The sequence below is a fragment of the Antarcticimicrobium luteum genome, assembly GCF_004358185.1.
Lineage (GTDB): Bacteria > Pseudomonadota > Alphaproteobacteria > Rhodobacterales > Rhodobacteraceae > Antarcticimicrobium > Antarcticimicrobium luteum.
The window spans coordinates 112,197-166,765 of sequence record NZ_SMUV01000072.1 but is presented as its reverse complement, the minus strand read 5'-3'; the positions used below and the strand labels follow the sequence as shown (position 1 = coordinate 166,765).

At 67.6% G+C, this 54,569-nt stretch carries 55 protein-coding genes and 1 riboswitch (2 of these 56 cut by a window edge); of the genes, 30 read left to right on the top strand and 25 right to left on the bottom strand.

The annotated features are described in order from the left end of the window. The 3 genes from E1832_RS17910 to secG all read right to left on the bottom strand — a co-directional run. A protein-coding gene (locus E1832_RS17910) for a hypothetical protein (protein ID WP_133361138.1) crosses the window boundary here: on the bottom strand, positions 1–309 show its beginning. 387 nt of this gene lie to the left of the window's left edge; only the first 309 of its 696 coding nucleotides appear in the window; the start codon lies at positions 307–309; its stop codon lies off the left edge, out of view. A gap of 306 nt (positions 310–615) precedes the next feature. Further along, a complete protein-coding gene (locus tag E1832_RS17905; protein ID WP_133361137.1) occupies positions 616–2,259 on the bottom strand; it encodes a CTP synthase in 1,644 nt (547 codons plus the stop codon). A 158-nt stretch (positions 2,260–2,417) separates the two neighbouring features. Continuing rightward, positions 2,418–2,786 carry a preprotein translocase subunit SecG gene (gene secG / locus E1832_RS17900; protein ID WP_133361136.1) on the bottom strand — a complete coding sequence of 123 codons (369 nt, stop codon included), beginning with the start codon at positions 2,784–2,786 and terminating at the stop codon, positions 2,418–2,420. 164 nt (positions 2,787–2,950) lie between these two features. Here secG and nthA point away from each other — a divergent pair, with 164 nt between their 5' ends. From nthA to E1832_RS17885, 3 genes are read left to right on the top strand one after another with little or no spacing between them, the layout of a single operon-like run. Next, positions 2,951–3,574, top strand: coding sequence for a nitrile hydratase subunit alpha (gene nthA / locus E1832_RS17895; RefSeq protein WP_133361135.1), 624 nt, complete (start codon positions 2,951–2,953; stop codon positions 3,572–3,574). After that, positions 3,571–4,248: a nitrile hydratase subunit beta gene (nthB, locus tag E1832_RS17890; RefSeq protein WP_133361134.1), complete on the top strand. Its 678-nt coding sequence runs from the start codon at positions 3,571–3,573 to the stop codon at positions 4,246–4,248. The genes nthA and nthB overlap by 4 nt, the downstream gene beginning before the upstream one ends. After that, complete coding sequence (locus E1832_RS17885) at positions 4,245–4,586, top strand: nitrile hydratase accessory protein (protein WP_133361133.1); 342 nt, start codon at positions 4,245–4,247, stop codon at positions 4,584–4,586. Before nthB ends, E1832_RS17885 begins: the two co-directional genes overlap by 4 nt. A 96-nt stretch (positions 4,587–4,682) precedes the next feature. On the opposite strand, the gene E1832_RS17880 is transcribed toward E1832_RS17885, so the two are convergent. Then, positions 4,683–5,081 (bottom strand): DUF6524 family protein, encoded by a 399-nt coding sequence (locus tag E1832_RS17880; protein WP_133361132.1) that lies wholly within the window; start codon positions 5,079–5,081, stop codon positions 4,683–4,685. A 158-nt stretch (positions 5,082–5,239) separates the two neighbouring features. Here E1832_RS17880 and E1832_RS17875 point away from each other — a divergent pair, with 158 nt between their 5' ends. Together E1832_RS17875 and E1832_RS17870 are read left to right on the top strand one after the other, a co-directional pair. Beyond that, positions 5,240–6,532, top strand: coding sequence for an adenylosuccinate synthase (locus E1832_RS17875; RefSeq protein WP_133361131.1), 1,293 nt, complete (start codon positions 5,240–5,242; stop codon positions 6,530–6,532). Positions 6,533–6,542: 10 nt separating this feature from the next. Further along, a complete protein-coding gene (locus tag E1832_RS17870; protein ID WP_133361130.1) occupies positions 6,543–6,785 on the top strand; it encodes a DUF2842 domain-containing protein in 243 nt (80 codons plus the stop codon). A 275-nt stretch (positions 6,786–7,060) separates the two neighbouring features. Here E1832_RS17870 and E1832_RS17865 read toward each other — a convergent pair whose 3' ends face one another. Then, positions 7,061–9,226, bottom strand: a complete 2,166-nt coding sequence (locus tag E1832_RS17865; protein ID WP_133361129.1) for a chemotaxis protein CheA — start codon at positions 9,224–9,226, stop codon at positions 7,061–7,063. Between the two features lie 138 nt (positions 9,227–9,364). Here E1832_RS17865 and E1832_RS17860 point away from each other — a divergent pair, with 138 nt between their 5' ends. Further along, complete coding sequence (locus E1832_RS17860; protein ID WP_133361128.1) at positions 9,365–10,072, top strand: thiamine diphosphokinase; 708 nt, start codon at positions 9,365–9,367, stop codon at positions 10,070–10,072. Here the strand turns inward: E1832_RS17860 and E1832_RS17855 are convergent. The 3 genes from E1832_RS17855 to E1832_RS17845 are packed head-to-tail and all read right to left on the bottom strand — an operon-like array spanning position 10,002 to position 13,049. Next, entirely contained in the window at positions 10,002–10,934 is a 933-nt protein-coding gene (locus E1832_RS17855) for a DMT family transporter (RefSeq protein ID WP_133361127.1), read from the bottom strand. The genes E1832_RS17860 and E1832_RS17855 overlap by 71 nt on opposite strands. A 54-nt stretch (positions 10,935–10,988) precedes the next feature. Then, positions 10,989–12,362, bottom strand: a complete 1,374-nt coding sequence (locus E1832_RS17850; RefSeq protein WP_133361126.1) for an L-serine ammonia-lyase — start codon at positions 12,360–12,362, stop codon at positions 10,989–10,991. After that, a complete protein-coding gene (locus E1832_RS17845) occupies positions 12,363–13,049 on the bottom strand; it encodes a glutathione S-transferase family protein (RefSeq protein ID WP_133361125.1) in 687 nt (228 codons plus the stop codon). A 296-nt stretch (positions 13,050–13,345) separates the two neighbouring features. On the opposite strand from E1832_RS17845, the gene E1832_RS17840 reads away from it, so the two are divergent. Further along, a complete protein-coding gene (locus E1832_RS17840; protein WP_133361124.1) occupies positions 13,346–14,491 on the top strand; it encodes an NADH:flavin oxidoreductase/NADH oxidase in 1,146 nt (381 codons plus the stop codon). Between the two features lie 4 nt (positions 14,492–14,495). Here E1832_RS17840 and E1832_RS17835 read toward each other — a convergent pair whose 3' ends face one another. Continuing rightward, a complete protein-coding gene (locus E1832_RS17835) occupies positions 14,496–14,942 on the bottom strand; it encodes a hypothetical protein (protein ID WP_133361123.1) in 447 nt (148 codons plus the stop codon). Between the two features lie 82 nt (positions 14,943–15,024). Between E1832_RS17835 and E1832_RS17830 the strand changes: the two genes are divergently transcribed. The 8 genes from E1832_RS17830 (at position 15,025) to E1832_RS17795 (ending at position 22,816) form a co-directional block, all read left to right on the top strand. Beyond that, positions 15,025–15,507 carry a MarR family winged helix-turn-helix transcriptional regulator gene (locus tag E1832_RS17830; protein WP_133361122.1) on the top strand — a complete coding sequence of 161 codons (483 nt, stop codon included), beginning with the start codon at positions 15,025–15,027 and terminating at the stop codon, positions 15,505–15,507. Positions 15,508–15,568: 61 nt separating this feature from the next. Further along, on the top strand, positions 15,569–16,357 hold the full coding sequence (gene rpiA / locus E1832_RS17825; RefSeq protein WP_133361121.1) for a ribose-5-phosphate isomerase RpiA: 789 nt from the start codon (positions 15,569–15,571) through the stop codon (positions 16,355–16,357). Positions 16,358–16,369: 12 nt separating this feature from the next. Further along, a complete protein-coding gene (gor, locus tag E1832_RS17820; RefSeq protein WP_133361120.1) occupies positions 16,370–17,731 on the top strand; it encodes a glutathione-disulfide reductase in 1,362 nt (453 codons plus the stop codon). A gap of 65 nt (positions 17,732–17,796) precedes the next feature. Further along, a complete protein-coding gene (hflK, locus tag E1832_RS17815) occupies positions 17,797–18,981 on the top strand; it encodes an FtsH protease activity modulator HflK (RefSeq protein WP_133361119.1) in 1,185 nt (394 codons plus the stop codon). Further along, positions 18,981–19,916 (top strand): protease modulator HflC, encoded by a 936-nt coding sequence (gene hflC / locus E1832_RS17810; RefSeq protein WP_133361118.1) that lies wholly within the window; start codon positions 18,981–18,983, stop codon positions 19,914–19,916. The genes hflK and hflC overlap by 1 nt, the downstream gene beginning before the upstream one ends. Next, positions 19,916–20,113, top strand: coding sequence for a DUF2065 domain-containing protein (locus E1832_RS17805; protein ID WP_133361249.1), 198 nt, complete (start codon positions 19,916–19,918; stop codon positions 20,111–20,113). The genes hflC and E1832_RS17805 overlap by 1 nt, the downstream gene beginning before the upstream one ends. Before the next feature lie 308 nt (positions 20,114–20,421). Then, positions 20,422–21,840, top strand: coding sequence for a DegQ family serine endoprotease (locus tag E1832_RS17800; RefSeq protein ID WP_133361248.1), 1,419 nt, complete (start codon positions 20,422–20,424; stop codon positions 21,838–21,840). After that, positions 21,797–22,816: a hypothetical protein gene (locus E1832_RS17795; RefSeq protein ID WP_133361117.1), complete on the top strand. Its 1,020-nt coding sequence runs from the start codon at positions 21,797–21,799 to the stop codon at positions 22,814–22,816. Before E1832_RS17800 ends, E1832_RS17795 begins: the two co-directional genes overlap by 44 nt. Positions 22,817–23,088: 272 nt before the next feature. Here the strand turns inward: E1832_RS17795 and E1832_RS17790 are convergent, their stop codons facing one another. The 5 genes from E1832_RS17790 to E1832_RS17770 all read right to left on the bottom strand — a co-directional run bounded on the left by E1832_RS17790 (position 23,089) and on the right by E1832_RS17770 (position 27,582). Beyond that, complete coding sequence (locus tag E1832_RS17790; RefSeq protein ID WP_133361116.1) at positions 23,089–23,763, bottom strand: Crp/Fnr family transcriptional regulator; 675 nt, start codon at positions 23,761–23,763, stop codon at positions 23,089–23,091. Positions 23,764–23,831: 68 nt separating this feature from the next. Further along, positions 23,832–24,443 (bottom strand): inner membrane-spanning protein YciB, encoded by a 612-nt coding sequence (locus E1832_RS17785; RefSeq protein WP_133361115.1) that lies wholly within the window; start codon positions 24,441–24,443, stop codon positions 23,832–23,834. A gap of 34 nt (positions 24,444–24,477) precedes the next feature. After that, positions 24,478–25,380 (bottom strand): EamA family transporter, encoded by a 903-nt coding sequence (locus tag E1832_RS17780; protein WP_133361114.1) that lies wholly within the window; start codon positions 25,378–25,380, stop codon positions 24,478–24,480. A 118-nt stretch (positions 25,381–25,498) separates the two neighbouring features. Further along, positions 25,499–26,812: a signal recognition particle-docking protein FtsY gene (gene ftsY / locus E1832_RS17775; protein WP_133361113.1), complete on the bottom strand. Its 1,314-nt coding sequence runs from the start codon at positions 26,810–26,812 to the stop codon at positions 25,499–25,501. 104 nt (positions 26,813–26,916) lie between these two features. Continuing rightward, positions 26,917–27,582 (bottom strand): lysoplasmalogenase, encoded by a 666-nt coding sequence (locus tag E1832_RS17770; RefSeq protein ID WP_133361112.1) that lies wholly within the window; start codon positions 27,580–27,582, stop codon positions 26,917–26,919. A 110-nt stretch (positions 27,583–27,692) separates the two neighbouring features. Between E1832_RS17770 and E1832_RS17765 the strand changes: the two genes are divergently transcribed. The 3 genes from E1832_RS17765 to E1832_RS17760 are packed head-to-tail and all read left to right on the top strand — an operon-like array spanning position 27,693 to position 28,964. Then, complete coding sequence (locus E1832_RS17765) at positions 27,693–28,301, top strand: fatty acid desaturase (protein ID WP_342635570.1); 609 nt, start codon at positions 27,693–27,695, stop codon at positions 28,299–28,301. After that, positions 28,301–28,513 carry a hypothetical protein gene (locus tag E1832_RS23210; RefSeq protein WP_342635569.1) on the top strand — a complete coding sequence of 71 codons (213 nt, stop codon included), beginning with the start codon at positions 28,301–28,303 and terminating at the stop codon, positions 28,511–28,513. The genes E1832_RS17765 and E1832_RS23210 overlap by 1 nt, the downstream gene beginning before the upstream one ends. 43 nt (positions 28,514–28,556) lie before the next feature. Beyond that, positions 28,557–28,964, top strand: coding sequence for a hypothetical protein (locus E1832_RS17760; RefSeq protein ID WP_245514035.1), 408 nt, complete (start codon positions 28,557–28,559; stop codon positions 28,962–28,964). Positions 28,965–29,044: 80 nt separating this feature from the next. Here the strand turns inward: E1832_RS17760 and xseA are convergent, their stop codons facing one another. Then, the gene (gene xseA / locus E1832_RS17755) at positions 29,045–30,562 is read right to left on the bottom strand and encodes an exodeoxyribonuclease VII large subunit (protein ID WP_133361111.1); all 1,518 of its coding nucleotides are present in this window, start codon (positions 30,560–30,562) and stop codon (positions 29,045–29,047) included. 106 nt (positions 30,563–30,668) lie between these two features. On the opposite strand from xseA, the gene purD reads away from it, so the two are divergent. Then, on the top strand, positions 30,669–31,940 hold the full coding sequence (gene purD / locus E1832_RS17750) for a phosphoribosylamine--glycine ligase (RefSeq protein ID WP_133361110.1): 1,272 nt from the start codon (positions 30,669–30,671) through the stop codon (positions 31,938–31,940). A 66-nt stretch (positions 31,941–32,006) separates the two neighbouring features. Beyond that, on the top strand, positions 32,007–32,612 hold the full coding sequence (locus E1832_RS17745) for a LuxR family transcriptional regulator (RefSeq protein WP_133361109.1): 606 nt from the start codon (positions 32,007–32,009) through the stop codon (positions 32,610–32,612). On the opposite strand, the gene E1832_RS17740 is transcribed toward E1832_RS17745, so the two are convergent. Further along, positions 32,609–33,397, bottom strand: a complete 789-nt coding sequence (locus tag E1832_RS17740) for an FG-GAP repeat domain-containing protein (RefSeq protein WP_245514034.1) — start codon at positions 33,395–33,397, stop codon at positions 32,609–32,611. The two genes, E1832_RS17745 and E1832_RS17740, sit on opposite strands and share 4 nt — an antisense overlap. Further along, entirely contained in the window at positions 33,397–33,720 is a 324-nt protein-coding gene (locus E1832_RS17735; RefSeq protein WP_133361108.1) for a 2Fe-2S iron-sulfur cluster-binding protein, read from the bottom strand. The genes E1832_RS17740 and E1832_RS17735 overlap by 1 nt, the downstream gene beginning before the upstream one ends. Before the next feature lie 128 nt (positions 33,721–33,848). On the opposite strand from E1832_RS17735, the gene E1832_RS17730 reads away from it, so the two are divergent. Beyond that, entirely contained in the window at positions 33,849–34,229 is a 381-nt protein-coding gene (locus tag E1832_RS17730) for an OB-fold nucleic acid binding domain-containing protein (protein WP_206021077.1), read from the top strand. A gap of 72 nt (positions 34,230–34,301) precedes the next feature. Continuing rightward, positions 34,302–34,835, top strand: coding sequence for a peptidoglycan-binding domain-containing protein (locus E1832_RS17725; RefSeq protein WP_133361106.1), 534 nt, complete (start codon positions 34,302–34,304; stop codon positions 34,833–34,835). Between the two features lie 70 nt (positions 34,836–34,905). Here the strand turns inward: E1832_RS17725 and E1832_RS17720 are convergent, their stop codons facing one another. Beyond that, positions 34,906–35,607 (bottom strand): glutathione S-transferase N-terminal domain-containing protein, encoded by a 702-nt coding sequence (locus tag E1832_RS17720; RefSeq protein ID WP_133361105.1) that lies wholly within the window; start codon positions 35,605–35,607, stop codon positions 34,906–34,908. A 26-nt stretch (positions 35,608–35,633) separates the two neighbouring features. Continuing rightward, entirely contained in the window at positions 35,634–36,569 is a 936-nt protein-coding gene (locus tag E1832_RS17715) for an alpha/beta hydrolase (protein WP_133361104.1), read from the bottom strand. 138 nt (positions 36,570–36,707) lie between these two features. After that, a riboswitch (SAM riboswitch) is annotated at positions 36,708–36,784 on the top strand. A 62-nt stretch (positions 36,785–36,846) separates the two neighbouring features. On the opposite strand from E1832_RS17715, the gene metZ reads away from it, so the two are divergent. The 4 genes from metZ (at position 36,847) to E1832_RS17695 (ending at position 41,375) form a co-directional block, all read left to right on the top strand. Beyond that, positions 36,847–38,031: an O-succinylhomoserine sulfhydrylase gene (gene metZ, locus E1832_RS17710; RefSeq protein WP_133361103.1), complete on the top strand. Its 1,185-nt coding sequence runs from the start codon at positions 36,847–36,849 to the stop codon at positions 38,029–38,031. Between the two features lie 130 nt (positions 38,032–38,161). Further along, positions 38,162–39,265 (top strand): GTP cyclohydrolase FolE2, encoded by a 1,104-nt coding sequence (gene folE2, locus E1832_RS17705; RefSeq protein ID WP_133361102.1) that lies wholly within the window; start codon positions 38,162–38,164, stop codon positions 39,263–39,265. 152 nt (positions 39,266–39,417) lie between these two features. After that, complete coding sequence (locus E1832_RS17700) at positions 39,418–39,855, top strand: hypothetical protein (RefSeq protein ID WP_133361101.1); 438 nt, start codon at positions 39,418–39,420, stop codon at positions 39,853–39,855. Between the two features lie 71 nt (positions 39,856–39,926). After that, positions 39,927–41,375 carry a TrkH family potassium uptake protein gene (locus E1832_RS17695; protein WP_133361100.1) on the top strand — a complete coding sequence of 483 codons (1,449 nt, stop codon included), beginning with the start codon at positions 39,927–39,929 and terminating at the stop codon, positions 41,373–41,375. A gap of 189 nt (positions 41,376–41,564) precedes the next feature. On the opposite strand, the gene gatB is transcribed toward E1832_RS17695, so the two are convergent. From gatB to pepN, 4 genes are all read right to left on the bottom strand, one after another. Next, on the bottom strand, positions 41,565–43,076 hold the full coding sequence (gene gatB / locus E1832_RS17690; RefSeq protein WP_133361099.1) for an Asp-tRNA(Asn)/Glu-tRNA(Gln) amidotransferase subunit GatB: 1,512 nt from the start codon (positions 43,074–43,076) through the stop codon (positions 41,565–41,567). A 67-nt stretch (positions 43,077–43,143) separates the two neighbouring features. Next, positions 43,144–44,445 (bottom strand): hypothetical protein, encoded by a 1,302-nt coding sequence (locus tag E1832_RS17685; protein WP_245514033.1) that lies wholly within the window; start codon positions 44,443–44,445, stop codon positions 43,144–43,146. A 196-nt stretch (positions 44,446–44,641) separates the two neighbouring features. Further along, on the bottom strand, positions 44,642–45,082 hold the full coding sequence (locus tag E1832_RS17680; RefSeq protein WP_133361098.1) for a hypothetical protein: 441 nt from the start codon (positions 45,080–45,082) through the stop codon (positions 44,642–44,644). Positions 45,083–45,121: 39 nt separating this feature from the next. Then, positions 45,122–47,674: an aminopeptidase N gene (pepN, locus tag E1832_RS17675; protein ID WP_133361097.1), complete on the bottom strand. Its 2,553-nt coding sequence runs from the start codon at positions 47,672–47,674 to the stop codon at positions 45,122–45,124. Positions 47,675–47,916: 242 nt separating this feature from the next. On the opposite strand from pepN, the gene E1832_RS17670 reads away from it, so the two are divergent. The 4 genes from E1832_RS17670 (at position 47,917) to E1832_RS17655 (ending at position 52,138) form a co-directional block, all read left to right on the top strand. Further along, a complete protein-coding gene (locus E1832_RS17670) occupies positions 47,917–50,067 on the top strand; it encodes a malate synthase G (RefSeq protein WP_133361096.1) in 2,151 nt (716 codons plus the stop codon). Positions 50,068–50,168: 101 nt separating this feature from the next. After that, positions 50,169–50,594 carry a GlcG/HbpS family heme-binding protein gene (locus E1832_RS17665; RefSeq protein WP_133361095.1) on the top strand — a complete coding sequence of 142 codons (426 nt, stop codon included), beginning with the start codon at positions 50,169–50,171 and terminating at the stop codon, positions 50,592–50,594. Positions 50,595–50,746: 152 nt separating this feature from the next. Beyond that, the gene (locus E1832_RS17660) at positions 50,747–51,523 is read left to right on the top strand and encodes a gamma-glutamyl-gamma-aminobutyrate hydrolase family protein (RefSeq protein ID WP_133361094.1); all 777 of its coding nucleotides are present in this window, start codon (positions 50,747–50,749) and stop codon (positions 51,521–51,523) included. 87 nt (positions 51,524–51,610) lie between these two features. Continuing rightward, positions 51,611–52,138 carry a flavodoxin domain-containing protein gene (locus E1832_RS17655; RefSeq protein WP_133361093.1) on the top strand — a complete coding sequence of 176 codons (528 nt, stop codon included), beginning with the start codon at positions 51,611–51,613 and terminating at the stop codon, positions 52,136–52,138. A gap of 78 nt (positions 52,139–52,216) precedes the next feature. On the opposite strand, the gene E1832_RS17650 is transcribed toward E1832_RS17655, so the two are convergent. Next, positions 52,217–54,457: a xanthine dehydrogenase family protein molybdopterin-binding subunit gene (locus tag E1832_RS17650; protein WP_133361092.1), complete on the bottom strand. Its 2,241-nt coding sequence runs from the start codon at positions 54,455–54,457 to the stop codon at positions 52,217–52,219. 4 nt (positions 54,458–54,461) lie between these two features. Continuing rightward, positions 54,462–54,569, bottom strand: partial view of a (2Fe-2S)-binding protein gene (locus E1832_RS17645; protein ID WP_133361091.1) — the final stretch only. Its footprint extends 357 nt past the window's final position; only the last 108 of its 465 coding nucleotides appear in the window; its start codon lies beyond the right edge, outside the window; it ends in the stop codon at positions 54,462–54,464.

Here is a 54,569-nt window from a genome sequence, read left to right as displayed (position 1 = left end):
CACCTGGCCGGGCGCGCCCGGGCGGATCGCCAGTGGCGCATCGGGTGGCCCGCGCAGCACGTCATGCGGGCCGCTGTCGTCGATCCGCTCGGCCTCGACGCTCTGGCCCCGGAACGCCTCGCCCAGATGCCCGCCGGGAAAGGCGATGCCATGGTCGAAATTGTACCCCGGATAGCGCTTCGCCGGCAGCCGGTCGAAGGTGATCAGGTTGGGGGCGAGGGTTTCCAGATCGCCGTAGCGTACCGCCACGACCTGCTGCGCCCCGGCAGGGGCGGCGAGAAGGGCGAGCAGGAGGGCGATCAGGCGCATGGGCGGGGCCGGGTGATTGCGGGTGGTGCTATGGTGCGATGTTCGGTGGCGTTGGCAAGAGGGATGGTATCCGTGTGACTTGCCGAAACGAGGGCATCGTTCATTCAATCGGACCCGTCCTGTTGCCATCGCGCGCCCCGCGAGAGCCGGCCGCGCAAGCGCCCTTCGGGCTTGGTCCGCGCAGGGGGGAAGGCACAAAGGCTCGCTTGGGGCAGTGTCTTAGATTTTCGGGGCAAGGGACCAAAAAACGAAAACGCCCCGGAGTGAAGCCGGGGCGTTTCGATCTTTCGGGTGCTGCGGGCAAGGTCACACCAGCCGTGATGTTTCCTTTGCCGCGCGCACGAAATCCTTGAACAGCGGGTGCGGGTCGAAGGGTTTCGACTTCAGCTCCGGGTGGAACTGCACGCCGATGAACCAGGGGTGGTCGGACCATTCGACGATCTCGGGCAGCCGTCCGTCGGGCGACATGCCCGAGAAGCACAGCCCGCAGTCCTCGAGCTTGTCGCGGTACTTGATATCCACCTCATAGCGGTGGCGGTGACGCTCCTCGATCCGGGTGGTGCCATAGACCTCGGCCACCCTGGAGCCCTCTTTCAGCACCGCGTCATAGGCGCCCAGCCGCATGGTGCCGCCCTTGTCGTCGCTGGCGCTGCGGGTGACCTTGTAGTTGCCCTGCACCCATTCCTTGAGGTGATAAACCACCGGCTCGAACCGTTTCTTGCCGGCCTCGTGGTCGAATTCCTCGGACCCGGCGGTCTTGAACCCGGCGACGTTGCGCGCCGCCTCGATCACCGCCATCTGCATGCCGAGGCAGATGCCCAGATAGGGCACCTTGTGTTCGCGGGCGAACTGGGCCGCCTTGATCTTGCCCTCGGTGCCGCGCTCGCCAAAGCCGCCGGGCACCAGGATGGCGTCGAAATCTTCCAGATAGGGGGCCGGATCCTCGGTGTCGAAGATCTCGGCATCGACCCATTCCACCGTGACCTTGACCCGGTTGGCCATGCCGCCGTGGGTCAGCGCCTCGGCGATCGACTTATAGGCATCCTCAAGCTGGGTGTACTTGCCGACGATGGCGACCTTGACGTCGCCCTCGGGGTTCTCGATGCGGTCGGCCACATCCTCCCACCGGGTCAGGTCGGGGCGCGGTGCCGGGCTGATCTGGAAGGCGTCCAGAACCGCCTGGTCGAGGCCCTCTCCGTGATAGGCCAGCGGCGCCTCGTAGATGGATTTCAGATCCAGCGCGGCGATCACAGCCTCCGGGCGCACGTTGCAGAACAGCGCCAGCTTCTCGCGCTCCTTCTGCGGGATCGGCCCCTCGGAGCGGCAGACCAGAATATCGGGGGCCAGGCCGATCGAGCGCAACTCCTTGACCGAGTGCTGGGTCGGCTTGGTCTTGAGCTCTCCGCTGGCCTTTATGAAGGGCAGCAGCGTCAGGTGCATGAGCGTGCACTGACCGCGCGGCTTTTCCTGGCTGAACTGGCGGATCGCCTCGAAGAAGGGCAGCCCCTCGATGTCGCCGACGGTGCCGCCGATCTCGCAGAGCATGAAATCGACCTCATCCTCGCCGATGCGGATGAAATCCTTGATCTCGTTGGTGACGTGCGGGATCACCTGGATGGTCTTGCCCAGGTAGTCGCCGCGGCGTTCCTTTTCCAGAACGTTGGAATAGATCCGCCCCGAACTCACCGAATCCGTCTTGCGGGCCGCCACCCCGGTAAAGCGTTCATAGTGGCCAAGGTCGAGATCGGTCTCGGCGCCGTCGTCGGTGACAAAGACCTCGCCATGCTCGAACGGCGACATGGTGCCCGGATCGACGTTCAGATAGGGATCCAGCTTGCGCAGCCGTACCGAGAAGCCGCGCGCCTGCAACAAGGCCCCCAGCGCCGCCGATGCCAGCCCCTTGCCAAGAGAGGATACAACCCCGCCGGTGATGAAGATGAAACGCGCCATGGTCGGCTGCTCCCGTGAATTGCCTGTATTTCCGATGCCCGAAGCGGTCGAAAAACCGCAGCATCACGGGACTTCATCATTACAGGATTCGCGCGACATGCGCAAGAGAACCGCAAGATGCTGTTGCGGCTCTCATCCCGATTTCAAGGTATTGTGGATCAGTCTGCGCGCGGCACCAACGGCGCGTTGTCCCCCTCCGCCGGGGGCAAAAGATCCTCGCCCGCCGGCAGCGCCGGGGCGCTGTCCTGCGGCTGTTCGGCAACGGGCGTCTTGCCCAGCCGGTCGATCACCGAGGTTCCGGCGGCCTTTTCCGCCGCGATGATGGTCAGCAGAATCGAGGTCACGATAAAGGCCGCGGCCAGGATCCAGGTCACCTTGCCCAGCGCAGTTGCCGCCGCGCGGCCCGACATTGCGCCGCCGCCACCGCCGCCCATGCCCAGCCCGCCGCCTTCGGAGCGCTGCAGCAGCACGACGGCGATCAGGCCGACGGCCAGGAAGAGGTGGATGATAAGGACGACGTTTTCCATGGATTCCTGCGGCGCTTGCTCGGTGTCGGGCGGTATGTAGGCAAGTTTGCCGGGCGGGGCAAGCAATCAGTTTGGCAGAGATTGAACGGGGACGGTGAGGCGGCGGGACAGGGCACGCGCCGAGGGGCTGGACAAACCGCCTGGCACCGGCACAATCTGGTGCCATGCCACATGATCATCACGACCACGACGACCCGCATGCCCTGCTGCCGCCCGATCCGGCGCTGCGGGTGCGCGCACTGGAAACCCTGCTGGCGCGCAAGGGGCTGATCGAGCCCGCCGCGCTGGACGAGATCATCGACACCTATCAGAACCGCATCGGCCCGCGGAACGGGGCGCAGGTGGTGGCCCGCGCCTGGTCCGATCCGGCGTTTCGCGCGGCTTTGCTGCAGGATGCCACGCCGGTGGTGGCCGATCTGGGCTTTTTCGGGCGTCAGGGCGAACATGTGGTCGCGGTGGAGAACACGCCCGAGGTGCATAACATGGTCGTCTGCACGCTGTGCAGCTGCTATCCGTGGCCGCTGCTGGGCATCCCGCCAGCCTGGTACAAATCCGATGCCTATCGGTCCCGCGCGGTGCGCGAGCCGCGCAAGGTGCTCGCCGATTTCGGCGTCTCCCTGCCGGAAGAGATTGCCGTGCGGGTCTGGGATTCGACGGCAGAGGTCCGCTATCTGGTGATTCCCCGCAGGCCGGAAGGCACCGAAGGGATGAGCGTAGAGGACCTGGCTGCGCTGGTGACCCGCGACAGCATGATCGGCACCGGGCTGGCACGGGCGCCGACGGCATGACCCGGGTGCACGACATGGGCGGCCGCTTTGGCGACGGGCCGGTCGATCCCGGTGCGCCGGACGAGCCGATCTTTGCCCAAGAGTGGCATGCAAGGGCGCTGGCGGTGACGCTGGCAGCCGGCGCGCTGGGGCAATGGAACCTCGACATGTCGCGCCACGCGCGCGAGCGGCTCGCGCCCCGCGACTACATGTCGTTTTCCTATTTCGAGAAATGGATCGCCGGGCTGGCCGATCTGCTGGTCGAGACCGGGGTTCTGACCGAGGCCGATCTGCGGGGGCAGGGGGACGACGCCGTGCATCCGCTGGCCGCGCGCGCGCTGAAGTCCGGGGATGTCGCCGCCGCCCTCGCCCGGGGCGGGCCGGCGGATCGCCCCTATGACGGCCACCCCGCCTTTGCGCCCGGACAGGCGGTGCGAACGCTGCGCCCGGCGGCGAACCGGCTGGTCGATGGCGGCCATACCCGGCTGCCCGCCTATGCCGCGGGCGCCACCGGCCGGGTGTTGCGCTGTCACGGGGCGCATGTGCTGCCCGATGCCCATGCGCACGGGCGGGGCGAGGCGCCCGAGCCGCTTTATTCCGTGGTGTTCCCGGCGGGCGCGCTCTGGGCCGCGCCCGAGAATCCGCGCGACGAGGTCACCCTGGATCTGTGGCAGAGCTATCTGGAGCCGGCATGAGCGATCAAACCCCAGGGGCCAAGGCCCCCGAACCCGTCTTTACCCTGCCCTGGCACGGGCAGGTCTTTGCGCTGACCGTTTCACTGAACGAGGCGGGGCATTTCGCCTGGTCGGAGTGGACCGCACGGTTCTCGCAGACGCTGGCCCGCCACGGGCTGGAAAAGGAACTGGACGGCGGCGACGATTACTTCAACGCCTGGCTGGAGACGCTGGAGGCATTGCTGGCCGACCTGGGCGAGGCCGCGCCCGCCGATGTGGAGCGGCTGCGCGACGCCTGGGAGGCGGCCTATCTTTCGACCCCGCACGGAGATCCGGTGCATCTGCCCGAGGGGGCATGACGCGGGCAGAGGATCGTCGCGCGGCCCTTGCGGCCTCCCCGGGGGGGCATGAAACCCTGGGTCGCCATCTGGCGGCGGCGTTTTGACACGGGGCTGCTACTCGTCGTCGATATCGTCGATATCCGCCTGTCCCGACAGCCGCCGGCGCACCTGGCTCCAGCCCAGCCCGATGCCCAGCACCGCGGACAGTGCCAGGATACCCAGCCAGACGTTCAGATCGTGGTTGCTCAGCGCCAGCAGTCCGAAATCGTGGAGCACCCAGAGCAGCGCCAGAACCACGGCCAGAACCAGAGCCATTCCGAATCCGCCGATCGAGCGCAGCGTGGCGCGCAGATAGACGATATAGCCGATCATCAGGATCAGCCCCATGAGCACCGTCACCGACAGATAGGCGCTGTAATGCCCAAGCGACCAGCGGACATAATTCCACGGGGTCGGGTTATAGGTCAGCGCCAACAGGGCAAAGGCAAACAACCAACGCAAAAACAGGCCCATCACAACGATCCATCGGTTCTGAAGTGGGCGCAAAATTGCCCAAACCGGGGGGGCCTGTCCAGCCCCGCGCCGATCTGCGTCGAAATACCGGTTTTCCTGACGCACTGGCATCGCTATACCGGCGCGGGTTTGAACACAAACGCAGCGAAGGACCGAAAATGGCCAATGTCGTCGTGGTCGGCGCCCAATGGGGCGACGAAGGAAAAGGCAAGATCGTGGACTGGCTCAGCGAGCGCGCCGATGTGATCGCGCGCTTTCAGGGCGGGCACAATGCCGGCCATACGCTGGTCATCGACGGCCAGGTCTACAAGCTGAACGCGCTGCCCTCGGGCGTGGTGCGCGGCGGCAAGCTCAGCGTGATCGGCAACGGCGTGGTGCTGGATCCATGGCACCTGGTGTCCGAGATCGAGAAGATCCGCGAACAGGGCGTCGAGATCACCCCCGAGACGCTGATGATCGCCGAGAACGCGCCGCTGATCCTGCCGTTCCACGGCGAGCTGGACCGCGCCCGCGAATCGCAGAACTCGGTCGCCAAGATCGGCACCACCGGGCGCGGCATCGGGCCATGCTATGAGGACAAGGTCGGCCGTCGCGCCATTCGTGTCGCCGATCTGGCCGACAAGGCCACGCTCGAGCTGCGGGTGGACCGCGCGCTGGTGCATCACAACGCGCTGCGCGCGGGGCTGGGGCTGGAGGCGATCGACCGCGACGCCCTGATCGCCCGGCTGAACGAAATCGCGCCGGAGATCCTGCAATATGCTGCCCCGGTCTGGAAGGTGATGACCGAAAAGCGCAAGGCCGGCAAACGGATCCTGTTCGAGGGCGCGCAGGGCGCCCTGCTGGACATCGATTTCGGCACCTATCCCTTTGTCACCTCGTCGAACGTGATCGCCGGGCAGGCCGCCACCGGAACCGGCATCGGTCCCGGCGCCATCGATTTCGTCCTCGGCATCGTCAAGGCCTATACCACCCGTGTCGGCGAGGGGCCGTTCCCGACCGAACTGGACGACGACGACGGTCAGCGGCTGGGCGAGCGGGGCCGGGAATTCGGCACCGTGACCGGGCGCAAGCGCCGCTGCGGCTGGTTCGACGCGGCGCTGGTGCGCCAGACCTGCGCCACCAGCGGCGTCAACGGCATCTCGCTGACCAAGCTCGATGTGCTGGACGGGTTCGAGACGCTGAAGATCTGCGTCGGCTATGACCTCGACGGCGAACGGCTGGACTATCTGCCCACCGCCAGCGACCAGCAGGCCCGCTGCAAACCGATCTATGAGGAAATGCCCGGCTGGTCGGAATCGACCGAAGGGGCGCGGTCGTGGAACGATCTGCCGGCGAACGCGATCAAGTATGTCCGCCATATCGAAGAGCTGATCGACTGCCCCGTCGCCCTGTTGTCCACCTCGCCCGAACGCGACGACACCATCCTCGTCACCGATCCCTTTGCCGACTGAGGTCGCCGCCATGTCCGACCGACCCGCCCTGAGCTACAAGGCCCGCCGCCGCTGGTCCCTGATCATCCTGCTGGTGGGGATGCCGGTCTATGTGGTGGCGGCGGTCACGCTGGTGAACTGGATCGACCGGCCCTCGATGCTGGTCGAGCTGATCGTCTACGTGGCGCTGGGCATCCTCTGGGTGATCCCGTTCAAGTTCATCTTTCGCGGTGTCGGCCAGGCCGACCCGGACGCGGAGGAAGAGCGGGACTGACGCCGCGGGGCGGCTGAAGCGGCGCCGGACAACGGCCGGGCCGTGCCGGTTTGCCGCGCAACCGGCGGCGACAGAGCTACAAGGCGCAGCGCGCACCCCCTCATGGGACCCTTGTCGGGCTTTGAGACCACTGGCTTTGAGACCTCTGGGGGGGAAGGGCTCAAAGCAGACCTTTCAGTCTTGCGACCCTCTCCAAATGAAAAGGCAGGCCACCGGCCTGCCTTTCCCCCAGGTGCGCGTGGCCCGTTGCGGGGCCGCGCGGCGATGTGCCGGGCTCAGCCCGCCGCGCGCGAATCGGGCTGGAAGCCGATCTCGCCCGAGGCGACGAAGCGCCCGCTGTCCTTCTTGACGATCTTGCCCTCGCGCAGCAGCATCCCGAACGAACGCAGCCCGTCCTCACGGCTGAATTCGTCATCGGCGGCCTCGCGCGCCTTGTGGATAAGCTGCGGGCGGGTGAACTGGTCGCGGCCCTCGACGAACTGCATGTAGGCGGCTGCGGCCTCCAGCAGCTCGGGCAGCTCCAGCGCGCCCATCTCTTCGGCAAAGGCGGCAAAGCCGGTTCCGGTCTGCGCCTGCTCCGCGACCGGGGCGGCAACTCGGCGCGGGCGCACCGGGCCGGATTTGGAGGCCCTGGCGTCCAGATCGTCGACCCGCTGTTCGGCCACCAGTTTCAGCGGCGCCGGGCGTCGCACCTCGTCCGCGCCGGGGCGGGTGGTGCGGGCGCCGGCCGGACGCGGGCGGCGCGGCTGCACGACGCGGGCCAGATCGTCGCGATAGGCGGCAGCGTCGGGGTTGGTGTCGATCCCGCCGCCGGCCGAGCGTTCGGCCTGGGTGGCGGCGACGGCGGCGCGCAGATGCGAATAGGTCTCGCGCGTCGAGGCGGCCTCTGGCGCATCGAGCTTTTCGCTTGCGGCGGCCATCAGGCGGGACAGGTCCGAGCTGTCGTCGCTGGCGGCGTGACGGGCCGGGCGGGCGGCCGGGGCGGTTGCCGGCCGGATGTCCTCCGAGGTCTCTTTCGCGTCGGCGGCGCCGCCGCGCAACTCTGCCTCGACCTCGGCCAGTTCCCGCATCAGGTCGGCCTCATCCTCGGCGGGCAGGGTTCCCGGCGGCAATTCCGCGCTGGGCAGGACCGGCGCCTCGGCCTCGGGTTCCTGCGCGGCGGTATCCTCCTCGTCATGCTGAAGGATCATCACCCGCGGACGCCGGCGGGCGGCACCCCGGCCACTGGAGGCGGCCAGCATGTTGCGATGGCGATCCCCGAAGTCGTCGTTGTCCTGTGCGTCGTCATCGAGGTCGTCGAAAAGCGCGGTATCGGTATCATCCGCGTCCGGCGCAAACGCCTCTTCGCGATCCTGTGTGATCGCCTCCTGCCGGGCCGACTGGGACTGGAGCGCGGCTTCGGCATCTGCCGCGGTCTCGTCCTCTGCGGCCTGCCGGGCGCGGGCCATGCGGCGGCGAAGACGGGCGGCCCGGCGCGGATCGAGGCCGGAAAAGGCGTCTTCCGCCGTCGCGTCCATCTGTCCGGCGGCGTCGGCGCGCTCCGCGGTCGTTTCGCCGGTTGCGTCTTCGGCCCCTTGCCCGGTCACAGCCGTGGTCACACGCGCGGTTTCGGACAGCGACTCAGCGGCGGTTTGCGGTTCCGCCTCCTCATCGTCTGCCAGATCTTCGCCGACCGTTTCCTGGTACGACCGATCGTCCTCCATCGCGGTGGTCTCGGCACCGGTTTCTTCGGCGGTCTCTTCGGGCAGCGTGGCGGCAAAGCTGTCGTCGAAATGCTCGTCCTCGGAGTAATCGACTTCGGTCTTGGCGGTCTCGCTGCGCGACACCACGGCGCGGATGCGCTGCAGCTTGGCGGCAATGCTGTCGGGTTCAGGGGCGGTTGCCGTTGCGGCGGCGACCGGCTCGGCCTCGGGCAGATCAACCCGATCCTCTTCTTCCTCGGTCGCGGCGACGTCGCCGGCGTGGGCCTCGGCCTGGGCCATGAAGGCGGCGGTCTCTGCGGTCACGCCCGCGGCGGCGGCGGTTTCTGCGGTCTCCGGCGCCTGCACCATCGCCTCGGCGGTCGGCAGGGCATCGGCTCCGGTGGCCTCCTGATGGGGGGGCTGATCCGGCCGCACGTCCGGCGCCGGTGCGGCGGCCCGCGCCACGGGTTCGGCGGCCGCGGCCGGCGCGGCGGGTGCCCCGATCTGCGCCGCGCGCAGGACAAAGCCCGAGCCTTCGCGCCGGGCCTCGACATGGCGGGCGACCTCCCGCTCGGCGATACGGGCGAGCATCTCGGTGTCGGGCTGCGGCGGTTCGGCACCGAAATACCGGTCATCCGCGGCCAGATCGCGGAAATACTCCGCAATCGCCTTCATCGTGTCGAAGGAATCCTCGAATCCCTCCAGCGTGCAGGAAAACGTGCCGTAGGAAACGGTCAACACCTTGTTACTCTGTACCATAGGCTGCTCGTCCTTTTCAGATTTGTTGGGCTGACCCTGCACCCACCAGTGGACAAATTCGGCCCGAATCTGTGCCAATCACCGTATCATTTTGTGGCCAGATTGTGATCTGTTTCCAAAACCCCCATTAATGGCGCCATGAAAAAGCAAATTGTACAGTTCGCCACCCCGGTGACGCTGGTGGGCGGCGGCGCCCTCGGTGTCGACGATCTGGAAACGGCGCTGGCGCTGGCCCCCGACCTGATCGCGGCGGATGGCGGGGCCGGGCCGGCGCTGGCGGCCGGATACATGCCCGAAGCGGTGATCGGTGACTTCGATTCGCTCCGGCGGGCCGACCGCGACCGTATCCCCCCCGATCGGTTGTTTCCGATTAGGGAACAGGACAGCACCGATTTCGACAAGGCGATCCGCTCGATCTCGGCGCCACTGGTGCTGGCGGTGGGCTTTCTGGGCGCGCGGGTGGATCACCAGCTGGCCGCCTTCAACGTGCTGGTGCGCTATCCCGAGCGTCCCTGCGTCCTGCTGGGCGCGCGCGAGGTGGTGTTCCATGCCCCGCCCGCGCTGGCGCTGGATCTGACGCCGGGGGCGATTGTGTCGCTGTTCCCGATGCGCGCGGTCACCGGGCGGTCGCAGGGGCTGGAGTGGCCGATCGACGGGGTGGACCTGGCGCCGGACAGGCGCGTGGGCACCTCGAACCGGGCGCTGGGGGAGGTGCGGATCGAAACCGACGGGCCGGGCCTGCTGGTTATCGTGCCGCGCGACGCACTGGAGGGGGTCATGCGGGTGCTTGCGCCCGGCGCCTTTCCGCCTGCGCCAGCGTCCGGGCCTGCGCCCGCTCGCGCATGACGATGTAAAGCCCGGCGGCGACGGTGACGCAGATGCCTGCGGCGGCAAGCCCGTTTGGCAGATCGCGGAAGATCAGCCAGCCGAACCCGGTGGCAACGGGTATCTCGAGATACTGCATCGGTGCCAGCGTCGCCGCCGGCGCGTAACGCAGCGACCAGGTCATCAGAAGATGCGCGCCGGTGCCGATCGCTCCGATCGCGGCCAGCAGCAGCCACTCGGCGCCGCTGGGGGCGACCAGGGACAGCGGCGCGATCCCGGCGGAGGTGCCGATCAGTAGGACGGGCAACAGCACCACGGTCGCCATGACCCCGCTGACCGCCTGCAACCCGACCGGGTCGGTGTCCTTGGCCAGTTGCCGCGTGACCAGCATGAACAGCGCGAACAGAACCGCGACGCCCAGCGGAAACAGCGCCGGCCAGCCCACTTCGGCAAAGCTGGGCTGAATCACCATCAATGTGCCGACGAACCCCACCGCGCAGGCGGCGAGGCGGCGCGCGCCCACCTCTTCGCCCAGCACGTACTTACCCAGCAGCAGCATGATGAAGGGCATGACGAAGGCGATGGCGATGGCATCGGCCAGCCGCAGGTATTGCAGCGCGGTGAACATGAAGCCGATGCCGCCGATATGCAGCAGGGTGCGCAGCGCCGTCAGCCGCAGCACCCGGCCGCGCATCCGCCACAGCCGGCCGGCCGCGGCCACCAGCGGGATCAGCAACGCCGCCTGCAGGGCGAAGCGCACCAGCAGCAACTGGCCCAGCGGCAGGGTCTCGCCCAGCAGCTTGGCCACCGCGTCGCCCAGCGGCGCGAGCAGGCAGAAACCCAGCATCAGAAGGATGCCCAGAACAGGGCGGTCGGCGGTCATGCGGGCCACGCTAGGCGGCGCGCCGGGCAAGCGCAAGCGGCCCCCGCGCGCCCCTCAGCAATTGGGCACGTTCACCGCCAGCCCGCCGAGCGAGGTCTCCTTGTATTTCTCGCTCATGTCGGCACCGGTCTGGCGCATGGTCTCGATACAGGCGTCCAGCGGCACGAAGTGCTGGCCGTTGCCGCGCAGCGCCAGACTGGCGGCCGAGACCGCCTTGATCGCGCCCAGCCCGTTGCGCTCGATGCAGGGCACCTGCACCAGCCCCTTCACCGGGTCGCAGGTCATGCCCAGGTGATGTTCCAGCGCGATCTCGGCGGCGTTCTCGATCTGCCCGGGGCTGCCGCCCATCACCGCGCAAAGCCCGGCGGCGGCCATCGCGGCGGCGCTGCCCACCTCGGCCTGGCAGCCCGCCTCGGCGCCCGAGATCGAGGCGTTGTATTTCACCAGCCCGCCGATCGCGGCGGCGGTCAGCAGAAATTCGTCGATCCGGTCCGCGCCGGCGCCGGGCACATGGTCGAGCCAGTAGCGGATCACCGCCGGCACCACCCCCGCCGCGCCGTTGGTCGGCGCGGTCACCACCTGACCGCCGGCGGCGTTCTCCTCGTTCACGGCAATGGCATAGGTGGCGATCCAGTCGTTGATGGTATGCGGCGCGGTCAGGTTCATGCCGTATTCCGCCTGCAACGCCTGGTGGATGTCATGCGCGCGCCGCCGGATGTTCAGCCCGCCGGGCAGGGTGCCCTGCGCCGCCAGACCGCGCTCGATACAGGCGTTCATCACTTCCCAGATCCGCGCGGTGCCGCCGGCCAGATGCTCGGCGCCACCGCGGGAGATCTCGTTGGCGCGCTTCATGTCGGCGATGCTGCGGCCGCTGTCGCGCGCCATCTCCAGCATCTCGGCGGCGGATTTGAACGGGTAGGGGACGGGCGGGCCGTCATCGGTGTCCTTGCCCGCCGCCAGTTCCTCCTCGGTCAGAACGAAACCGCCGCCGATGGAATAATAGACCTGTCTCAGGATCACGTCGCCCTGGGCGTCGGTCGCCATCAGGATCATGCCGTTGGCATGGCCGGCAAGCGCGGTGTCATAGTCAAAGATCAGATCCCGCGCCGGATCGAACCGCAACGCCCCCAGATCGTCATGTGGGATCACCCTGTCGGTTTTTATCGCCGCGAGCGCCGCCTCGGCCCGTTCGGCGTCATAGGTCTCGGGGACAAAGCCCGCCAGCCCCAGGATGGTGGCCCTGTCGCTGGCATGACCGACGCCGGTAAAGGCCAGCGAGCCATGCAGCGAGGCGCGCAGCCCGGCAAAGTCGAAGGGCGAGGCGCGCATCAGGTCCAGGAACCGGGCGGCGGCCACCATCGGCCCCATGGTGTGCGAGGAGGAGGGGCCGATGCCCACCTTGAACATGTCGAAGACGGAAAGAAACATCTAGGTGGCCGATCCTTCGGGTGGGGTTGCAGGGTGGGGGGCGGTAAAGGGCGTGGCGCCCAGCCCCTCGGCACGGATCGCGGCGGCAGCGGCGCCGGTGGCCTCCGCGCGGGCGCAGAGCGCGGCCAGCGCCGGGTAGCCGGGCAGCGTGAACCAGCCCCGGTCGAAACCCTCGGGGTAAAGCGCCATCCAGCGCAGCAGGCAGGCCAGGTAGAACTCGCTCGCGCCGCCGGGCCAGTCAGGGGCTGCCACCGCGCGCTCGAGAAGCGCAAGGTGCCCGCGCAGCCGCGCGGTCAGCCGGTCGCGCAGCGCCGACGCGTGGTCCGGGCCGACATACTGGCCGGGATAGAACAGCATCCGCAGATCCGCGTGCAGCGTATTGGAGACAAAGAACAGCCATTTGAGAAAGGCGGCCCGCGCTGGCGCGTCCGGTGCCGGCGCCAGTCCGCCGTGCCGGTCGGCCAGCCACAGCAGGATCGCCGCGGTCTCGAAGATCGGCCCGTCGGGGGTTTCCAGCACCGGGATCAGCCCGCCGGGGTTGAGCGCGCGGTAGGCGGCGCCATCCTGCTGGCGCGCCGCGCGGTCCACCAGCGCGGTTTCATAGGGCAGGCCGCGCGCCTCCAGCGCCAGCCGGATCACCAGCGAGGCGTTGTCGGGGGCATAATGCAGGCGGTAGGGCGGTGTCATGGGCAGCTTCTATCCGGAGGCGTCGGGTCTCGGCTGCACCAAAGCGACATTTCCTCCCGGAAACAAGTCATCGGGGGAAGGCCCGCGCGATTGTCGGCCCAAACCCGCAAGGCAAAGCATCGACCGAAAGGTCGCTGGATCCGGCCCGGTTGCGAGCCCCCTGAGCGCCAAGGTCTGGCGGCTTGCTCGGTGGATCGGATGTGAGCGACAGGCGGGGCCCAACAGGCGGTTCCGATCTGCGGGACGATAGGCTAGCGTGCCCCCGATCCGACAACCCGCCAGCCCCCGGAGGCCCCATGACCGACACACCGCATCTGTTCCGCCCCATCACCCTGCGCGGAATCACCGCCCGAAACCGCGTGGTGATCTCGCCCATGTGCCAGTATTCGGCGCATGAGGGGCATCTGGAGGACTGGCATCTGGTCAACCTGGGCCGCTTCGCGATCGGCGGGGCGGGGATCGTTTTCACCGAGGCCACCGCTGTACAGAAATCGGGCCGTATCACCCATGGCTGTCCCGGACTCTGGACCGACAGCCAGATCGTCGGCCATGCCCGGGTGGCGCAGTTTGCGCTGACCCATGGGGCGATCCCGGCGATCCAGCTGGGTCATGCGGGGCGCAAATCGGGGATGCAGCGGCCCTGGTTCGGCAACGGCCCCCTGAACGAGGCCGATTTCGCCCGCGGCGACATGCCCTGGCCCCCGGTCGGCCCCTCCGAAATCCCGGTGGCCGAGGGCTGGCCGGTGCCCCATGCGTTGACCGGGGAGGACATCGCCGCGCTGGTTGCGGATTTCGTCGCCGCCACCCGCCGCGCCCAGGCCGCCGGCTACAAGATCGTCGAGATCCACGGCGCGCATGGCTATCTGATCCATTCCTTCCTGTCGCCGCTCTCCAACAAGCGGACGGACAGGTACGGCGGCGATCTGGAGGGGCGGATGCGGTTGGCGCTCGAGGTGGCGGCGGCGGTGCGCGCGGCCTGGCCCGAGGATCTGCCGGTGTTCTTCCGCACCTCCGCCGTCGATGGCGACCCGGAGGGCTGGACCCTGCCGGACACGGTGGAACTGGCCAAACGGCTGAAGGAGATCGGCGTCGATGTGATGGACTGCTCGTCCTCGGGCATCGCCGGCGCGGCGACCGCCAGCGGTGGCGGCAAACGCCAGCCCGGTTTCCAGGTGCCCTTTGCCGAAGAGGTGCGGCGCGAGGCGCGGATGCCCACCATGGCGGTGGGGCTGATCACCCATCCGCAACAGGCCGAGGACATTCTGGCGGCGGGCAGGGCCGATCTGATCGCCATCGGGCGCGAGGCGCTGGTCGATCCGATGTGGGCGCTGCACGCGGCAAAGGCGCTGGGCCATGACAGCGGCTATGGCACCTGGCCCGTGCAATCGGGCTGGTGGCTGGCGGTGCGCGACAAGACCTCGGACCTCTACCGGCCTGAGTAAGGGGTCATCGGCGCGCCGCCCTCATCCGGGCCCGGATTCGCAGCCCGTCGCGCAGGTTCAGCGACAGCAGGGTGATGTTGGCGGCGCCGGCCAGCAGCTCCAGCCCCTGCACCGCGTAAAAGGCGGTGTCGAACAGCGCCGCCTGCGCCCGCAGCGCGAGGAAGGCGGCGCTGGGCAGCAGCACCAGCAGCCCGTTGGCGGCGATGATCCTCGTCCGGGAGGTCTTGGCGGTGACCTGGGGCAGCTTCATCCCCCGGCCCAGCCGCGCGCCGATGATCCCCGCGGTGGCCAAAGCGGGGACTAACAGGACCATTCCGTACAGGATGGCGGTCTTGACCGTGGTGATCTGCGCCGGTGTGCCGATCAGCTCGGAGAGTGCGGTAGCGCTCCAGAACCCGGCGATGATCATCAGGCCCAGGATACCCGCGGCGGCGTGGAGTTTTGTCAGCATGGCGAGGCTCCCGGTGAAGAAAAGGATAGCGTGCTATTTATATGTTCATTGAATAGCATGCTATTCAATCTATTGTCATCGCATGAGTACGGAAATTTTCGACAAAGACGACTCGGCCGGGTTTCTCGCAAACCAGATGGCGCGGCTGTTCGCCGCCGGCCTTGCCCGCCGCATCCGCCCGCTGGACCTTGCTCCGGCGCAGTTCATGGTTCTGCTCGAGTTGTGGCGGCAGGACGCGCTGTCACAGGCGGAACTGGTGGCGCGGCTCGACGTGGAGCAGGCGACCATGGCCAACACGCTGGCGCGGATGGAGCGGGACGGGCTGATCCAACGCCTGCCCAGCAAGACCGACGGGCGCGTGCGCCTGGCCTGCCTGACCGACCGGGCCCGCGCCCTGCGCCGACCCGCGACCGCGGCGGCCCGGGCGCAGAACGCCGAGGCGCTGGCCGGGCTGACGCCGCAGGAGCGGGGCGCGTTTCTGCGGATGATGAAGGCGGTCGCCGACACGATGCGGACCGCGCGCGACGCCGGGCCCCCGGCGACGGGGGGCGCAAGGGACGAATAGCCCTCGCAGTGGGACGGGGTTTTGCCTATAACGCCCCTGATCCTTTCCGAACGAGGCCGCCATGACCGGAGAACTCTCGCCCATCGACAAGGCAAAATTTGTCGCCGCCCGCCGCGCCGCCGATTTCGTCGAAGACGGAATGCGCGTGGGGCTCGGAACCGGCTCGACCGCGGCCTGGCTGGTGCGTTGCCTGGGCGAGATGGTGCGCCAGGACGGGCTGAAATTCAAAGGCGTGCCGACCTCGACCCGGACCGCCGAACTGGCCCGCGACGTCGGCATCGAGGTGATCAGCCTGGACGAGGCGCGCTGGCTGGACCTGACCATCGACGGCGCCGACGAATTTGACGGCGATCTGAACCTGATCAAGGGGGGCGGCGGCGCGCTGCTGCAGGAAAAGATCGTCGCCACCGCCTCGGACCGGATGGTGGTGATCGCCGATATCGGCAAGCAGGTGGAGACGCTGGGCGCCTTCCCGCTGCCGGTCGAGGTGATCCCCTTCGGCTGGCAGACCACCCAGGCGCTGATCGAGGAAACGCTCATTTCGATGGATGTGCTTGGGCGCGACACCACGCTGCGGATGAACGGCGAGGCGCCCTTTGTCACCGACGAAGGCAACTACATTCTTGATCTGCACCTGCACCGCATCGGCAATGCGCGCCAGCTTGCGCTGGTGCTGAACCAGATGCCGGGCGTGGTTGAAAACGGCCTCTTCATTGATATCTGTGACACCGTCGTGCTGGGCTTTGGCGATGGCCGGGTCGAGTTGCGCGACATCAACGAGGGTACGATCGAGCATGACAGGCTGGACTTTGTCGAGAGTGAGAACCTGTTCACCGATCTTTCGGACTGAGGACCGCATTTCATGAGCTTTGACTACGACCTTTTCGTCATCGGCGGCGGGTCCGGCGGTGTTCGCGCCGCGCGCGTGGCCGCCGGCGAGACCGGCGCCAGGGTCGCGTTGGCCGAAGAGGACCGCTATGGCGGCACCTGCGTGATCCGTGGCTGCGTGCCGAAAAAACTGATGGTCTTCGCCAGCGAATATTCGGACATGGTCGAGGATGCGAAAAGCTATGGCTGGACCATCGCGCCGGGTCGGTTCGACTGGCCCGCGTTCCGCGCCAAGCTGGAGGCCGAACTGGACCGCCTCGAAGGCATCTATCGCAACCTGCTGAAGAACGCCGGGGTCGAAAGCTTCGATCAGCGCGCGCGCCTGGTCGATCCGCACACGGTGGAACTGGCGGACGGCACCCGCAAGAGCGCCAAACATATCCTGCTGGCCACCGGCGGCCGCCCGGTGAAGCCCGATATGCCGGGCGCGGAACTGGGCATCACCTCGAACGACATCTTCCACCTTGCCGAGCTGCCAAAATCGATCCTGATCGTCGGCGGCGGCTATATCGCCTGTGAATTCGCCGGCATTCTCAACGGGCTGGGCGTCAAGGTCACGCAATTCTATCGCGGTGCGCAGATCCTGCGCGGGTTCGACGACGAGGCGCGCGGGCTGGTCAGCGAAGAGATGTGCCAGCGCGGTATCGACCTGCATCTGGGCACCAACATCCTTGAGATGGCGGGCGCCGGCGCCGGCGGCATCCGCGTCAAGGCCACCAATGGGACCGAGCGGGTGTTCGATCAGGTGATGTTCGCCACCGGCCGCACCCCCAATGCCGACGATCTGGGGCTGGAGGCGCTGGGCGTCGAACGCGGCCGCAAGGGCGAGGTGGTGGTCGACGAGTACAGCCAGACCGGGGTGCCCTCGATCTATGCCATCGGCGACGTGACCGACCGGGTCAACCTGACCCCGGTGGCGATCCGCGAGGGCATGGCCTTTGTCGAGACGGTGTTCAGGGGCAACCCGACGCCGGTGGATCACGAGCTGATCCCGACCGCGATCTTCACCCAGCCCGAGATGGGCACCGTGGGGCTGAGCGAGGAAGAGGCGGCGGCGCAGGAACCGATCGAGGTCTATGCCACCAGCTTCAAGCCGATGCAGCAAAGCTTTGCCGGACGCTCCGACCGGGTGCTGATGAAGCTCGTGGTCAGCAAGGCCAGCCGCAAGGTGCTGGGCTGTCACATCGTGGCCCCCGGCGCCGGGGAAATGATCCAGCTGGCGGGAATCGCGGTCAAGATGGGCGCGACGAAAGAGGATTTCGACCGGACCGTGGCGGTGCATCCGACCATGTCCGAGGAAATCGTGACAATGAAGACGCCGGTGCGCAGCGCTTGATTTGAGCGGCGGCGAACACAGGTTAGGTACAAGGCCGCGCAAGCGGCATCAAAAGGGATAGATGTATGGCTGGCAATAGCGGTGGCCCCTGGGGCGGCGGCGGGTCGTCCGGGGGCGGAGGCAACCGGGGCGAAAATGGAAGCGGCGGAAACGGCGGCGGTAACGGCGGCGGAAACGGTGGCGGCGGTCGCCGTCCCGAAGACGGCGGTCCGCAGATCCCCGAGATCGACGAGTTGATGCGCAAGGGTCAGGAACAGCTGCGCGTCCTGATGGGCGGGCGCGGCGGCAAGGGCGGCGGCACAGGCCGCGGTTCGGGCGGCGGCGGCGGCCCGCTGTTCACCAAGGGCACCATCGGGCTGGGCGTTGTCGCCGCGGCCGTGCTCTGGGGGATGGCAAGCTTCTATACCGTCAAGCCCGAAGAGCAGTCGGTGGAACTGTTTCTGGGCAAATTCTCGGGCATCGGCCAGCCGGGCCTGAACTTTGCTCCCTGGCCGCTGGTTTCTGCCGAGGTGATCCCGGTCACCACCGAACAGCGCGAGGACATTGGCGTTGGCCGCGGTCAGGATGCCGGTCTGATGCTGACCGGCGACGAGAACGTGGTCGACATTGATTTCCAGGTGGTCTGGAACATCAGCGATCCGGCGAAATTCCTGTTCAACCTGCGCGATGCGCGCCCCACGATCCGGGCGGTTTCGGAATCGGCGATGCGCGAGATCATCGCGCAATCCGACCTGGCGCCGATCCTGAACCGGGACCGCGGTGTGATCGCCGACCGTCTGCTCGATCTGATCCAGTTCACGCTGGACAGCTATGACAGTGGCGTCAACATCGTGCGGGTCAACTTCGACAAGGCAGATCCGCCGCAGCAGGTGATCGACGCCTTCCGCGAGGTGCAGGCCGCCGAGCAGGAACGCGACCGGCTGCAGAACGTCGCCGACGCCTATGCCAACCGTGTACTGGCCGAGGCGCGCGGTGAAGCCGCCCAGGTCCTGGAAGAGGCCGAAGGCTATCGCGCCCGCGTCGTCAACGAGGCGGAAGGCGAGGCCAGCCGCTTCTCGGCGGTGCTGGAGGAATATTCCAAGGCCCCTGAGGTGACCCGCAAGCGGCTCTACCTCGAGACCATGGAAGAGGTGCTGGGCGGGATCGACAAGATCATCCTGGACGAAAGTGTCGGCGGGTCCGGTCAGGGCGTGGTGCCCTATCTGCCGCTGAATGAACTGCGCCGCTCCGGCGATGGGGAGAACAAGTGATGCGGAAATCGACCTTCATCCTGCCCGTCATCGTGGTTCTGGTGGCGGTGATCATGTCCTCGGTCTTTATCGTGGACGAACGTGAAAAGGCGCTGGTGCTGCAATTCGGCCGTGTCGTCGCGATCAAGGAGGATCCGGGGCTGGCGTTCAAGATCCCGCTGATCCAGCAGGTCGTGAAATACGACGACCGGATTCTCAGCCGCGACGTGCAGCCGCTGGAAGTGACGCCGCTGGACGATCGGCGCCTCGTCGTCGACGCCTTCGCGCGCTATCGTATTGTCGATGTGAACCGCTTCCGTCAGGCCGTTGGTGCCGGCGGCATCGCCGCAGCGGAAACCCGGCTCGATTCGATCCTGCGCTCGCAAACCCGCGAGGTGCTGGGCTCGGTCAGCTCGAACGACATCCTCAGCTCGGACCGGGCCGCGCTGATGCTGCGCATCCGTGACGGCGCCATCGGCGAGGCGCGGGGGCTCGGGGTCGACATCATCGACGTGCGGCTGAAGTCCACCGACCTGCCGTCGCAGAACCTTTCGGCGACCTTCGACCGGATGCGCGCCGAGCGCGAGCGCGAGGCCACCGACGAGCGGGCCCGCGGCAACGAGGCGGCGCAGCGCGTGCGTGCCCAGGCCGACCGGACCGTGGTCGAACTGGTCTCGGACGCCAAGCGCGAGGCCGAGATCACCCGCGGTGAGGCCGACGCCAAGCGGAACGCCATCTTTGCCCAGGCGTTCGGACGCGACCCGGAGTTCTTCGAGTTCTATCGCTCTCTCACCGCCTACAGCCGGGCGCTGAAAGGGACGAATTCGACAATGGTGATGTCGCCTGACTCGGAATTCTTCAACTATCTCAAGTCCGCAGAAGGCGCGGGCAAGAGTGCGCTCTCGTCGCAACCCGCGCAACGCACCCAGAGGGAGCAGCCGGGGACGTCGGAGTGATCGCAACCGTCGTTCTGGCCCTCGGGCTGGTATTGATCGTGGAGGGGCTGGCCTGGGTGCTGGCCCCTTCGCTTGTGGAGCAGCTGCTGGAGCGCCTGCGCGCGCTGCCGGTCCCGGCCCGTCGCCTGATCGGTGCGCTGGCACTGGTCGCCGGGCTGATCCTGTTGTGGACCGCGCAACAGCTTGGGGCGGGCTAGGGGGGGGGGCGCAGCGGGTAAGGATCCCGGGCACCCGGACGCGGTCCCGCCGCCCGTTATGCGCGGCCCGCCGCCGGTTTCGCGCCGGACGGAGGAAAAAACCGATCACGCGCCTTTCACAACAGTTTGATTGCATGCAACACTCGTTGCGGGTCCGGGATCAGCGCTTACATATCGCACCGGAACGCACGCCTCGAAAAACCGCATTGGGCGCGGGTTTCGAACTCAACCAGGCATCTGCAAGGAGGCAACCAGTGCAGCCAAAGGCAATCACACATCCGAACGGGCAGGCCGGCCCGGTCACCCGTATGCGGCTGATCGGACTGACCGTTTTGACAATGATCCTTGTGCTGGCGCAGGTCGCGCTCGCCCAGGCCAAGCCGGAAAGCCTCGCGCCTCTGGCGGAAAAGATCAGCCCGGCGGTGGTCAACATCACCACCACCACGCTCGTCGAGGGCCGCACCGGTCCGCAGGGCATCGTCCCCGAGGGCTCGCCCTTCGAGGATTTCTTCAAGGAGTTCCAGGACCGCAACAAGGATCAGGACCGGCCGCGGCGTTCGTCGGCGCTTGGATCCGGCTTTGTCATTTCCGAGGACGGCTATGTGGTCACCAACAACCACGTGATCGATGGCGCCGACCAGATCCAGATCGAGTTCTTCGACGGCGAGGAGATGGAAGCCGAGGTGGTCGGCACGGATCCCAACACCGATATCGCACTGCTCAAGGTCAAGGCGGACAAACCACTCGCCTTCGTGCCCTTCGGCGACAGCGACATCGCCCGCGTCGGCGACTGGGTGATGGCCATGGGCAACCCGCTGGGTCAGGGCTTCTCGGCCTCGGTCGGTATCGTCTCGGCCCGCAACCGGGCGCTCAGCGGCACCTATGACGATTACATCCAGACCGACGCGGCGATCAACCGGGGCAACTCGGGCGGGCCGCTCTTTAACATGGACGGCGAGGTGATCGGCGTGAACACCGCGATCCTGTCGCCCAACGGTGGCTCGATCGGCATCGGTTTCTCGATGGCCTCCAACGTGGTCAGCAAGGTGGTCGATCAGCTGCGCGAATATGGCGAGACCCGCCGCGGCTGGCTGGGCGTGCGCATCCAGGACGTGACCGACGACGTCGCCGAGGCGATCGGTCTGGCCAAGGCCGAGGGCGCGCTGATCACCGATGTGCCGGAGGGCCCCGCCAAGGAGGCCGGGCTGCTCTCGGGCGATGTGATCGTCAGCTTTGACGGCAAGGACGTGAAGGACACCCGGGCGCTGGTCAAGCAGGTCGGCAACACAACCGTCGGCAAGGCTGTGCGCGTGGTGGTGTTCCGCGAGGGCGCCACCAAGACGGTGCTGGTGACCCTGGGCCGCCGCGAAGAGGCCGAGCGCGCCGTACCCGCCGCGATGAATGGCGACGAGGCCCCGGCGCCGAGCAAGACCGAGGTGCTGGGCCTGACCCTGACGCCCCCCACCGCGGATATGCGCAAGGAGCTGAGCATTCCCGACAGCATGGACGGTCTTGTCGTGGTCGACGTGGACGAGACCAGCGAAGCCTTTGAGAAGGGGCTGCGCGCGGGCGATCTGATCACCGAGGCCGGCCAGCAGAAGGTTGCCTCGGTCGCCGATCTGGAGGGCCGCATTGCCGAGGCCAAGGACGCCGGGCGCAAGTCGCTGCTGCTGCTGATCCGCCGTGGTGGCGATCCGCGGTTCGTGGCCCTGGGGCTGGAGGGTTGAACCCACAGCGCTGACCGACATGGGGAAAGGCCGGGCCGCGCGCCCGGCCTTTTTCGTTGTGCCGGGGGCCGCGCGCCCGACCGGCTCCAGGACCGGTCCCAGGACCGGCGGCCGGCGCGGCTGTGTGCATGGGGCGGGGCCGGTTTTCAGCCGCGATCCCTTGGTCCCCTGCATGGGCGTATCCAGGCAGGGACCGACCCGGATGCGGGCCGTCTGGCGGCCCCCGGACCAGAGGAAGGGCGTCAAGCCGGTTGCCAAAACGCCGTTTAGGGGAAACACTGGGGTCAGGGTTCGCTCCCTGGGGATCTCCGCTTTGAAGCGTAACCCCTTGAAAGGTAATGAAATGGTCAATGATTATTTGAGAACCGAGCGTATTCCCAAGAGCTATGCGGCGACCGATGTGCTGAAAACCTTTGGCTGGCCGAAACCAAGCCATCAGAAAATCGTCCAGAAAAGTTATAACGCGAAATTTCGAAAAACCGCGCCCACGGCCGACACGGTTCTGACCGCGCCCGCGGATTTCAGCTTTCCGCGCATGAACCCCAAGCAGTTCGCCGACTTCAAGAAAAAGCTGGGCGAACTCAAAGGCGTATACGACGAATTGACCCGTTTTCGTGAAGGTTGCGAGGCTGAACTCAAACGTCACACGACCAGCATCAAAAAGGTCGAGGATGCCTACAAACGCTACAACAAGCACCTGGCGAACGCGAACAAGCTGGCAAAGCGCTGCGTTGACGATCTGAAGGCCTGCGGCATCCAGAGCCCGACGTTGCTGTTTTCCGAACGGCAGGCGGATTTCTGGCTCGATCAGGTCAAGATCCTTAAGAAAACCCAGAAGGACGATCTGATGACCGAAGGCGGGCGCGAAACCCTTCAGCATCAGATCAAGGATCTGAAAAAGGGCCAGGCAGAGGTGATGAAGGATATTCTGACCCAGATGGCCCGCATCGCGGGCGCCTCGGTGGTCATGCCCTGACGTCTGCAGGCGCGGGTCCGACGGGCGGATTTCGGTAATAAAAAACGAGCCATGTGTTGGGGGCACATGGCTCGTACTCGACCGGCCGATACAGCACCGAATGGGGAGCGGACCGCAGTTTGGCGGGCACCGAAAGGCTGAACTTTGGGGGGACAGAACCTCCCGGTCGGTATACCCCGCCACACAATAGGATCGCCCATCGCCGCCCCGGCGTCTGTAAGGTAGATCACAGATATGCCATTTAAAATCCGGCGATCTGTCCACCGTGGCGATCAGATCGCTTCGAGGTCCGCCAGCGCCTGCAATGCGATGCGATCGTGTATCTTCACCCCGCCGCGCCCGGTCTCGATCACACCGGCCTCGCGCCAGTTCGACAGGGTCTTTGACACTGCCTCGCGGGTGGCGCCGACGAATTCGGCCAGTTCCGCCTGCGAAAGTCCCACCGCCCCGCCTTCGGCGCCGCCGGTCACCTCGCCCAGGTGCAGCAGACGTCGTGCCAGCCGGGTGGAGAGCGGAAGGAACACCTGTTCGTTCAGCAGCCGGCCCATCCAGCGCATCCGCTGGCCCGCCAGCCGGATCAGGTCATCGGCCAGATCGGGAGAGTGGTGGATCTTGTTCAGAACATCCGCATGACGCACCCGCAGCAGCCGGGCGGGCGTCAGCGCTGTGACCGTCGCGGTATGCGGGCCGGGATCGAACAGGGTGATCTCGCCAAAGACCGCGCCCGGACCCATCAGGTCCAGCGACAGCTTGCGCCCGTTGGCGGCGATCACCGAGAATTCCAGTTGCCCCTCCAGAATGGCGAACAGGGAATCCCCCTGGGCCTCCTGCTCGAACAGCACCTGGCCTGCCGACAGTCTGACCGGCACCGCCTGCGCGGCCAGCATCCGTTTCAGGCTGTCGGATGCGGCGGAGAGAAAGCTGCTGTCAGGAAGGGGCAGGGCCATGTGCAAGCTCCCGTCGGAATCGAGGACTCAAGGTTATCAAACACCATATCTGGGTGCACATGGGCCGCCTAGAGATCGCTCTCGCCGGGGTCGATCATGTATTTCTGCAACCCCATCACCTGCCACCACAGGAACAGGAACAGCACGATCGGAAAGCCGAAGGTCTCGATCTTGACCCACAGATCGGTGGACAGGGTGCGCCAGACCAACTCGTTCGCGCCCGCCAGCACGGCAAACCCGAGGCAGAGCCGCCGGGTCAGGATCATCCAGCCCACCTCTTTCATCGGCAGCATGTCGGCCATCACGAAGGCCAGATAGGACCGTCCCTGCAAAAGGCCCAGACCGAGCAGGCCGGAGAACACGCCATAGACGATGGTGGTCTTCATCTTGAAGAACCGCTCGTCGTTGAACCAGGCGGTCAGCCCGCCGAAGAAGATCACCATGAAGGCGGTGAAGATCTGCAGCCGGCTGAGCTGCCCGGTCAGGCGCCACAGGATCGCCATAGCGCCCAGCATCAGCGGCACGAACAGAACCGTGGCGACGATGAAGCCGGAGTATTCGGTGCCGGCAAACTCGAACGTCTGCTCGCGCAGTTTCAGGTAGATCACGAAAAAGACCACTGGCGGGCCCAGTTCCAGCACCTGCCGCAGGATCGGGTTCACTTCTTTTTTCTGGGTCATGGTCCTCTGCCCGCTACCTTGCCTGGCCGCCGCCTCAGCCGCCCATCTCAACTATCACCGCGCCCAGCGCGATCAACCCCATAAGGGCGATCCGTCGCGGCCCCACGGTCTCTTTCAGCACCAGCCAGCCGATCAGCGCGGCGAACACGGTCGAGGTTTCGCGCAGCACGGCGGCCTCGCCCACCTTGTCCAGACGGGTCGCCAGCATGATCGAGCCAAAGCTCAGGAACGCCACCAGCCCGCCGGAAACCCCGCGTAGCATCAGCGGCCCGGCGGCAGGGCGGTGGGTCATGCTGCGCAGCCGCAGCCCCGCCAGCACCGGGAAGGCGATGCCGTCGATCATGAAGAACCAGGCGAGAAAGGTGAACGGGTCGGCGGCGGCGCGGATGCCGTAGGCGTCATAGGTGGTGTAGCAGGCAACCAGGAGCCCGGTCGCCACCGCCAGGCCCAGCGCCGTTACCAGCGTGTCGCGCGCGGCGGTGAGGTAGATCAGATTGTACAAGGCGAGGCCGAAAATCCCCGACAGCAGCACCCCGACGCCCAGCCACTGCACCGGCGTGAACACCTCGGAAAAGATCAGCCAGGCGCCGATCACCGCGAACAGCGGTCCGGTGCCGCGCACCACCGGATAGACCACGGTATAGGCTCCCTTGGTATAGGCCTGCGCCTGCAACAGTTTGTAGGCGGTATGAATCACCCAGGCCCCGGCAAAGATCGGCCACATCTGCGCGCCCGGCCAGGGCACCACAAACAGCGCGAAGGGCGCCGCCATCAGCCCATAGGCCCCGTCGATGGCGCCGCGGCTGAGCCAGGGGTCGTGCCGCCCCTTTTGCAGCGCGCCGAACACCGCGTGCAGGAAGGCCGCGAGAATGGCCAGCGCCAGGGCGAGCTGATGCCCGGCCTCGGTGCCCTCCAGAGAGATCAGCCAGGCGCTCAAGGCGTTCCGATCCGGCGGGCGCTCGGGAACGCCGTATTCTTGAAGAGAACAAGCAGGGGGGATGCGCCCGGATATTCGGCGCCGCGCCGGGGGGCGGCATGGGCGGCGGGCAAGGGGGTCAATCCTCCAGCCCGGTCAGGGCGGCGGCGAATTCTGCGGGGTCGAAGGGGGCCAGATCGTCGATCTGTTCGCCGACGCCGATGGCGTGGATCGGTAGCCCGAACTTATCGGCCAGCGCGACCAGAACGCCGCCCTTGGCGGTGCCGTCGAGCTTGGTCATCACCAGGCCGGTGACGTCGGAGATCTTCTTGAAGATATCCACCTGGCTCAGCGCGTTCTGGCCGGTGGTGGCGTCGAGCACCAGCAGCGTGTTGTGCGGCGCGGTCGGATCCTTCTTGCGGATGACGCGGACGATCTTGGCCAGTTCCTCCATCAGGTCGGCGCGGTTCTGCAGCCGGCCGGCGGTGTCGATCATCAGCAGGTCGGCGCCGTCCTCCTGTGCCTTGGTCATGGCGTCGAAGGCGAGGCTGGCGGGGTCCGAGCCCTCGGGCGCGGTCAGCACCGGCACACCGGCGCGGTCGCCCCAGACCTGAAGCTGTTCGACGGCCGCGGCGCGAAAGGTGTCGCCTGCGGCGATCACCACGGATTTTCCGGCCGCCTTGAACTGGCTGGCGAGCTTGCCGATGGTGGTGGTCTTGCCCGAGCCGTTGACGCCGACCACCAGCACCACCTGCGGCCGTTTGGGATAGAGCGGCATCGGCCGGGCGACGGGTTCCATGATGCGGGCGATCTCACCGGCGAGCAGGCGCTTGATCTCTTCGGTAGAGACCTTCTTGCCATAGCGCCCCTCGGCGAGGTTGGCGGTGACGCGAAGCGCCGTGTCCACCCCCATGTCGGAGGCGATGAGCAGCTCTTCGAGCTGCTCCAGCATGTCGTCGTCGAGCACCCGCCGGACGACGGTGCGCTGGGCCTTGCGGCCCAGCAGGCGGCCCAGAAGGCCGGGATTGTCGTCGGGGATCTCCATCGGCATGTCGATGCCGGGGATCTCGACCGGGGGCGCGCCTGGGCCGGGGTCTTGCGGCATCGGCTGGCCCGGATCCGGTGTGCCGGGCAGTTCCGGCGCCGGTTGCGGCGCGGGGCCCGGTTCGGGCTCCGGTCGCGGCTCGGGCGTGGCCGGCACCGGCTCCGGCTCGGGGGACGGTTCCGGCGCGGGCTCGGGCACCTGTTCCGGCTCCGGCGCGGGCGCCGGTTCGGGTTCAGGGGCGGGCTCGGCCGGGGCCGGTGGCACCTCTTGCGGCTGCGGTTTGGTTTCGGGCTGGTCCGCAGCCAGCTCTTCGACCTCGCCGCCCTTCTCGACGATGGCATCGAGCCCTTGTTCGAGCTTGGAGGACGACCGGAACAGCCGCTGTTTGAGTTTCGAGAATAACGCCATGGCAAACTCCGCGTGATACCCTTTCCACCTAATGCGGATCGCGGCCACTTGCAAAGGGCGCGCGGTCAGGTGCCCCGGTTCCAGTTGTGGGTCAGGCGATGGGTTCAGGGGGCGGGCAGGGCGAAGGCCGCCAGAAACCCCGCCTGCGCGCCCCAGTAGAGCGGCCAGACCGCATAGGGCGCGAGCCTGAGCAGCCTGTGGCCGGGGCGGGCCAGGAACACCTCCCATGCGAGGATCAGATCCGAGGCGATGAAGGCCATCGCGGCGGGTAGCGCCAGCGCCAGCGCCCCCGCGGGCGGCAGGGTCAGCGCGCAGGCCCCCATGCCGAGGATGATCGGGATATAGACCAGCACCGGCAGCCGCAGCGCGCCGGCGCGCGGGGCGATCCGCGCCGCCATCGCCGCGCCCAGCAGGCCGAATCCCGCCAGCGCGGCAAGCCGCCAGCCCGAGGTCAATTGCCCGGGATCGGCCCCCTCGCGCGTCAGGAAGAGGGCGATATAGGCCAGATGCCCCGCCGCGAAGGCGCCGACGCCGGCCATGAAGGCGCGCTCGCTTGGGCGCGACAGGAGCCAGTCGCCAAGCGCGCAGAGTGCCAGCGCCAGGATCAGCAGCGCCGGGGCCTGCGCCATCGCCGCCGCGGCGGCCAGCAGCAGTACGGCGGCGGTCTTGACCGCGCTGCGCAGCAGGCCCGGATTGCGCGCCACCAGCGGCAGATAGCCCAGGGCACAGACGAATGCGCAGGCAAGCGCGGCAAGCGTAAGGGCGGTCATGCGGATCCTCCGGTTGGCGGCCGGGTCAGCATTGCCGATTTGATAGCCGGGCGCCAGCGGCGGAAGTTGGCCCTGCCGCCCGCCCGGGCGGCGGTCCAGGAAAGGCCCCTATGCTCCGTTTCGTCATTGCCAGCCTGACGCCCGTGGCGCTGATCGCGGCGGCCTGCCTTGCGGGCGGCATCTGGCCGGCGCTGGCGCTGCTTTACATGACAGTCTTCGTGGCGCTGGCCGACCTGTTCGGACCGGAGGCGTTGCCGGAGATCGAGGCGAGGGAGGCTGCGGCCAACCGCCTCTCGGTCGCGCTGGGGATCGCGCATCTTGCGCTGTTGCCGCTGGGGGTCTGGGCGATTGCCGACGGTCCGGTTCTGAGCCCTGCCGGGCGCATCCTGACCGGGCTGGCGCTGGGGCTGTTCCTGGGGCAGGTGTCGCATCCCAACGCGCATGAGCTGATCCATCGCTCGGCCCGGGGGCTGCGGCGGCTCGGCGTGGCCGTCTATGTTACGCTGCTGTTCGGTCATCACGCTTCGGCCCATCCCAAGGAGCACCATGTGCATGTGGCGACCGACCGCGATCCCAATTCGGCGCGGCTGGGCGAGGGGGTCTATCGGTTTTTCCTGCGCGCCTGGATCGGCTCGTTCCGCGCCGGTCTGCGGGCCGGCGGGCTCGGCCCTGCCGTCCGCGTCGACGGCACGCGCCGCAGTGGTATTCCTCGTCGCTGATGCTGAACGCGCCGCGCCATTCGGACCACCATCAGAATCCGGCCCGCGCCTTACCCGCGCTGCGGCTGGACGGCCGGATGCCGGTGCTGCCGCGGTCGATGCCGGTGATGGCGGTGATCGCGCTGATCCCGCCGCTGTGGCGCCGGATCATGGACCGGCGCGCGCGGGGCTGGGCGGCGCGGTCTTCCGGCAAACCGCCGCCTGCGCCCTGATGCGCGATTGGCAAGCGGGCAGGCGATCTGCGACACTTGCCGAATGCGCCTGCACCATCTGATTCCCGCCCTGCTGCTGGCCGGGCTGCCCGCCTTGGCCCAGACCGCCGCCCCGCCACTGTCGGCCGAGGCCTTTGACGCCTATACCAGGGGCAAGACCCTGTTCTATGGCCGTGGCGGCGCCGCCTACGGCGTGGAGCGGTATCTCGACAATCGCCGGGTGATCTGGTCCTTTCTGGACGGCGACTGCAAGAAGGGCGTCTGGTACGAGGATGCGGGCCAGATCTGCTTTCTCTACGAGGACCGGCTCGATCCGCAGTGCTGGACCTTTAGCCAGGGGCCGAACGGGCTGGTGGCGCGATTCGAGGACGATCCGGACGCCACCGAGCTTTACGAGGCCGAGGACATCGGCGAAGAGATGCTCTGTTACGGACCCGACGTGGGGGTCTGACTAACGTGGTTGAGGGGGCGCTGCCCCCGTCGCCTGCGGCGCCTCCCCCGGGGATATTCGCGGCCGGCAATAGCCGCCGGTCAGAACAACGAGCCCTGATCCGGCGGGGAGGACGGTTTCGTCCGCTTGCGCGGCGCCGCGGGCGCGGGTGCGGGCGGAACGGGCGGGGTTATTGCGCCGGTCGGAGTGACCGCAAGGCGGCCATCGGCGAACTGGATTTCGAGATGCGGCTCGCGCCCTGCGGCGTCGCGGCGGGTGATCACGTGTTCGCCCGCGCGGACCACCGCATAGCCGCGCTCGAGGGTGGCCTCGTACCCCAGCGAAGACAGCAGCCGGTCGGTCGCGTCGAGTTGACGGCGCATGCGGTCGAGCCGTTGCCGATGGGCCGTCTCCAGCCGGCCCGAAAGCGTCGTGATCCGCTCTCGCCGCCGTGCGATCTCGCGGGAGATCGGGGCGAGGGTAAGCCGCGCGGCGTTCAGCCGGTCGCGCCGCCGGGCCAGCAGCCCGCGCAACGCCGAGGGGCGCAGGCCACCAGCCACCTCGGACAAGGTCATGCGCCGCCGCTGCACGCCGCCGGACAGGGCCCGTGGCAGTCTCTCGGCGATCCAGTCCAGCCGCTGCCGCGGCCCGTCGAGCAGCGCCTCGCCGCGCGGCAGGGCGCGGGAGAGATCGCCGATCCGCTGACGGCGTTGGGCGAGGCCGGTGGTGGCGGCCCGCGACAGCCGCGCGCCCATGCCGTCGGCCCAGGCCATCAGCTCCAGCCGCACCGGCACCGCGAGCTCTGCCGCCGCCGTGGGGGTCGGCGCCCGCCGGTCCGAGACGAAGTCGATCAGCGTGGTGTCGGTCTCATGCCCCACGGCCGAGATCAGCGGGATGTCGGAGGCGGCGGCGGCGCGGGCCACAATCTCTTCGTTAAAGCCCCACAGATCTTCGACCGAGCCGCCGCCGCGCGCCACGATGATCAGGTCGGGCCGGGGCAGCGCGCCGCCGGGCTGCAGCCGGTTGAAGCCTTCGATCGCGCGGGCCACCTCGGCGGCGCAGCTCTGACCCTGCACAGCGACCGGCCAGATCAGCACCTTGCGCGGAAACCGGTCGTGGAGGCGGTGCAGGATGTCGCGGATCACCGCGCCCGAGGGCGAGGTGACGACGCCGATGATCCGCGGCAGGTAGGGCAGCGGTTTCTTGCGCGCAGGATCGAACAGTCCTTCGGCGGCCAGCTGTTTCTTGCGCTTTTCCAGCAGCGCCATCAGCGCGCCCTGGCCGGCGACCGCCACCTCGTCGACGTTGAGATTGTATTTCGACTGACCGCCGAAGGCGGTCAGGCGGCCGGTGACGACAACCTCCAGCCCCTCTTCGGGCACCACGCTGAGGCTGGCGACCTGTCCCTTCCAGGTGGTGCAGGCCAGCACGCTGCGGTCGTCCTTGACGTCGAAATAGAGATGCCCCGAACGCGCGCGGAACACCCGGCCCACCTCGCCGCGGACGCGGACGCGGCCAAAACTGCCCTCCAGCGTGCGTTTGATCTCGCCCGAGATCTCCGAGACGGTGTATTCGGGCATGTTCTGCCCCGGGGTCGGATCGTCGATCAGGTCGGACATCTCGCGTGCCTTGCCTTTCCTTTGGACTCTGCCTGCTTGTTCTGCTGCGCCGCCCAGCTTAGAACGCCGCGCAGGCAAGGCCAAGCAGATCGGAGAATTGAGCCCCATGAACATCCTCATCCTCGGCGGCGGCGGGCGGGAACATGCGCTGGCATGGGCTGTGATGCAGAACCCCAAATGCGACAAGCTGATCGTGGCGCCGGGAAATGCCGGCATCGCCCAGATCGCCGATTGCGCCGCGCTGGAGATCGAGAACGGCGCGGCGGTGGTCGCCTTTGCCGAAGAGAACGCCATCGACTTTGTCATCGTCGGCCCCGAGGCGCCGCTGGCCGCCGGTGTCGCCGACCGCCTGCGCGAGGCCGGGCTGCTGGTCTTCGGGCCCAACCGCGCGGCGGCGCGGCTGGAGGCGTCGAAAAGCTTTACCAAGGAAATCTGCGATGCGGCCCATGCGCCCACCGCAGGCTATGGCCATTTCACCGATGCCGGGGCGGCCAAGGACTATGTCCGCGCTCAGGGCGCGCCCATCGTGGTCAAGGCCGACGGGCTGGCCGCCGGCAAGGGGGTGATCGTGGCGATGACCGAGGCGGAGGCGCTCGAAGCCATCGACGACATGTTCGGCGGCGAATTCGGCGAAGCCGGGGCCGAGGTGGTGGTCGAGGAGTTCATGGAGGGCGAAGAGGCCAGCTTCTTCGTCCTATGCGACGGCGAGACCGTGCTGCCGATCGGCACCGCGCAGGACCACAAGCGGGTGGGCGAGGGCGACACCGGCCCCAATACCGGCGGCATGGGCGCCTATTCGCCGGCACCGGTGATGACCGACGCGGTGACGCAAAAGGCGCTGGACGAGATCGTGAAACCCACCATGGCAGAGATGGCCCGGCGCGGTGCGCCCTATCAGGGTGTGCTCTACGTCGGGTTGATGATCAAGGACGGCCAGCCGCGGCTGGTGGAATACAACGTCCGCTTTGGCGATCCCGAATGCCAGGTGCTGATGATGCGGCTGGGGGCGCAGGCGATGGACCTGATGCACGCCGCCGCCGAGGGGCGTCTGGCCGGGACGCGGGTGAGCTGGGGCGACGATCACGCCATGACCGTGGTGCTGGCCGCCAGCGGCTATCCCGGCACCTATGAAAAGGGGACCGAGATCCGCGGCCTCGACAAGCTGCCCGAGACCAGTTTCGAGATGTGCTTTCACGCCGGCACGGTGGCCCGTGAGGGCAAGATCCTTGCCAATGGCGGCCGCGTTCTGAACGCCACCGCGCGCGGTGCGACCCTGGCCGAGGCGCGCGCGCGCGCCTATGCCATGGCCGAGGCGATCGACTGGCCCGAGGGGTTCTATCGCCGCGATATCGGCTGGCGCGCGCTGGGCGACGGCTGAGCCGCGGCGCGGGTCTTTGCAGGGGCGCGCGTGCCGGTGTAACCTGACGTCGATGGGGAGAGACGCATGACCGCTGTGACCGAGGAGGTGCTGGACCGCCTGTTCGCCAGCCGCGATCTGGCCGAACTGGCCTTTGTCCATGCGCCGGTGGGGCTGGTGGTGACCGAGAACCGGGTGATCCGCGACTGCAACGCCGCCTTTGCGGCGATGTTCGGCTATTCCGTCCATGCGCTGCGCGACAGCACCTTTGCCATCCTCTATCCCAGCCAGGAGGAATTCGTGAATATCCGCAACCGCGGTGTGCGCGACCTGCAGGAAAGCGGCCAGTACTGGGACGAGCGGGTGATGATGCGCAAGGGCGGCGCGCTGTTCTGGTGCAGGGTGCGCGGCCATACCTTTACCCCCGACGCGCCGCTGGCCCGCGCGGTGTGGAGTTTTGCCGATCTCTCCGACACCCGCCCCTATCAGCCGCTGACCCGGCGCGAGCGCGAGGTCTTCTCGCTGCTGGGCGAGGGCAAGACCAGCAAGGAGATCGCCCGCACGCTGGAGCTCAGCTATCGCACGGTCGAGGTGCACCGGGCGCGGCTGCTCAGGAAATTCGGGGTCTCCAACACCGCCGGACTGTTCCAGTCGCTCGGCGACATCGGCGGCGCCCACGTGGTCAACGGCTAGCGGCAGGCCAGCGCGTCGGTCAGGCTCTCGGGGCCGGTATAGGGGCCGATGTCGCGCCGGGCGATGGCGCCGCCCCGCAGGGTGCTGGCGATAATGCGGAACCAGTTGGCATCGGCGGTGATGATCTCGGGTTCGGCGCCGGCGCATGTGCGGATGCCGCCGGAGAGTCCGGGCTCGCCGAACCGGTGGTTGGTCAGGTTCGGGGCATCGGCCACAGGGGTCAGCGCGCCGTTCCGGTACCGCCAGATGCGCAGGGTCCGGGCCAGGTGCGGGCGGTCGATATAGGCGATCTCGATTGCCCCGTCGCCATCCAGATCGGCGGCGCCGAGCTGGGCCAGCCAGCGGTTGCGCTGGCCGATATGGGGGGTGGTCGCCACCCGCCGCAGTTTGCCCCCGCTGTATTTGTAGACGGCCAGCCGCGCGCCGCGGTCGCGCTGCGATTCAACGGTCAGGATCTCGGGGGTGCCGTCGCCGTCGAGATCGGCCAGTTTCGGCGCGACATCCTCGAACACCAGGTCCGCCGGCAGCGTCACCACCGCGCCGACCTCACCGGTCAGGCAGGGCGGCGTCAGGCGGAAGGTGACTGACAGCGCCGCCCATTCCCAGGGGTCGCCGAGCGCGCCGTGCGGATAGCGGTCGGTCGGGTCGATATAGCGCGCGTCGAGGATCGCGCCGACGCAGGCAGAGGCGGCAGGGGCCGCGCGGGCGATGGCCGGCAGCGCCAGGATCAGAGACAGGCACAGCATCAGGCACGGCGCCAGGATCAGCGCCGCGCCATGTCGCATCAGATCTGCTTTTCGGGCATCTGCACGACCAGCCCTTCCATATCCTCGGTCACCTTGATCTGGCAGGTCAGGCGCGAGCGGGCCGGATCGGGCTGATAGGCGAAATCAAGCATGTCCTCTTCCATGTCTTCCTTGGCCGGCAGCTTCTCGACCCAAGCGGGATCGATGTAGACATGGCAGGTCGAACAGGCGCAGGCACCGCCGCAATCGGCCTCGATGCCGGGGATGTTGTTGTCACGGGCACCTTCCATCACGGTCAGCCCGACGGGCACCTCGACGACATGTTCGGTTCCGTTATGCTCGATATAGGTGATCTTTGGCATCTGCGCTGGGTCCTCTTCGGTGGTCCAGAACTCCTTAGACAAGCCGTCGGTGCGATTCCAGCCCGATTTGGCCGCTGCCGGCCCGGCTCGACAATTCGCCCTTGGTGTTCTACTTCTGTTCCATGGCGATGCACAACCCTTCCTCCATTCCCGTCCCAACCGTCCCCCCCGGCCGGAGCTGGCCACGCCCGCCCGCCTGCCTGCCGGCGGCGCGGCTGGACGACCCGCCCGGGGGCGCGCGCGTGGCGGTGGCCGGGCTGGTGATCCTGCGCCAGCGGCCGGGCACCGCCAAGGGGGTGATCTTTCTCACGCTTGAGGACGAGACCGGCGTGGTTAACGTGATCGTCTGGCGCAAGATCTATGAAACCTTCCGCCGCGCGGTGATCGCCGGGCGGCTGCTGCGGGTCACCGGCCGGGTGCAGCGGGGGCACGGGGTGACCCATGTGATCGCCGAGCGGGTCGAGGACATCTCGCCGATGCTCGACCTTTTGCTGGGCGGGGCGGGCTGAAATCTTTGCGCGCGCGGCAATCTGGGCTAACATGCGCGCAAGAGCACAAGAACCGCCTGCCGAGGCCCGAGCATGATCCACCCCCGTATCGTCCTGAGCGCGCTGGCGCTGGCCGGGCTTGTCGCCTGCGGCGGGCCTGCGGCCGATCTGGCCGCGCTGGGCGAGCCGGAGGTCACCCGCCAGATACAGGAGGCGCCCCCCGGCGCCCCGCCCGGCACCTGCTGGGGCAAGCATGTCAGCCCGGCGGTGATCGAGACGGTGACCGAACAGATCCTGCTGCAACCGGCCGAAGTCCATGCCGACGGCACGGTGACGCGGCCCGCCGTCTACAAGACCGAAACCGTGCAGAAAATCGTCCGCGAACGGCGCGAGACCTGGTTCGAGACCCCCTGCGCGCAGGATCTCACGCCCGAATTCCTGGCCAGCCTGCAACGCGCGCTCGCCGTGCGCGGGCATTTCAAGGGGGCGGTCACCGGCCAGATGGATGCCCGCACCCGGGCCGCCGTGCGCCGTTATCAGAAACCGCAGGGGCTCGATTCGGGTATCCTGTCGCTGGCCGCCGCGCGCAAGTTGGGGCTGGTGGCGGTCGAGCGGAACGAGGGCTGACGCCCCGCGCTTCTGCGCTGCCCAGATCCGCCCGCCGGAGGCGCCCGCGGCCCCGGGCCGGGCGCGCCGCTCACCGCTTGAAGAGCAGCGCCTGGGCCTTTTTGTCCTCGGAGATATTGCCGCGTTTCTCGGCGGCCAGCGCCCGGCCCGCCTGCACCGCGGGGCGGCTGCCCACGGCCTCGAGCCAGCGGGCGAAATGCGGCTTGTCGTCGATCCGCTGCTCCTGCCGCTTCCACAGATGCGCCCACGGCCAGATCGCCATATCGGCGATGGAATAGAAATCGCCCGCGACGAACTCGTTTTCGGCCAGCTGCCGGTCGAGCACGCCGTAAAGCCGCCCGACCTCGGCGCGGTAGCGGTCCTTGGCATAGGGCAGGTCCTGCGGCGGCTCCATCGCCGGGGCGTATTGCAGGAAATGATGCGCCTGACCCGCCATCGGGCCGACGCCGCCCATCTGCCACATCAGCCACTGATCGACCGCGATCCGTTGCCGTTCGGTCGTGCCGCAGAATTGCCCGGTCTTGCGGGCGAGGTATTGCAGGATCGCGCCGGATTCAAAGATCGAGACCGGCGCGCCGTCCGGTCCCTCGGGATCGGTGATGGCGGGCATCCGGTTGTTGGGCGCGATCTTCAGGAACGCCGGGTCGAACTGGTCTCCGGCGGTGATGTCGACCAGATGCAGCGCATAGGGCAGGCCCATCTCCTCCAGCGCGATGGAGATCTTCCAGCCGTTCGGCGTGGGCCAATAGTAGAGATCGATCGGTGCGCTCATGTCTGCCTCCCCTGTTCGCGGCGCGATCATGAGGCTTTCTGCGCAAAGGGCAAGAGGCGCGGGCCAGGCGGCAGCGCAAGAAGCCGTGACCAGCGCGGTGCCTGGCGCGGCGGCACCGCATGGCGCAGCGCGCTGAGCGGCAGCCGGTCCGGGCGGCGCAGCAGATGTTTGTAGAATTGCAGCGCGCCGGGCCGCGTGAACCCCGACCAGTGGCAGACCCTCCGCTCCGGCGCGCCGATCGCCGCGCCCAGCCGGGACAGGTGATCCAGCGTACCGGCGCAATCGAGTTGCAGCGTCACCGCGTTGGGCGCCTGCAGCCCGTGGCCGATGGCGTGGTCGCTGGGGAAGGGCGGGGGGACCAGCCGCTCGAACAGGAAATCGAACGGGTCGTTCTCGCGGCTGGTGATGTTGAGGAACTCCGCCGCGCCGCCCGCCGGGGTGGCCAGCGCGGCCTGCGCGCGGCTGTGATAGCAGGCCCCGGCGAGCGATATGATCCGCCCGACCGACCCGGCGGGCAGGTGATGCAGCGCCTCAAGGGCCAATTCGGTGCCCAGCGAATGGGCGATCAGATGCACCGGGCGCCCGGGCGCCTGGTCGTGCAGCGCCGCGATCACCCCGGCCAGCGCGCGCCCGGCCAGCCCTGCCCGGCGCTGCGCCGCCCAGAGCGTGCCGCGCGCCGCCCAGCCAAAGGCGACCGCCAGCCCCTCGGCGGGCAGCCCGGTGCCGAACCCCAGCTGCCGCGGCCAGCTCGGCGCCGACCAGGGCAGCGCCTCGGGATGCAGCGCCAGGATATGGCGGTGTGGACAGTGCTGCCGGTGGCCCGGCTGGTACTTGAACCCGTGGATCATCACCACCGCCGGCCCGTCGGTCGGCCCGATCCGCGCCAGCGCGGCCCCGACCGGGGCGGGGCTGGTGTGCAGCCCTGCGGTTTCGCCGATTGCGTTGATCCGGATGACAGGCATGGCTCCAGCCCCATACACAAGATGTTGTGGCCGCTATGGCGCAGGCCTGTGACGCCGCCGTGACGGAACCGTTACATCCTGATGACGAAGGGGCGGCATCTTGACGACTGGCCGCGCGCGGCGTATGCCGGGTCCACTTCGAGAGATCGTGGCGATTTGTTACCGGATTGCGGGCCACGTTAAACACACCGCTAAAAGGTCAGGATGAAAGACCCCTTTCGCTTGGCCGCGATCGGGGTTTTTTTGTGCCCTTTGGACAGGGCCGGAGGATGGGAACATGAGCGACACCTGGAAACCACGCACCACCGCGGTCCACGCGGGCACCCGCCGCAGCCAGTATGGCGAGATGAGCGAGGCGATCTTTCTGACCCAGGGCTTTGTCTATGACAGCGCCGAGGCGGCCGAGGCGCGGTTCGTCTCGGCGGGCGAGGATGAATATATCTATGCCCGCTACGGCAACCCCACCGTGCGCATGTTCGAGGACCGTATCGCCGCCATCGAGGGGGCCGAGGACGGCTTTGCCACCGCCTCGGGCATGGCCGCCGTCTCCGGCGCGCTGAGCGCCATCCTCAGGGCCGGCGATCACGTGGTCGCCGCGCGGGCGCTGTTCGGCTCCTGCCTCTATATCCTCGAAGAGGTGCTGACGCGCTATGGCGTCGAGGTCACCTTCGTCGACGGCACCGACCTGGACCAGTGGCGCGACGCGATCCGCCCCGGCACCCGCGCGGTGTTCTTCGAGTCGGTCTCCAACCCCACGCTCGAGGTGATCGACATCGCCGCGGTGTCCGACCTGGCCCACGCGGCGGGCGCGCTGGTGGTCGTCGACAACGTCTTTGCCTCGCCGGTTTTTTCCGATGCGGCGGCGCAGGGGGCGGATCTGATCATTTATTCGGCGACCAAGCATATCGACGGGCAGGGGCGCACGCTGGGCGGCGTGATCCTTGGCACCAAGGAGCTGATCCGCAAGGTCGTGGAACCCTATATGAAGCATACCGGTGGCGCGATGAGCCCGTTCACCGCCTGGGTGATGCTCAAGGGGCTGGAAACGATGGATCTGCGGGTGCGCGCCCAGGCCGCCAACGCCCAACAGGTGGCCGAGGCGGTGCAGCATCACCCGGCGCTGTCCCTCGTGCGCTATCCCGGTCTGGCCGCGCATCCGCAATACGACCTCGCCCGTGCGCAGATGGGCTCCGGGGGCACCGTGCTGTCGCTGGATCTCAAGGGCGGGCAGCCGGCGGCGTTCCGGTTCCTCAACGCGCTGAAGATCGCGCAGATCTCGAACAACCTGGGCGATGCCAAGACCATCGTCACCCACCCGGCCACCACCACCCACCAGCGCCTGAGCGAAGAGCAGCGCGCGCGGCTGGGCATCACGCCGGGGCTGGTGCGGATTTCGATGGGGATCGAGAACGCCGAGGATCTGCTGGCCGACATCACCGGCGCGCTCGACGCCGCAGGCTGATCGCAAAAGGTCGCGCCCGGGTCCGATAAACATGTGATCCGGAGGTAACTTTTTTGCGTAATGGGGATTAGGAATGGAAATCATTGCCCCCCACGCCTAGGTTTGGCGGGCAGATCAAAGGGGACCGCCGATGAACATACAGCTTCCCTCGCTGGACCGCGCTCCGGACCAAAAGGCGGCTGCGGCCGCGCTCGATGTGCTGCGGTCCTGGGCCGTTTCGGCCAGCCCGGAGGAGATCGCGCAGCTTGATCCCGCGATCGCGCGGCTGCTTGGCGGGGGCGCGTCGAATTCCTATCCCGACCTGTCGCGCCATTATCCGCAGGGGTTCGTCGCCGACGAGGCCTATCGCGCCACGCTGCCCGATCTGCAGAACGGCCCGGCCAGCCTGATCCGCGGCGCCAAACAGCACATCCAGCATGTGGGGATCTCGAATTTCCGCCTGCCGCTGCGGTTTCACACCCGCGACAACGGCGATCTGACGCTGGAGACCAGCGTTACCGGCACCGTCAGCCTGGAGGCCGACAAGAAGGGCATCAACATGTCCCGCATCATGCGCTCGTTCTATGCCCATGCCGAGCGGACCTTCAGCTTCGAGGTGATCGAGGCGGCGCTGGACGATTACAAGAGCGATCTGGACAGTTTCGACGCCCGCATCCAGATGCGCTTTTCCTTTCCGATGAAGGTGGACAGCCTGCGCTCGGGGCTGGCCGGCTATCAGTATTACGATATCGCGCTGGAACTGGTGGAGACCGCTGGCACGCGCAAGAAGATCATGCATCTGGACTATGTCTATTCCTCGACCTGCCCTTGTTCGCTGGAGCTCAGCGAACACGCGCGGTCGCAACGTGGCCAGCTTGCCACGCCGCATTCGCAACGTTCGGTGGCCCGGATCTCGGTGGCGCTGGACCCCGATGCGCCCTGCCTGTGGTTCGAGGATCTGATAGATGCCTGCCGCCGCGCCGTGCCGACCGAGACACAGGTGATGGTCAAGCGCGAGGACGAACAGGCCTTTGCCGAGCTGAACGCCGCCAACCCGATCTTTGTCGAGGACGCGGTGCGTCTGTTCTGCGCCGAGTTGCAGGCCGATCAGCGGATCGGCGATTTCCGCGTCGTCGCCAGCCATCAGGAAAGCCTGCACAGCCACGATGCCGTCAGCCTGCTGGTGGAGGGTGAGACCTTTGCCGCCGAAAGCCTCGATCCGCGGCTGTTCGCCTCGCTGATCCACGCGGGCTGAGCTGGAGGCTCTGCCGAACGGGGGGCCGGCCGGCCCCCTTTTCCGCGTTGCGGCAAAAATTGCTGCAATTGCGAAAAGATCGCGCTATACTGCCTCTGTCCCGCGCGCCCCGCGGCGTGCGGCCCGACGGTCAAGAGCGGAGCGACAGCACGATGATCCCGACCTTCTCTCCTCTTCAGGCCCAGTTCGCCGCAATACGCATCGCCAGCTATGCCGTTGGCCAGCAGGTCTCGGCGATGCAGACACTGGCCCGGTTTGCCGCGCAGATCCCGGCGCATCAGTCGCGCCTGGCAACCGCGGCCTGGCGCAGGCCCGACGCGGCGGCGGCCCCGTCACCGGCCCCGAAGGCAAAACCGGCGGCTGCGGCAGAACCGGCTGCGGCCGCTGCGCAACCGGCAACTCCGACCCCGAAGTCCGCGGCACCACGACCGGCCGCGCGTCGCGCCCGCGCGGCGGCACCGGCGGCCGCGCAACCCAAAGAAAAACCGACAACAAAACCCACGGCAAAATCTGCCGGCCCCGATCCGGTGCCACGCAAACGCCCCCGCGCGCCGTCCAAACCGCCGCAGATGCCGGACAACGACGGGTGACCGAAGGGGCAGCGTCCGCGTCCGCGCGTCGCGCTTGACAGCCGGCGCGCGGCACGCCAACCCTGCCGCTCATGTTTGATCTGCGCCCTGTGGGATATGTGATCGGTCTGCTCGTCGCCATTCTGGGCGCGACCATGATCCTGCCGTTGATCGCCGACCTGATCGAGGGGCGCGGCGAATGGCCCGTGTTCCTGGAAAGCGGCCTGATCTCGGTCATGACCGGCGGTCTGATCGCGCTGAGCTGCGCCAATGGCGTGCGCGAGGGGCTGACCATCCAGCAGACCTTTTTGCTGACCACCGGCGTCTGGGTGGCGCTGCCGGTCTTCGGGGCGATTCCCTTCATGCTGGGCGCGACCGAGCTGCGCTTTGTCGATGCGTTCTTCGAGGCGATGTCGGGCATGACCACCACCGGCTCGACCGTGCTGACCGGGCTGGACGATCTGCCGCGCGGCATCCTGTTGTGGCGCGGTATCCTGCAATGGCTGGGCGGCATCGGCATCATCGTCGTGGCCATGGTGTTCCTGCCCGAACTGCGGGTCGGGGGGATGCAGATCTTCCGCTCGGAGGCGTTCGAGACCATGGGCAAGATCCTGCCCCGCGCCACCGCGATCGCCGGCCAGATCTCGACCATTTACATCGCGCTGACGGTGGCGTGCCTGTTCACCTATATGGCGCTGGGCATGTCGTTCTTCGATGCGCTGGTGCATGCCTTCACCACCTGTTCCACCGGCGGATTCTCGAACTACGACGCCTCCTTCGGCACCTTTTCGGGGCCGGCGGAATATGCCGCCTCGTTCTTCATGATCCTCGCCGCGCTGCCCTTCGTGCGCTATGTGCAGCTGATCAACGGTCAGGCCCGGCCGCTGCTGCGCGATAGCCAGGTGGGCGTGTTCCTGACGATCATCGCGGTGCTGGTGATCGTGACCACGCTGGTGCTGACCGCGATCTTTCCGCATCACTGGGAACAGGCGATGCGCGAGGCGCTTTTCAACATCACCTCGATCATCTCCGGCACCGGCTATGCCAGCGTCGATTACATGACCTGGGGCAGCTTTCTGATCATGCTGTTCTTTTTCATCGGGCTGATCGGCGGCTGCGCCGGCTCCACCGCCTGTTCGGTCAAGGTGTTCCGCTATCAGCTTCTGTTCTCGTCCATCGCGGTGCAGATCCGGCGCATCCGCAATCCGCACGGGGTCTTCAGCCCGCGGTTCCAGGGCCGCACCGTGGGCCCCGATGTGCTGAGCTCGGTGATCTCCTTCTTCATGTTCTTCGTGGTCTCGCTGGGCGTGCTGTCCTGGGGGCTGGCGCTGACCGGGCTGGACATGATCACCTCGATCTCGGGGGCGGCGACGGCGCTGGCCAATATCGGTCCCGGTCTGGGCGACCGGATCGGTCCGTCAGGGAATTTCGGCGGGCTGAACGATACCGCCAAGTGGATGCTGTCGGTGGGGATGCTGGTGGGGCGGCTGGAACTGATGGTGGTCTATGCCATCCTGACGGTGAAGTTCTGGCGGGCCTGACCCGCTGCCTGGCACCCAAGCAGGGGCGGGGCTGACGGAGGCTTAAGGTGAAGCGCCGCCTGTCAAGACAAGGGCGTATCGGTCCTCTGCCGACAGAGCCAGCCGCGCAGCGGGGCCTTGCCCGGAGGACGGTTTAACGAAAAAGCCCCGGCGCAAGGGCCGGGGCTTTCATGTCACTGTCCTGACTTGTCAGAGCCCCAGCTTGGCCTGGACGATATCGTTGACCGCCTTGGGGTTGGCCTTGCCGCCGGTGGCCTTCATCACCTGGCCGACGAACCAGCCGGCCAGTTTCGGGTTGGCCTTGGCCTTTTCCACCTGCGCCGGGTTGTCGGCGATCACCTGATCCACCGCGGCCTCGATGGCGCCGGTGTCGGTCACCTGCTTCATGCCGCGCGCCTCGACGATTTCGGCCGGATCGCCGCCCTCGGTATAGACGATCTCAAACAGATCCTTGGCGATCTTGCCCGAGATGTCGCCCCTGGAAATCAGATCGATGATTCCGCCCAGCTGCGCCGGGTCGACCGGGCTGGAGGTGATGTCGTGATCTTCCTTCTTCAGCCGGCCGAACAGCTCGTTGATGACCCAGTTGGCGGCCAGCTTGCCGTCGCGGCCCTGCGCCACAGCCTCGAAATAGGCCGCTGTCTCCACCTCGGCGGTCAGCACGCTGGCGTCATAGTCGGTCAGGCCGAAATCGGACATGTAGCGGGCCTTGCGCGCATCCGGCAGTTCGGGCAGCGCGGCGGCGATCTCATCCACCCAGGTCTGTTCGATTTCCAGCGGCAGCAGGTCGGGATCGGGGAAGTAGCGGTAATCATGCGCCTCTTCCTTGGACCGCATCGAGCGCGTCTCGCCCTTGTCGGGATCGTAGAGGCGGGTTTCCTGCACCACCTCGCCGCCGGCCTCCAGCAGGGCGATCTGACGCCGCGCCTCGACCTCGATCGCCTGCTGGATGAACCGCATGGAGTTCATGTTCTTGATCTCGCAGCGGGTGCCCAGATGGCTGAAATCCTGGGTTTCCCAGTATTTCTCATACTCCCCGGGCCGGCAGACGCTGACGTTGACGTCGGCGCGCAGGTTGCCGTTTTGCATGTTGCCGTCGCAGGTGCCCAGATAGCGCAGGATCTGGCGCAGCTTGGCGATATAGGCGGCCGCCTCCTCGGGGCCGCGGATGTCGGGGCGGCTGACGATCTCCATCAACGCAACGCCGGTGCGGTTGAGATCGACAAAGGACATGTTCGGATCCATGTCGTGGATCGACTTTCCGGCGTCCTGCTCCAGGTGGATGCGTTCGATCCGCACCATGCGCGCGATGCCCTCGCCCAGCTCGACCAGCACCTCGCCCTCGCCGACGATGGGGTGATAGAGCTGGCTGATCTGATAGCCCTGCGGCAGGTCGGGATAGAAATAGTTCTTGCGGTCAAAGGCGCTGACCAGGTTGATCGCGGCCTTCAGGCCCAGCCCGGTGCGCACCGCCTGCTCGACGCAGAATTCGTTGATCACCGGCAACATGCCCGGCATCGCCGCGTCGACGAAGGACACGTTGGAATTCGGCTCGGCCCCGAATGTCGTCGAGGCGCCCGAGAACAGCTTGGCGCGGGAGCTGACCTGCGCATGCACCTCCATGCCGATCACCAGTTCCCAGTCGTGCTTGGCCCCGGCGATCACCTTGGGCTTGGGGGGCTCGAATGTCAGGTCCAGCATGGGGTGCCTCGTCTCCGCGAATGTCCGGCCTGCGTTCTAGGCCAGAGCGCCGGTCACGGCAAGGGGATCAGACGCCGCCGGTCACGCCCCCGGTCACCGGCCCGTCGGGGGTGAAGGTGATGCGCAGCCCGCGGTCGAGATCGTCGCGGAACTGCTCGGCGATGGCGCGCAGCCCGTCGGCGCGGCCGCGGGCGGCGAATCCCTGGGTCGAGGTGACGCGGGCATTGTTGTCGAATCCCTGCGCCGCATGGGCCCAGATCAGCGGGTGCAACTCGGTCAGGTGGTCGCGGATCAGCCAGCCGGCGCAGGCGGTGATGCGCGCGCGCGGGCTGTCGGCGCCGGCGTCGGCGCCGTTACGGCGCAGGGTGATCGCGCAATAGGCGGCGAGCAGGTTGATCATCTCCTGATCGGGCCGGGCGGCGACGATGTCGCGCAGCCCGTCGATGAAGAAATCGACATCCACCCGGTCGCAGGCCGCCGGATCCTGGGCGATGGCATCGAACGAGACCCAGGCATAGGCGCCGGCGCCCCAGATCGCCTGGGTGCGGGCGGCGGTGCGCCGCGCCTCCAGTTCCAACGCCGCATGGCTGCCGCCGACGCGCGGCAGCAGATGCGCGCCGAGCGCGCGCATCGCGCGGAAATTCTTGGGGTCGAGGTCGATCAGATCACCATAGCGGTCGGCCAGATCGGGGGCGGCGCCGGGCTCGCGGGCCAGCAGCGCGCATTGCGCGGCGGCGATGGCCGGGCTGTCCAGCGCGGTGGCGTCGAACGGTGCCAGCAGGCGTGCGGCACGGTCGAAATGCGCCGCGCAGCGCTGGCGGTTCAGCGCCGGCAGGGTGGTGGCCGCGCCGGTGCCGCGCCAGGCCCATCCGATATCGGTATGGGCCTGGGCCACCACCAGATTGACATAAGGATCGTGGCGATGCTCCTGCCGCACCGCCTCCAGCGCCATGATGCCGGAGAGCAGCGCGGCATCGGTTCCGCCCGCCCCCTCGGCCAGCGCATGTTCGACCGCATGCACCACGTCGCAGCGGGCGCCATAGGCCAGCGCCTCGGCCAGTGGAACGCCGCCGGGCGAGGCGCTGCGCGCCGCATCGGCGGCGGCGATTTCCCGGGCCAGTTCGGTCCAGCGGTCCTGCCGCGCCAGGAACAATCCGCGGTCCTGCGCCGCGCGTCCGGTGTCATGCTCGGCCGTCAGATCGCGGATCGGAATGTCGAGGTAGGCCTCGATGTCGACCTCGGGGGCCGCTTGCGGCACCTTCGTCGGCTGCGGCGCAAATGGGCCGGGGCGCGCGGCCGCGATCCGGGCCAGGGCCTGGCCGAGCGGGGGCGTGAGGGCGCGCAGCGCGCGGCGGGTGGTTGTCAGCATGGGGTATCCCAGGGGGCGGTTGTGGCAAGATTGTCAGGAACTTTTGCCGCGCAATGGGGCGCAATCATGGCGCCTTGGCGGTGTTTGCCGCCACCGATTGGGGAATTTGCGTGGCATTGTTTACCGATTGGTGGTCATCGCCTGTTGCGCCGGGGACGGCGGCGGCGATTGTCCACGGTGCGGCAACCGGCGCCGGTCAAAGCTGGGTGAAGTGATGCCGCTCCACCCGCAGGCCGCGCGCCATGAGCGCGGCCTCCAGCGCCCGGTGCGGCGGCAGGGATTCGTCCGGCAGCCGGATCCTGCGGCCCGAGCGCAGCACCGCCGTGGCCCGTACCGACAAATCCCATCGGGTGTCCAGACGCATGTGGTCGATCTCGTCCAGCGCCAGTTCGCCGTGCCGCCGCCCGCTGTGCCAGCGGATCGCGGCGTCGTCCAGCCGCAGCCCGGCGGTGGGGTCGGCGTATAGATCGTAGAGCGCGGGCAGGGTGGGCAGCGCCAGAAGCGCCATCAGCCATCGGGCCGCGTTATAGAAAATGATCGCCGCCAGCAGCGCGCCATAGACGCAGATCAGAACGCCCAGCAGCCGCGGGGTTCGCCCGCGCCGGGAAAAGCTGTAGGCGGCGGCGCCCGGGCTCAAGGCCCGGTCCCGGGGGCTCCGGTTCCGCGCCGCGCCACCTCAGGCGCCCCTGATGCGGCTGATCATCTCGCCGGCGTCGCGCGACAGATCCGGGGTCGCGGCGATGCGGTCGAGCTGGGCCGCAATCATCTCCTGCCGCCCGGCGTCATAGCGTTTCCAGGTCTGAAAGGCGGTGCACATCCGCGCGGTGGTCTGCGGGTTCAGCGGATCGAGCCGGATCAGCCAGTCCGCCAGCAGGTCGTAGCCCGCGCCTGAAGAATCATGGAACCCCGCATGGTTGCCCGCTAGCGCCCCGAACACGGCGCGGAAGCGGTTGGGCGTCTTCCAGGTGAAATCGGGATGCTCGGTAAGGGCCTTGGCGACCGCAGCGGCCCGGTCCGGCTTGGCCTTCATGATCTGCAGCATGAACCACTTGTCGATCACCAGCCGGTCGTCCTTCCACTGATCGTAGAAGGCGGCGAGTTGCGCGTCGCCGGTCTCGGCGCCCAGCAGGCAGCCCAGCGCCGAGAGCTGAAGCGTCATGTTGTCGGCCGCCTCGTATTGCGCCGCCGCCTGCTTTCCCCCGTCCAGGCGCGAGATCAGGTCGAGCGCCGCGGCCCCCAGCGCGCGCTTGCCCGACTGTTCCGCATCCGGCGCATAGGGGGCATCGACCTGAGCCTCGGCGTAGATATCCGGCAGCATATCCTGCAGGTCGCGCGCCAGCGCCTGTTTCAGATCCTCGACCGCGATCCAGATCGCCGCCGGGTCCGGGGTGATGCCGGCCTCGTGCAAGTGGCCTGCCAGTTCCGATTGCCCCGGCAGGCCCAGCATCAGCGCGCGATAGGCCGGATCCAGGCTCTTGTCGCGCAGCAAGGTGCGGATACCATCGAGATAATCGGGCAGCGGCGTGGCGTCGCCCGTGGCCATTTCGACCAGCGTTTCGCGGGCCAGCGCGCGGCCAGCCTCCCAGCGGTGGAACGGGTCGGTGTCATGGGCCAGCAGGAAGGCGCGCTCGGCAGTGTCGGTTTCACGCTCCACGATCACCGGCGCCGAGAAATCACGCAGGATCGAGGGGACGGGTTTCGCCGCCAGCCCCTCGAAGGTGAAGGACTGCGTGCCCTCGGTCATTTCCAGCACCCGCGTCGGCACCACCTCGTCGCCATTGGGGCTCAGTAGCCCCACGGCGACCGGGATGACCTGCGGCTGCTTGTCTGGCTGGCCCGGGGTGGGATCGGTGTGCTGGGTGAGGGTCAGCGTATAGGTGCCTTCGGAAAACTCCTCTTCGACCTTCAGGCGCGGCGTGCCCGATTGCGAATACCAGCGCTTGAACTGGCTCAGGTCGCGCCCGGTCACGTCCTCGAAGACCTTGAGCCAGTCCTCGATGGTGCAGGCCTGCCCGTCATGGCGCGCGAAATAGAGGTCCAGCGCCTCGGCATAGGCCGCATCGCCCACCAGCCGTTTGAGCATGCCGATCACCTCGGCGCCCTTCTCGTACACCGTGGCGGTGTAGAAGTTGTTGATCTCCTGAAAACTCTCGGGCCGGACGGGATGCGACAGCGGCCCGTTGTCCTCGGGGAACTGGCGCGCGCGCAGGTCGATCACATCGGTGATCCGTTTTACCGGCGCGCTGCGCATGTCCGAGGTGAACTGGCTGTCGCGGAACACCGTCAGCCCCTCTTTCAGGCAGAGCTGGAACCAGTCGCGACATGTGATGCGGTTGCCGGTCCAGTTGTGGAAATACTCATGCGCGATGATCGCCTCGATGCGTTCGAAATTGGCGTCGGTCGAGGTGTCGGGCGAGGCCAGCACGCAGGAGGAGTTGAAGATGTTCAGCCCCTTGTTCTCCATCGCTCCCATGTTGAAATCATCGACGGCGACGATGTTGAAGACATCCAGGTCGTATTCCCGGCCATAGGTGTCCTCATCCCATTTCATCGACTTTTTCAGCGCCTCCATGCCAAAGGCGCATTTGTGCTCGTCGCCGGGCCGCACCCAGAGGTTCAGGTCGACGGATTTTCCGGAAATGGTGGTAAAGCTGTCGGAATGGGCCACCAGATCGCCCGCCACCAGCGCGAAGAGATAGGCGGGCTTGGGCCAGGGGTCGTGCCATTCGGCCCAGCCCTCGCCCCGCTGCACCGGATTGCCGTTGGACAGCAGCACCGGCAGATCGCCGTTGATGCGCACGGTAAAGGTGGACATCACGTCGGGGCGGTCGGGGTAATAGGTGATCTTGCGGAACCCCTCGGCCTCGCACTGGGTGCAATACATGCCGTTCGACATGTAGAGCCCTTCCAGCGCGGTGTTGTTCGCGGGGTCGATCTCGACCTCGGCCTCCCAGACAAAGGGCGCGTCGGGGGCGGCGACACGCAGCCCCTCGGCGGTGATCTCGGGCGAAACCGCCGTGCCGTCGATGGCCGCGCGGATCAGCCTGAGCTTTTCCCCATGCAGAAAGAAGCTGCGATCCTCGGTCTCCGGATTGGGGCTGAAGGCGATGCGGCTGGTCACGCGGGTGGCGTTGGGACTCAGATCAAAGGTCAGGTGCACCTGGTCGACCAGATAGCCGAAAGATTTGTAATCCTTGAGGTAAACGGTATTCGGGGCGGCATCGCGCATGGGGGCCTCGCTGGTTGGATTGGCGCCGACGTTAGGCAAAGAGCCTGCCCCCCGCAAGGTGGGCGCAAACCTCGCCCGGCAGTCTTTCAGGTGTCTTTCAGGGTGGGTTTGAAACAGCTATCGGCAAAATTGGTAAAAAGATTTGACCATGATGTTGCCGATAGGAAACTTTCGTTCTAGACGGTGACTGACACCCGAATTAGAGGGTGGGCTGTATCGGATTGCGCAGGAGGCGTTTGGCAATGACGGAGAGAGTGGATCGCAACGGGCTTCAGGTGGCTGCGGATCTCGCGGCGTTCATCGAGGACCGGGCTCTGCCCGGCACCGGCGTGGCGGCGGATACCTTCTGGGCCGGGCTGGCGCGCATGGTGGCCGAGCTGGGGCCGAAGAACCGCACCTTCCTGGCCACCCGCGAAGAGATGCAGGGCAAGATCGACGCCTGGCATCTGGCGCATCGCGGCCAGCCGCATGACGCCGCCGCCTATGAGGGATTCCTGCGCGAGATCGGCTATCTGCTGCCCGAGGGCGCGGATTTCTCAATCGACACCGCCGGGGTCGATCCGGAAATCGCGCAGGTGCCCGGCCCGCAGCTGGTGGTGCCGATCACCAACGCGCGCTTTGCGCTGAACGCGGCCAATGCGCGCTGGGGCTCGCTCTATGATGCGCTCTACGGCACCGACGCGCTGGGCGATCTGCCCGCAGGCGGCGGTTACGACTCTGCCCGCGGCGGTCGCGTCATCGCCTGGGCCAAGGCGCATCTGGACAAGGCGGTGCCGCTCACCGGCGCCTCCTGGGCCGATGTGACCGGCATCGACCAGGATGCTGGCGGGGTGATCATCGCCAGCCCGCAGGGTCCGGTGCGGCCGGCCGATCCGGCGCAATATGCCGGGCGCAACGGTGCCGGGTCGGAGTATCTCTTTACCTGCAACGGGCTGTATATCCGCGTCGTGCTGGGCCCCGACACGCCGGTCGGCCGTGACGATCCGGCGGGCATCAGCGACGTGATCCTGGAATCGGCCATGTCCACCATTATGGATTGCGAGGACAGCGTCGCGGCCGTGGATGCCGAGGACAAGGTGCTGGCCTATGCCAACTGGCTCGGCCTGATGAGGGGCGATCTGAAGGAGAGCGTGAGCAAGGGCGGAAAGACCTTTGACCGCGTGCTGGCGCCGGATCTGGAGTTCACGGCGCCGGACGGAAGCGCGATCGCCCTCAAGGGCCGGTCGCTGATGCTGATCCGCAACGTCGGCCACCTGATGACCAACCCGGCGATTCTGGACGGGCAGGGCGGCGAGATCCCCGAGGGGCTGCTCGACGCGCTCTGCACCACGATGATCGCCATGCACGACCTGAAATCGGCGGGCGGCAACTCGCTGCACGGCTCGGTCTATGTGGTGAAGCCCAAGATGCACGGCCCGGCCGAGGTCGGTTTCGCCGTCGAAATCTTCGACATGGTCGAGGATATTCTGGGTCTGCCGCGCAACACCGTCAAACTCGGCATCATGGACGAGGAGCGCCGCACCAGCGCCAACCTCAAGGAATGCATCCGGGCGGCGAAATCGCGGGTGGCCTTCATCAACACCGGTTTCCTCGACCGCACCGGCGACGAGATCCACACCAGCATGGAGGCGGGCCCCATGCTGCCCAAGGGCGAGATGAAATCGACCCCCTGGATCACCTCCTACGAGGATCGCAACGTCGACATCGGGCTGGCCTGCGGGTTGCAGGGCCGGGCGCAGATCGGCAAGGGCATGTGGGCCATGCCCGACCGTATGGCCGACATGCTGGAGGCCAAGATCGGCCATCCGCAGGCGGGGGCCAACTGTGCCTGGGTGCCCAGCCCGACGGCGGCCACGCTGCACGCAACGCACTATCACCAGATCGACGTTCTGGCCCGCCAGAACGAGATCAAGGCCGGCGGCGCGCGCGGCACGCTGGGCGATCTGCTGACCATCCCGGTGATGGTGGGACGCAACCTTTCGGACGAGGAGATCAGCCGAGAGATCGAGAACAACGCCCAGGGCATCCTCGGCTATGTGGTGCGCTGGATCGACCAGGGCGTCGGCTGCTCCAAGGTGCCGGACATTCACGATGTCGGCCTGATGGAAGACCGCGCCACCTGCCGGATTAGTTCTCAGGCGCTGGCCAACTGGCTGCACCACGGCGTGGTGAGCGAGGATCAGGTGATGGCGGCCCTGCGCAAGATGGCCGCGGTTGTGGACCGGCAGAATGCCGGCGACGCCGCCTATCGGCCGATGGCGCCGGGCTTTGACGGCATCGCCTTCCAGGCCGCTTGCGATCTGGTGTTCAAGGGCCGGGTGCAGCCCTCGGGCTATACTGAGCCGGTGCTGCACCGCCGCCGGCTGGAACTGAAGGCGCAGCAGGCGGGTTGAACGAATGCGGGAGGGGGCTGTCCGCCCCCTCCTGGCCTTGCGGCCGATTTCACCCCCGAGAATACTTCGGGCCGGAAATAGACGAAAACGGAGAAGATCAGATGGCGATTACGCTGGATCAGGCGCGGACGATCATCCGCGCGGCACGCGACAAGGGCCACGAGCTGGGGCTGAAGCCGCTTTCGGTGGCGGTTCTGGACGCGGGCGGCAATCTGCTGGCCTTCGAGCGCGAGGATGGCGCGGCGCCGGGCCGCTTTGCCATTGCCCACGGCAAGGCCTATGGCGCGGTGATGCTGGGCATGCCCGGCAGCGCCCAGATGGCGCGCGCCGAGGCGCAGCCCTATTTCATGGCCGCCGTCAACGGCGTCTATGGCGGCCAGGTGATCCCGGTGCCCGGCGGTGTGCTGGTGCGCGACGGCGCCGGCGCGGTGATCGGTGCGGTCGGAGTGACCGGCGATACCTCCGACAATGACGCGGCCGCCGCCTTGGCGGGGATCGCGGCCGCGGAACTTGCCGGCGAAGGCTGAGCGCGGCGGGCGAAACTGCCCACTCTTCGGGCAGAGGCGCGCCGCTGTGCGCTCCGGCACAGCCGGTTGCGCCGTGATGCAGGGGCGGGGTGTTGCAGCGCCCCGCCCCGCGCTATATCAAGGTCGGGAACACACGCAGAAGTGAGCGCTTTATGGCCCGCCCCGTCGTCGGCATCATCAGCAATTCCTTCCTGATCAACGACAGCTATCCGGCCCATGCGGGCGGAACCATGAATTCCGAGGCGGTCGCCTGCGTGGCGGGGTGCCTGCCGCTGCTGATCCCGGCCGATCCGCGGGTCTGCCCGGTCGAGGAACTGCTGGAGACCTGCGACGGCTTTCTGCTGACCGGCGGGCGGCCCAATGTCCATCCCGAGGAGTATGGCGAAGAAGAGACCGCGGCCCACGGCGCCTTTGACCGCGCCCGCGATGCCGTCGCCCTGCCGCTGGTGCGGGCCTGCGTCGAGCGCGGCCAGCCCTTTCTCGGCATCTGTCGCGGCTTTCAGGAGGTGAACGTGGCGATGGGCGGCTCGCTCTACCCCGAGATCCGCGATCTGCCGGGGCGGATGAACCACCGGATGCCGCCCGAGGGCACGCTGGAAGAGAAATTCGCCTTGCGTCACCGGGTTCGGCTGGCCGAGGGCGGTTTGTTCCACAAGGTCTTTGGCGCCCCCGAGGTGATGACCAACACGCTGCACGGCCAGGGGATCAAGCGCCCGGGCGCGCGGATCGAGATCGACGGCTGGGCGCCGGACGGCACGCCGGAGGCGATCTATGTCAGGGATGCGCCGGGCTTTACCCTGGCGGTGCAATGGCACCCGGAATACGACGCCGCCAACGATCCTGTCTCGCGGCCGCTGTTCACCGCCTTTGGCGAGGCGGTCCGGCACTGGGCCGCCAGCCGCCGTGCCCCCCTGCAACGCAGCGCCTGACCGTCTGTCCTTGACCTGACGCAAGGCATTTGTCCGGATTTCCCTTAGGCTGGCCTGAACTTGCCAGATGACGGGGAGGGCAATGCGATGCGCCTGTTGATTTGTTATGCCAGCACCGAGGGGCAGACGCGCAGGATCTGCCGGTTCTGCGCCGAGCAGGTCGTGGCGCGTGGCGACAGTGTCGAGATGTTGCCGGTCGGTGAGGCCGGAGAGATCGATCTGGCGCCCTTCGATGCGGCGATCCTGGCCGGCTCGATCCATGTCGGCAAGCTGCAGGGCGGTCTGGCCGATTTCGCCGCCACCCATGCCGGGGCGCTGAACCGGATGCCGACGCTGTTTCTGGTGGTGTCGCTGGCGATCGCGGGCGGCGATCCCGGCGACCGCGCCGAGTTGGATCGTATCGCGGCGGACTTCGCGGACAAGGCGGGCTGGACGCCCGGGCAGGTGGCCCACGTGGCCGGTGCCTTCCGCTTTACCGAATATAATTTCTTCGAGGCGCTGGCGATGCGCTGGATCGCCCATCGCAAGGGGCAGGACGTCGATCCGCATGAGGATACCGAGTTCACCGATTGGGCCGCGCTGGCGGAGGTGATCCGGGAGTGGCCAGGGGAATAGGCCATCGTTTGAGAAGTTGCGGTAGCGAGTTGGGCAGATCTTCGAGCACTGCCCGGGCCAATGGCCCGGGCAATGGCCTCAGGTCAGCAGATCGAAGTCATGCATCAGCGGCAATTGCCGCGCCCGCGTCCCCGTCAGGTCGTAGAGCGCATTGGCCAGCGCCGCCATCGCCGGCGGCGTGCCGGGCTCGCCCGCGCCGGTGACATGCTCTTGGTTTTCCAGGATTTTCACCTCGGTGACGGGCGTGTTGTGGATGCGCAGCGCGTCGTAATCGGGGAAGTTGAACTGCTCCACCGCACCCTCGGCAAAGGTGATCTCGCCGAAACAGGCGGCTGACAGCCCATAGATCATGGCGCCGGTGAATTGCGCCTCCAGATTGCCCGGATCGAGTGCGGTGCCGACATCGGCGGCGATCCAGGCACGGGTCATGCGGATCGGCCCGCCTGCATCGGTCACCTCGATCACTGTCGCCGTGGGCACCCCGAAGCTGTAGCAAAAACCAACGCCGCGACCGATGCCGGCGGGCGTCTGGCAGGTCCAGCCCGACATGTCGCGCACCGCCTCCAGAACCTTGGCCGAGGGGGCGTGTTCGTCCGCCGCCAGCTGCAGCCGGAACTTCAGCGGGTCAACCTTGGCGGCATGGGCCATCTCGTCGATGAAACAGTCGAACAGGAACCCGTTCATCGACGATCCGACCGAGCGCCAGAACCCCACCGGGATGTCCAGATCGGCCAGATAGCCGCGAATGCGGAAATTCGGGATCGCATAGGGCTGGTTGAAGGCGCCGTCCACCGTGCCCTTGTCGGGCCCCGCCGCCGGCAGGCCCAGCCAACGGGCCATCGCCTGCTGGGTGGCCGATTGCGCGGCGATCTGGCCGTCCAGAAACACCGCTGTGCCGTCCTTCACCCCGCCGCGGAACCGCGCCATGGCGCCGGGGCGATAGTAGTCGTGGCGCATATCCTCTTCCCGGCTCCAGGTCAGCTGGATCGGCGTGTCGGGGAGCTCTTTCGCCACCCGCGCGGCATAGACCGAGAAATCGACCTCTGCCCGCCGGCCGAAGCCGCCGCCCATATAGGTGGTGTGCAGCTCTACCGCCTCCGGCTCCAGCCCCACCGCCTCGGCGCAGGCCTTCTGCACCAGCAGCGGCGCCTGATTGCCGCTCCAGACCTCCAGCTTGATGCCGGAATAGAGTGCGGTGGCGCTCATCGGCTCCATGGTGGCGTGCGCCAGATAGGGCACCTGGTATTCGGCCGTCACCTCACTGGCCCCCAGCGGCAGGGCAGAGGTGTCGCCGTCGTCGCGCAGGGTGGAATTCGCCTCGCCGTCGAGGGCCGCGGCGATGCGGTCGAACACCGCGTCGGTATCGGCGGGGTTGGGGCTCGGGGCCCAGTCGATCCTTACCGCCTCGGCGGCCTGCATCGCCAGCCAGGTGTTGGAGGCGATGACAGCGAGGCCGTCGCCCAGGTTGACCAGCCGGTCGACACCGGGCATCGCCCTGGCGGCGCTGTCATCGAAGCCGATCATGCGACCGCCCAGGTGGGGGTTCATCCTGAGGGCGGCGAACTTCACGCCCGGAACCCGGGTGTCGATGCCGAACCGGGCGGTGCCCGTCACCTTGGCCACCATGTCGATGCGCGGCTGGGTCTTGCCGAGGATGCGCCATTGCGCTGGCGGGCGCAGCGGGGCGTCGACGGGATCGAGCTTGCCCGCATCAACCGCCAGATCGGCATAGGGGATGCGGGTGCCATCCGGCGCGACCACCTCGCCGCGTTCGGTCTTGAGCTGGGCGCGGTCGACCCCCAGCCGGTTCGCGGCGGCCTGTTTCAGCGTCTCCCGCGCGCTGGCGCCGGTGGCGCGCATCCGCTCGAACCCGTCGGGCATCGAGGTGGAGCCGCCGGTGACCTGCATGTCCATCACCTTGCCGATCCTGCCGACCTGTTCAGCCAGCGCATGGGCGAAATCCGAGCGGTCATAGCCCTTGCCGGGCAGCGCCTCGCCCAGCATGGCCGAGTTGTAATAGGCCTGTGCCGGCGGGCCGTGCAGCACGCGGACCTGATCCAGATCCACGTCCAGCTCCTCGGCGATCAGCGCCGCCCAGGTGGTGTGCACCCCCTGTCCCATCTCGGCGCGCGGGGCGATCAGGGTGATGCCGTTCGCGTCGATCATCATGAAGGGGTTGAGCGTGGCGCCGCCCTCGGGCGCCGTCAGCGGGTTGGGCGCGGGACGGGCGACGTAATAGGCGCCAAAGGCGACCCCGCCGACCAGTGCGGCGGAACCGATCAGGAAGGTGCGGCGGGCGATTTTTCCGATGCTGGCCATTGCCTTATGCCTCCTTCATCATCTGGGCGGCGCTGTGGATCGCGGCGCGGATGCGGGGATAGGTGCCGCAGCGGCAGAGGTTGCCCTGCATCGCCTCGTCGATCTCTTCGTC

Bases quoted from the DNA above. Each gene is read 5' to 3' on its own strand.
- E1832_RS17715 (WP_133361104.1), bottom strand. From the start codon at position 36,569: ATGCCTGTCATCCGGATCAACGCAATCGGCGAAACCGCAGGGCTGCAC.
- E1832_RS17700 (WP_133361101.1), top strand. From the start codon at position 39,418: ATGATCCCGACCTTCTCTCCTCTTCAGGCCCAGTTCGCCGCAATACGC.
- E1832_RS17850 (WP_133361126.1), bottom strand. From the start codon at position 12,362: ATGTTTCTTTCCGTCTTCGACATGTTCAAGGTGGGCATCGGCCCCTCC.
- pepN (WP_133361097.1), bottom strand. From the start codon at position 47,674: ATGCGCGATGCCGCCCCGAATACCGTTTACCTCAAGGATTACAAATCT.
- xseA (WP_133361111.1), bottom strand. From the start codon at position 30,562: ATGTCCGACCTGATCGACGATCCGACCCCGGGGCAGAACATGCCCGAA.
- gatB (WP_133361099.1), bottom strand. From the start codon at position 43,076: ATGCTGGACCTGACATTCGAGCCCCCCAAGCCCAAGGTGATCGCCGGG.
- E1832_RS17880 (WP_133361132.1), bottom strand. From the start codon at position 5,081: ATGGGCCTGTTTTTGCGTTGGTTGTTTGCCTTTGCCCTGTTGGCGCTG.
- nthB (WP_133361134.1), top strand. From the start codon at position 3,571: ATGACCCGGGTGCACGACATGGGCGGCCGCTTTGGCGACGGGCCGGTC.
- E1832_RS17740 (WP_245514034.1), bottom strand. From the start codon at position 33,397: ATGCGACATGGCGCGGCGCTGATCCTGGCGCCGTGCCTGATGCTGTGC.
- E1832_RS17845 (WP_133361125.1), bottom strand. From the start codon at position 13,049: ATGACACCGCCCTACCGCCTGCATTATGCCCCCGACAACGCCTCGCTG.
- E1832_RS17695 (WP_133361100.1), top strand. From the start codon at position 39,927: ATGTTTGATCTGCGCCCTGTGGGATATGTGATCGGTCTGCTCGTCGCC.
- E1832_RS17855 (WP_133361127.1), bottom strand. From the start codon at position 10,934: ATGACCGCCGACCGCCCTGTTCTGGGCATCCTTCTGATGCTGGGTTTC.
- nthA (WP_133361135.1), top strand. From the start codon at position 2,951: ATGCCACATGATCATCACGACCACGACGACCCGCATGCCCTGCTGCCG.
- E1832_RS17885 (WP_133361133.1), top strand. From the start codon at position 4,245: ATGAGCGATCAAACCCCAGGGGCCAAGGCCCCCGAACCCGTCTTTACC.
- E1832_RS17840 (WP_133361124.1), top strand. From the start codon at position 13,346: ATGACCGACACACCGCATCTGTTCCGCCCCATCACCCTGCGCGGAATC.
- E1832_RS17670 (WP_133361096.1), top strand. From the start codon at position 47,917: ATGACGGAGAGAGTGGATCGCAACGGGCTTCAGGTGGCTGCGGATCTC.
- ftsY (WP_133361113.1), bottom strand. From the start codon at position 26,812: ATGGCGTTATTCTCGAAACTCAAACAGCGGCTGTTCCGGTCGTCCTCC.
- secG (WP_133361136.1), bottom strand. From the start codon at position 2,786: ATGGAAAACGTCGTCCTTATCATCCACCTCTTCCTGGCCGTCGGCCTG.
- rpiA (WP_133361121.1), top strand. From the start codon at position 15,569: ATGACCGGAGAACTCTCGCCCATCGACAAGGCAAAATTTGTCGCCGCC.
- E1832_RS17870 (WP_133361130.1), top strand. From the start codon at position 6,543: ATGTCCGACCGACCCGCCCTGAGCTACAAGGCCCGCCGCCGCTGGTCC.
- E1832_RS17865 (WP_133361129.1), bottom strand. From the start codon at position 9,226: ATGGTACAGAGTAACAAGGTGTTGACCGTTTCCTACGGCACGTTTTCC.
- E1832_RS17760 (WP_245514035.1), top strand. From the start codon at position 28,557: ATGCGCCTGCACCATCTGATTCCCGCCCTGCTGCTGGCCGGGCTGCCC.
- hflK (WP_133361119.1), top strand. From the start codon at position 17,797: ATGGCTGGCAATAGCGGTGGCCCCTGGGGCGGCGGCGGGTCGTCCGGG.
- E1832_RS17800 (WP_133361248.1), top strand. From the start codon at position 20,422: ATGCGGCTGATCGGACTGACCGTTTTGACAATGATCCTTGTGCTGGCG.
- hflC (WP_133361118.1), top strand. From the start codon at position 18,981: ATGCGGAAATCGACCTTCATCCTGCCCGTCATCGTGGTTCTGGTGGCG.
- E1832_RS23210 (WP_342635569.1), top strand. From the start codon at position 28,301: ATGCTGAACGCGCCGCGCCATTCGGACCACCATCAGAATCCGGCCCGC.
- E1832_RS17790 (WP_133361116.1), bottom strand. From the start codon at position 23,763: ATGGCCCTGCCCCTTCCTGACAGCAGCTTTCTCTCCGCCGCATCCGAC.
- gor (WP_133361120.1), top strand. From the start codon at position 16,370: ATGAGCTTTGACTACGACCTTTTCGTCATCGGCGGCGGGTCCGGCGGT.
- E1832_RS17905 (WP_133361137.1), bottom strand. From the start codon at position 2,259: ATGGCGCGTTTCATCTTCATCACCGGCGGGGTTGTATCCTCTCTTGGC.
- metZ (WP_133361103.1), top strand. From the start codon at position 36,847: ATGAGCGACACCTGGAAACCACGCACCACCGCGGTCCACGCGGGCACC.
- folE2 (WP_133361102.1), top strand. From the start codon at position 38,162: ATGAACATACAGCTTCCCTCGCTGGACCGCGCTCCGGACCAAAAGGCG.
- E1832_RS17650 (WP_133361092.1), bottom strand. From the start codon at position 54,457: ATGGCCAGCATCGGAAAAATCGCCCGCCGCACCTTCCTGATCGGTTCC.
- E1832_RS17660 (WP_133361094.1), top strand. From the start codon at position 50,747: ATGGCCCGCCCCGTCGTCGGCATCATCAGCAATTCCTTCCTGATCAAC.
- E1832_RS17835 (WP_133361123.1), bottom strand. From the start codon at position 14,942: ATGCTGACAAAACTCCACGCCGCCGCGGGTATCCTGGGCCTGATGATC.
- E1832_RS17685 (WP_245514033.1), bottom strand. From the start codon at position 44,445: ATGCTGACAACCACCCGCCGCGCGCTGCGCGCCCTCACGCCCCCGCTC.
- E1832_RS17785 (WP_133361115.1), bottom strand. From the start codon at position 24,443: ATGACCCAGAAAAAAGAAGTGAACCCGATCCTGCGGCAGGTGCTGGAA.
- E1832_RS17875 (WP_133361131.1), top strand. From the start codon at position 5,240: ATGGCCAATGTCGTCGTGGTCGGCGCCCAATGGGGCGACGAAGGAAAA.
- E1832_RS17770 (WP_133361112.1), bottom strand. From the start codon at position 27,582: ATGACCGCCCTTACGCTTGCCGCGCTTGCCTGCGCATTCGTCTGTGCC.
- E1832_RS17725 (WP_133361106.1), top strand. From the start codon at position 34,302: ATGATCCACCCCCGTATCGTCCTGAGCGCGCTGGCGCTGGCCGGGCTT.
- E1832_RS17745 (WP_133361109.1), top strand. From the start codon at position 32,007: ATGACCGCTGTGACCGAGGAGGTGCTGGACCGCCTGTTCGCCAGCCGC.
- purD (WP_133361110.1), top strand. From the start codon at position 30,669: ATGAACATCCTCATCCTCGGCGGCGGCGGGCGGGAACATGCGCTGGCA.
- E1832_RS17665 (WP_133361095.1), top strand. From the start codon at position 50,169: ATGGCGATTACGCTGGATCAGGCGCGGACGATCATCCGCGCGGCACGC.
- E1832_RS17720 (WP_133361105.1), bottom strand. From the start codon at position 35,607: ATGAGCGCACCGATCGATCTCTACTATTGGCCCACGCCGAACGGCTGG.
- E1832_RS17730 (WP_206021077.1), top strand. From the start codon at position 33,849: ATGCACAACCCTTCCTCCATTCCCGTCCCAACCGTCCCCCCCGGCCGG.
- E1832_RS17655 (WP_133361093.1), top strand. From the start codon at position 51,611: ATGCGCCTGTTGATTTGTTATGCCAGCACCGAGGGGCAGACGCGCAGG.
- E1832_RS17830 (WP_133361122.1), top strand. From the start codon at position 15,025: ATGAGTACGGAAATTTTCGACAAAGACGACTCGGCCGGGTTTCTCGCA.
- E1832_RS17765 (WP_342635570.1), top strand. From the start codon at position 27,693: ATGCTCCGTTTCGTCATTGCCAGCCTGACGCCCGTGGCGCTGATCGCG.
- E1832_RS17860 (WP_133361128.1), top strand. From the start codon at position 9,365: ATGAAAAAGCAAATTGTACAGTTCGCCACCCCGGTGACGCTGGTGGGC.
- E1832_RS17735 (WP_133361108.1), bottom strand. From the start codon at position 33,720: ATGCCAAAGATCACCTATATCGAGCATAACGGAACCGAACATGTCGTC.